This is a genomic window from Granulicella mallensis MP5ACTX8 (assembly GCF_000178955.2).
In the GTDB taxonomy this organism is placed as follows: domain Bacteria; phylum Acidobacteriota; class Terriglobia; order Terriglobales; family Acidobacteriaceae; genus Granulicella; species Granulicella mallensis.
The window spans coordinates 1,948,978-2,005,184 of sequence record NC_016631.1; the positions used below are offsets into that span (position 1 = coordinate 1,948,978).

General features: G+C 59.3%; 50 protein-coding genes and 3 tRNA genes (2 of these 53 only partly in view). 26 read left to right on the forward strand and 27 right to left on the reverse strand.

The features are described 5' to 3' along the window. On the reverse strand, positions 1-517 hold the start of the coding sequence (locus ACIX8_RS08250) for an acyltransferase family protein (protein WP_014264881.1). Its footprint begins 638 nt before the window's first position; 517 of the gene's 1,155 nt are visible here — the first part of the coding sequence; its start codon is at positions 515-517; its stop codon lies off the left edge, out of view. A 104-nt stretch (positions 518-621) separates the two neighbouring features. Between ACIX8_RS08250 and ACIX8_RS08255 the strand changes: the two genes are divergently transcribed. The 12 genes from ACIX8_RS08255 to ACIX8_RS08300 all read left to right on the forward strand — a co-directional run bounded on the left by ACIX8_RS08255 (position 622) and on the right by ACIX8_RS08300 (position 9,952). After that, positions 622-1,893, forward strand: a complete 1,272-nt coding sequence (locus ACIX8_RS08255; RefSeq protein WP_014264882.1) for an MFS transporter — start codon at positions 622-624, stop codon at positions 1,891-1,893. Between the two features lie 119 nt (positions 1,894-2,012). Beyond that, positions 2,013-3,926, forward strand: coding sequence for a molecular chaperone DnaK (dnaK, locus tag ACIX8_RS08260; protein WP_014264883.1), 1,914 nt, complete (start codon positions 2,013-2,015; stop codon positions 3,924-3,926). Positions 3,927-4,127: 201 nt separating this feature from the next. Next, entirely contained in the window at positions 4,128-4,388 is a 261-nt protein-coding gene (locus tag ACIX8_RS08265; RefSeq protein WP_223295487.1) for a hypothetical protein, read from the forward strand. A gap of 88 nt (positions 4,389-4,476) precedes the next feature. After that, a complete protein-coding gene (locus ACIX8_RS08270) occupies positions 4,477-4,896 on the forward strand; it encodes a hypothetical protein (protein WP_014264885.1) in 420 nt (139 codons plus the stop codon). Positions 4,897-4,934: 38 nt separating this feature from the next. Continuing rightward, positions 4,935-5,834, forward strand: coding sequence for an Fpg/Nei family DNA glycosylase (locus ACIX8_RS08275; protein ID WP_014264886.1), 900 nt, complete (start codon positions 4,935-4,937; stop codon positions 5,832-5,834). Between the two features lie 24 nt (positions 5,835-5,858). Next, entirely contained in the window at positions 5,859-6,137 is a 279-nt protein-coding gene (locus ACIX8_RS25145; RefSeq protein WP_014264887.1) for a type II toxin-antitoxin system RelE/ParE family toxin, read from the forward strand. After that, entirely contained in the window at positions 6,103-6,465 is a 363-nt protein-coding gene (locus ACIX8_RS08280; RefSeq protein WP_150110530.1) for a HigA family addiction module antitoxin, read from the forward strand. The genes ACIX8_RS25145 and ACIX8_RS08280 overlap by 35 nt, the downstream gene beginning before the upstream one ends. Before the next feature lie 8 nt (positions 6,466-6,473). Then, entirely contained in the window at positions 6,474-7,685 is a 1,212-nt protein-coding gene (locus ACIX8_RS08285; protein ID WP_014264889.1) for a DnaJ C-terminal domain-containing protein, read from the forward strand. A gap of 18 nt (positions 7,686-7,703) precedes the next feature. Beyond that, positions 7,704-7,982, forward strand: a complete 279-nt coding sequence (locus ACIX8_RS26490; protein ID WP_223295488.1) for a BrnT family toxin — start codon at positions 7,704-7,706, stop codon at positions 7,980-7,982. Next, positions 7,972-8,196 carry a hypothetical protein gene (locus ACIX8_RS08290; protein ID WP_014264891.1) on the forward strand — a complete coding sequence of 75 codons (225 nt, stop codon included), beginning with the start codon at positions 7,972-7,974 and terminating at the stop codon, positions 8,194-8,196. Before ACIX8_RS26490 ends, ACIX8_RS08290 begins: the two co-directional genes overlap by 11 nt. After that, positions 8,196-8,576 (forward strand): MerR family transcriptional regulator, encoded by a 381-nt coding sequence (locus tag ACIX8_RS08295; protein ID WP_014264892.1) that lies wholly within the window; start codon positions 8,196-8,198, stop codon positions 8,574-8,576. Before ACIX8_RS08290 ends, ACIX8_RS08295 begins: the two co-directional genes overlap by 1 nt. A 194-nt stretch (positions 8,577-8,770) precedes the next feature. Beyond that, positions 8,771-9,952: a glycosyltransferase gene (locus tag ACIX8_RS08300; RefSeq protein WP_014264893.1), complete on the forward strand. Its 1,182-nt coding sequence runs from the start codon at positions 8,771-8,773 to the stop codon at positions 9,950-9,952. Positions 9,953-10,023: 71 nt separating this feature from the next. Here the strand turns inward: ACIX8_RS08300 and ACIX8_RS08305 are convergent, their stop codons facing one another. Beyond that, the gene (locus tag ACIX8_RS08305; protein ID WP_150110531.1) at positions 10,024-12,018 is read right to left on the reverse strand and encodes an ArnT family glycosyltransferase; all 1,995 of its coding nucleotides are present in this window, start codon (positions 12,016-12,018) and stop codon (positions 10,024-10,026) included. 50 nt (positions 12,019-12,068) lie between these two features. Beyond that, entirely contained in the window at positions 12,069-14,066 is a 1,998-nt protein-coding gene (locus ACIX8_RS08310) for an ArnT family glycosyltransferase (protein ID WP_014264895.1), read from the reverse strand. Positions 14,067-14,226: 160 nt separating this feature from the next. Here ACIX8_RS08310 and ACIX8_RS08315 point away from each other — a divergent pair, with 160 nt between their 5' ends. Then, positions 14,227-15,801: a Ppx/GppA phosphatase family protein gene (locus ACIX8_RS08315; RefSeq protein ID WP_014264896.1), complete on the forward strand. Its 1,575-nt coding sequence runs from the start codon at positions 14,227-14,229 to the stop codon at positions 15,799-15,801. Here ACIX8_RS08315 and ACIX8_RS08320 read toward each other — a convergent pair. Further along, the gene (locus tag ACIX8_RS08320; protein WP_014264897.1) at positions 15,753-16,310 is read right to left on the reverse strand and encodes a SixA phosphatase family protein; all 558 of its coding nucleotides are present in this window, start codon (positions 16,308-16,310) and stop codon (positions 15,753-15,755) included. The two genes, ACIX8_RS08315 and ACIX8_RS08320, sit on opposite strands and share 49 nt — an antisense overlap. 436 nt (positions 16,311-16,746) lie before the next feature. On the opposite strand from ACIX8_RS08320, the gene ACIX8_RS08325 reads away from it, so the two are divergent. After that, positions 16,747-17,718 carry an IS110 family RNA-guided transposase gene (locus ACIX8_RS08325; protein WP_085942753.1) on the forward strand — a complete coding sequence of 324 codons (972 nt, stop codon included), beginning with the start codon at positions 16,747-16,749 and terminating at the stop codon, positions 17,716-17,718. Between the two features lie 333 nt (positions 17,719-18,051). Here ACIX8_RS08325 and ACIX8_RS08330 read toward each other — a convergent pair whose 3' ends face one another. The 4 genes from ACIX8_RS08330 to ACIX8_RS08345 form a co-directional block, all read right to left on the reverse strand. Then, positions 18,052-18,699 (reverse strand): class I SAM-dependent methyltransferase, encoded by a 648-nt coding sequence (locus ACIX8_RS08330; RefSeq protein WP_014264899.1) that lies wholly within the window; start codon positions 18,697-18,699, stop codon positions 18,052-18,054. Further along, a complete protein-coding gene (locus tag ACIX8_RS08335) occupies positions 18,696-19,667 on the reverse strand; it encodes a hypothetical protein (protein WP_223295489.1) in 972 nt (323 codons plus the stop codon). The genes ACIX8_RS08330 and ACIX8_RS08335 overlap by 4 nt, the downstream gene beginning before the upstream one ends. Positions 19,668-19,914: 247 nt before the next feature. Beyond that, on the reverse strand, positions 19,915-21,780 hold the full coding sequence (locus ACIX8_RS08340) for a 1,4-alpha-glucan branching protein domain-containing protein (protein ID WP_014264901.1): 1,866 nt from the start codon (positions 21,778-21,780) through the stop codon (positions 19,915-19,917). A gap of 294 nt (positions 21,781-22,074) precedes the next feature. Beyond that, positions 22,075-23,091, reverse strand: a complete 1,017-nt coding sequence (locus ACIX8_RS08345) for a BON domain-containing protein (RefSeq protein ID WP_014264902.1) — start codon at positions 23,089-23,091, stop codon at positions 22,075-22,077. 242 nt (positions 23,092-23,333) lie between these two features. Between ACIX8_RS08345 and ACIX8_RS08350 the strand changes: the two genes are divergently transcribed. Beyond that, positions 23,334-23,735 (forward strand): YtxH domain-containing protein, encoded by a 402-nt coding sequence (locus tag ACIX8_RS08350; RefSeq protein WP_014264903.1) that lies wholly within the window; start codon positions 23,334-23,336, stop codon positions 23,733-23,735. A 167-nt stretch (positions 23,736-23,902) separates the two neighbouring features. After that, entirely contained in the window at positions 23,903-24,466 is a 564-nt protein-coding gene (locus tag ACIX8_RS08355; RefSeq protein WP_014264904.1) for a hypothetical protein, read from the forward strand. A gap of 311 nt (positions 24,467-24,777) precedes the next feature. Here ACIX8_RS08355 and mnmA read toward each other — a convergent pair whose 3' ends face one another. Beyond that, positions 24,778-25,905 carry a tRNA 2-thiouridine(34) synthase MnmA gene (gene mnmA / locus ACIX8_RS08360; RefSeq protein WP_014264905.1) on the reverse strand — a complete coding sequence of 376 codons (1,128 nt, stop codon included), beginning with the start codon at positions 25,903-25,905 and terminating at the stop codon, positions 24,778-24,780. Positions 25,906-26,016: 111 nt separating this feature from the next. Here mnmA and ACIX8_RS08365 point away from each other — a divergent pair, with 111 nt between their 5' ends. Then, complete coding sequence (locus ACIX8_RS08365) at positions 26,017-27,261, forward strand: MFS transporter (RefSeq protein ID WP_014264906.1); 1,245 nt, start codon at positions 26,017-26,019, stop codon at positions 27,259-27,261. Positions 27,262-27,271: 10 nt separating this feature from the next. Here the strand turns inward: ACIX8_RS08365 and ACIX8_RS08370 are convergent. Then, positions 27,272-27,348 (reverse strand) — tRNA-Arg (locus ACIX8_RS08370). 18 nt (positions 27,349-27,366) lie between these two features. After that, entirely contained in the window at positions 27,367-28,032 is a 666-nt protein-coding gene (locus tag ACIX8_RS08375) for a hypothetical protein (protein WP_014264907.1), read from the reverse strand. 119 nt (positions 28,033-28,151) lie between these two features. Here ACIX8_RS08375 and ACIX8_RS08380 point away from each other — a divergent pair, with 119 nt between their 5' ends. Then, positions 28,152-28,433, forward strand: a complete 282-nt coding sequence (locus ACIX8_RS08380; protein ID WP_014264908.1) for a hypothetical protein — start codon at positions 28,152-28,154, stop codon at positions 28,431-28,433. A gap of 30 nt (positions 28,434-28,463) precedes the next feature. On the opposite strand, the gene ACIX8_RS08385 is transcribed toward ACIX8_RS08380, so the two are convergent. From ACIX8_RS08385 to ACIX8_RS08395, 3 genes are all read right to left on the reverse strand, one after another. Next, positions 28,464-29,492, reverse strand: a complete 1,029-nt coding sequence (locus ACIX8_RS08385) for a YheT family hydrolase (protein WP_014264909.1) — start codon at positions 29,490-29,492, stop codon at positions 28,464-28,466. Continuing rightward, the gene (locus ACIX8_RS08390; RefSeq protein WP_014264910.1) at positions 29,492-30,295 is read right to left on the reverse strand and encodes a DUF72 domain-containing protein; all 804 of its coding nucleotides are present in this window, start codon (positions 30,293-30,295) and stop codon (positions 29,492-29,494) included. Before ACIX8_RS08390 ends, ACIX8_RS08385 begins: the two co-directional genes overlap by 1 nt. Before the next feature lie 66 nt (positions 30,296-30,361). Next, positions 30,362-30,436: transfer RNA gene (locus ACIX8_RS08395), tRNA-His, on the reverse strand. Between the two features lie 58 nt (positions 30,437-30,494). Here ACIX8_RS08395 and ACIX8_RS08400 point away from each other — a divergent pair. Together ACIX8_RS08400 and ACIX8_RS08405 are read left to right on the forward strand one after the other, a co-directional pair. Continuing rightward, positions 30,495-31,031 carry a DUF4112 domain-containing protein gene (locus ACIX8_RS08400; RefSeq protein ID WP_014264911.1) on the forward strand — a complete coding sequence of 179 codons (537 nt, stop codon included), beginning with the start codon at positions 30,495-30,497 and terminating at the stop codon, positions 31,029-31,031. 75 nt (positions 31,032-31,106) lie between these two features. Beyond that, positions 31,107-31,183 (forward strand) — tRNA-Pro (locus ACIX8_RS08405). A gap of 177 nt (positions 31,184-31,360) precedes the next feature. On the opposite strand, the gene ACIX8_RS08410 is transcribed toward ACIX8_RS08405, so the two are convergent. From ACIX8_RS08410 to ACIX8_RS08420, 3 genes are read right to left on the reverse strand one after another with little or no spacing between them, the layout of a single operon-like run. Continuing rightward, positions 31,361-32,437 (reverse strand): hypothetical protein, encoded by a 1,077-nt coding sequence (locus ACIX8_RS08410; protein ID WP_014264912.1) that lies wholly within the window; start codon positions 32,435-32,437, stop codon positions 31,361-31,363. A 19-nt stretch (positions 32,438-32,456) separates the two neighbouring features. Further along, positions 32,457-35,951, reverse strand: a complete 3,495-nt coding sequence (locus ACIX8_RS08415; protein WP_014264913.1) for a CHAT domain-containing protein — start codon at positions 35,949-35,951, stop codon at positions 32,457-32,459. Further along, entirely contained in the window at positions 35,948-36,532 is a 585-nt protein-coding gene (locus ACIX8_RS08420) for an RNA polymerase sigma factor (RefSeq protein WP_014264914.1), read from the reverse strand. Before ACIX8_RS08420 ends, ACIX8_RS08415 begins: the two co-directional genes overlap by 4 nt. A 503-nt stretch (positions 36,533-37,035) precedes the next feature. On the opposite strand from ACIX8_RS08420, the gene ACIX8_RS08425 reads away from it, so the two are divergent. Both ACIX8_RS08425 and ACIX8_RS08430 read left to right on the forward strand, forming a co-directional pair. Beyond that, on the forward strand, positions 37,036-37,965 hold the full coding sequence (locus ACIX8_RS08425; RefSeq protein WP_150110534.1) for a zinc metalloprotease: 930 nt from the start codon (positions 37,036-37,038) through the stop codon (positions 37,963-37,965). Between the two features lie 70 nt (positions 37,966-38,035). After that, complete coding sequence (locus tag ACIX8_RS08430; protein WP_014264916.1) at positions 38,036-39,556, forward strand: hypothetical protein; 1,521 nt, start codon at positions 38,036-38,038, stop codon at positions 39,554-39,556. Between the two features lie 1,316 nt (positions 39,557-40,872). Here the strand turns inward: ACIX8_RS08430 and ACIX8_RS24460 are convergent. After that, complete coding sequence (locus tag ACIX8_RS24460; RefSeq protein WP_014264918.1) at positions 40,873-42,297, reverse strand: glycosyl hydrolase family 18 protein; 1,425 nt, start codon at positions 42,295-42,297, stop codon at positions 40,873-40,875. A gap of 483 nt (positions 42,298-42,780) precedes the next feature. Continuing rightward, the gene (locus ACIX8_RS08450; protein ID WP_014264919.1) at positions 42,781-43,470 is read right to left on the reverse strand and encodes a M24 family metallopeptidase; all 690 of its coding nucleotides are present in this window, start codon (positions 43,468-43,470) and stop codon (positions 42,781-42,783) included. Positions 43,471-43,520: 50 nt separating this feature from the next. On the opposite strand from ACIX8_RS08450, the gene ACIX8_RS08455 reads away from it, so the two are divergent. Then, positions 43,521-43,853 (forward strand): CHY zinc finger protein, encoded by a 333-nt coding sequence (locus tag ACIX8_RS08455; RefSeq protein WP_014264920.1) that lies wholly within the window; start codon positions 43,521-43,523, stop codon positions 43,851-43,853. 123 nt (positions 43,854-43,976) lie between these two features. Here the strand turns inward: ACIX8_RS08455 and msrB are convergent, their stop codons facing one another. From msrB to ACIX8_RS08475, 4 genes are all read right to left on the reverse strand, one after another. Continuing rightward, on the reverse strand, positions 43,977-44,606 hold the full coding sequence (msrB, locus tag ACIX8_RS08460) for a peptide-methionine (R)-S-oxide reductase MsrB (protein ID WP_014264921.1): 630 nt from the start codon (positions 44,604-44,606) through the stop codon (positions 43,977-43,979). A gap of 67 nt (positions 44,607-44,673) precedes the next feature. Continuing rightward, positions 44,674-46,404: a cytochrome c biogenesis protein DipZ gene (locus ACIX8_RS08465; RefSeq protein ID WP_014264922.1), complete on the reverse strand. Its 1,731-nt coding sequence runs from the start codon at positions 46,402-46,404 to the stop codon at positions 44,674-44,676. 137 nt (positions 46,405-46,541) lie between these two features. Continuing rightward, positions 46,542-47,033 (reverse strand): GAF domain-containing protein, encoded by a 492-nt coding sequence (locus tag ACIX8_RS08470; RefSeq protein WP_014264923.1) that lies wholly within the window; start codon positions 47,031-47,033, stop codon positions 46,542-46,544. Positions 47,034-47,110: 77 nt separating this feature from the next. Then, positions 47,111-47,614, reverse strand: a complete 504-nt coding sequence (locus ACIX8_RS08475; protein ID WP_014264924.1) for a cupin domain-containing protein — start codon at positions 47,612-47,614, stop codon at positions 47,111-47,113. Positions 47,615-47,741: 127 nt separating this feature from the next. Here ACIX8_RS08475 and ACIX8_RS08480 point away from each other — a divergent pair, with 127 nt between their 5' ends. Continuing rightward, entirely contained in the window at positions 47,742-48,545 is an 804-nt protein-coding gene (locus ACIX8_RS08480) for a helix-turn-helix domain-containing protein (RefSeq protein WP_014264925.1), read from the forward strand. Positions 48,546-48,580: 35 nt separating this feature from the next. On the opposite strand, the gene ACIX8_RS08485 is transcribed toward ACIX8_RS08480, so the two are convergent. After that, positions 48,581-49,423 carry an RDD family protein gene (locus ACIX8_RS08485; RefSeq protein WP_014264926.1) on the reverse strand — a complete coding sequence of 281 codons (843 nt, stop codon included), beginning with the start codon at positions 49,421-49,423 and terminating at the stop codon, positions 48,581-48,583. On the opposite strand from ACIX8_RS08485, the gene ACIX8_RS08490 reads away from it, so the two are divergent. Both ACIX8_RS08490 and ACIX8_RS08495 read left to right on the forward strand, forming a co-directional pair. Further along, on the forward strand, positions 49,422-50,387 hold the full coding sequence (locus ACIX8_RS08490; protein ID WP_044176395.1) for a stage II sporulation protein M: 966 nt from the start codon (positions 49,422-49,424) through the stop codon (positions 50,385-50,387). The genes ACIX8_RS08485 and ACIX8_RS08490 overlap by 2 nt on opposite strands. Before the next feature lie 58 nt (positions 50,388-50,445). Then, a complete protein-coding gene (locus ACIX8_RS08495; RefSeq protein WP_014264928.1) occupies positions 50,446-51,330 on the forward strand; it encodes an alpha/beta fold hydrolase in 885 nt (294 codons plus the stop codon). A 21-nt stretch (positions 51,331-51,351) separates the two neighbouring features. Here the strand turns inward: ACIX8_RS08495 and ACIX8_RS08500 are convergent, their stop codons facing one another. The 3 genes from ACIX8_RS08500 to ACIX8_RS08510 form a co-directional block, all read right to left on the reverse strand. Beyond that, the gene (locus ACIX8_RS08500; protein WP_014264929.1) at positions 51,352-53,421 is read right to left on the reverse strand and encodes a S9 family peptidase; all 2,070 of its coding nucleotides are present in this window, start codon (positions 53,419-53,421) and stop codon (positions 51,352-51,354) included. 225 nt (positions 53,422-53,646) lie between these two features. Next, entirely contained in the window at positions 53,647-55,134 is a 1,488-nt protein-coding gene (locus ACIX8_RS08505) for a DUF58 domain-containing protein (protein ID WP_014264930.1), read from the reverse strand. A 177-nt stretch (positions 55,135-55,311) separates the two neighbouring features. Then, on the reverse strand, positions 55,312-56,207 hold the 3' portion of the coding sequence (locus ACIX8_RS08510) for an AAA family ATPase (RefSeq protein WP_014264931.1). It continues 73 nt past the right edge of the window; only the last 896 of its 969 coding nucleotides appear in the window; the start codon falls outside the window, past its right edge; it ends in the stop codon at positions 55,312-55,314.

Below are 56,207 nucleotides of genomic sequence, written 5' to 3' on the forward strand. Positions count from 1 at the left end.
TGCGAACGGTTAGCAGGAGGAGGGGCCAGAGTAGATAGAACTGCTCTTCCACCGCCATGCTCCATAGATGGTAGAGCGACAGTGGAGTTGGGATCGATTGGACAAGGTCCTCCAGCCTCGGAAGATTCTGCAGAAAAAAGACATAGATGGCAAACGGCCAAACGAGATGAACATTGCGCCAGGCAACAATCAGGCCCAGGGCGCTCAGCGCGAGGGCTGTGTAGTACAGGGGGAAGATGCGCAGCAGGCGGCGGGTGTAGAAGTTGCGGCGCCAGTGCTGGTTGCCCCTGGAATCCCACAGGCTCCCCGTGATGAGAAACCCTGAGAGGGTAAAGAACACTACGACTCCGATCCATCCGGAGGAGGAGAAGTAGCCGAAGAGGCGAATGGCAAGATGCGGTGATTTAAGCCCGCCACCGTAGTGGAAGAAGAACACCAGCATGACCGCAATGCCGCGCAAACCATCGAGCGCGGGGTCGCGATGCGCTGTGGGGTCGGATGGCTGCCTCGTGGTCACTGTTGGCAAGCGTAGAGAGTGCTGCGACGAGAGTCAAACGGGGCAGGGTCAAGAGATCCGGAAGATCGTGACCACGGACGAAGCGGCATGGTAGGTTCGGAGGAATGAACGAGATCGAAGCGGTGGGTGTAGGTGTCCTGGCAGGCACGGCACCCGGTGAAGAAGGGCGAACCAGCGAGCGGCCCTGGCTGTTTGGTTTGCTGGTCGCGCCGATGGCGGTGCTGGCGAACGGCATCATCCAGGGAGTGCTGTCGTTCCTGATGCGGCGGCAGGGCGTAGGCGTAGGGCGGAGTTCGGAGATTATCTCGCTGCTCATTCTGCCGCAGACGATCTACTTTCTCTGGAGCCCGATTACGGACTTCCTGATGCGGCGGCGGACCTGGCTGATGATGGGTTCGGTAGCAGCAGGCGTTCTGATGGCGCTCGCGTTCCATCAGAAGAACCTGGCGTCGCATACGGCGGTAGCGGTGCTGTTTCTCAGTGCCTGCTGCGGGCAGTTGGTGGTTTCAGGTTGCGGCGGCATGATGGGAGCCCTACGGATCGAGCGGTCGCGGCGGATCGCGGGCAGCTTTTATCAGGGTGGATCGCTGGCGTTCGGGGCGATCGCCATCTTCGTGCTGGCCATGCTGGCCGAGAGGATGGGGCAGGGGATGCTTGGCATTGTGGCCGGAGCGCTGATCGCGGTGCCCTCGTTGTTGGCCTTGGCAGCTCCCGAGCAGAAGCTGATTACGACGGAGCGGCTGGGGCAGACGATCGGCAGGATTGGAAGCGAGTTCAAGAACACGTTCTGGCGCTGGAAGGCGATTCCTTACACGCTGACGATGCTGTTTCCCATTGCCAGCGGGTCGGCGATCGGGTTGCTTCCCAGTGTGGCGCAGGACTATGGGGTGAACGTCCATCAGATGGCGTGGATGAACGGAGTCGCCGGAGCCCTGCTGATGGCTGCCGGGTCGCTGGCCGCGACACTGATTCCGGCACGGATTCGGGCTTCCGTAGGGTATCTGACGGTAGCACTGATCAATGCCGCGACCCTGGGAATCCTGTGGCTGGGACCACAGCGGCCTACTACCTATTACCTGGGAGTGACGCTCTATCTGTTTACGATCGGTACCTGCTATGCGATGTTCACGGCGGTGGTGCTCGAATTTCTGGGGTATTCGGGCAAGAGCGGCAGCGGAAGATACTCGATCATCAATTCGCTGGGGAATGTGCCGGTTGCTTATATGACCGCGCTGGACGGCTGGGGTGGAAATCGATGGGGAGCTCGAGGACTTTCGGGCACCGAGGCAGTCGCCGGGGCGGTGGGAGCGTCCATCCTTTTAGCGTATTTTTTGACGCGAAAGACTCAGACGGCAGAGGTACTTATCGCTCCTTGAGGATTGTGCAACCAAAGACGGTAATTCTCATCATATAAGTTGACAGTAAGTCACTCACATGCGAGCATGGTGAGGGTCAAAAGGATTTTCGGGCTACGGCCCATACAGGGGACAGGATTATGGGAAAGATTATCGGTATTGATCTTGGAACAACAAATAGCTGCGTTGCCGTGATGGAAGGCGGCGAGCCGAAGGTAATTGCCAACGAAGAGGGCGGACGCACAACACCGTCGATCGTGGCGTTTACCAAGAGCGGCGAGCGGTTGGTAGGCCAGGTCGCGAAGCGGCAGGCAATTACCAACCCGGAGAATACGGTTTACTCCATCAAGCGTTTTATGGGCCGTCGCGCGAACGAAGTGAACGACGAGATGCGGATGGTTCCGTACAAGGTCGTTCCGCAGGGCGATCACCTGGCCGTGCTGGCACAGGGCAAGGAGTACACCGCGCCTGAGGTTTCGGCGATGATTCTGCAGAAGCTGAAGAAGGCTGCGGAAGACTACCTTGGCACCAGCGTGACCGAGGCCGTCATCACCGTTCCGGCGTACTTCAACGACGCGCAGCGGCAGGCCACCAAGGACGCCGGCAAGATCGCCGGTCTCGATGTGAAGCGCATCGTCAACGAGCCGACGGCGGCAGCTTTGGCCTACGGTCTCGACAAGAAGAAGGACGAGACGATTGCGGTCTATGACTTCGGCGGCGGTACGTTCGACGTCTCGATTCTCGAAGTGGGCGATGGCGTGATCGAGGTGAAATCGACCAATGGCGATACGCACCTGGGCGGTGACAATCTCGACCAGCGCATCGTGGACTGGCTCATCTCGGAGTTCAAAAGCGAGAGCGGTCTGGACCTGAGCTCGAAGGGCAATGAGATGGCCCTGCAGCGCCTGAAGGATGCCGCGGAGCGCGCCAAGATTGAGCTTTCGACCGCGCAGGAGACAGAGATCAACCTGCCGTTCATTACGGCTGACGCCAGCGGACCGAAGCATCTGGTTCGCACGCTGAGCCGCGCCAAGCTGGAGTCGCTGGTTGACGATCTGCTGCAGAAGTCGGTTGGACCCTGCAAGCAGGCTCTGAAGGATGCCGGTATCGACGCGTCGAAGATCGACGAGGTCGTTCTGGTCGGTGGTCAGACCCGCATGCCGAAGATCCAGCAGTTGGTGAAGGAGCTGTTCGGCAAAGAGCCGCACAAGGGCGTGAACCCTGACGAAGTCGTCGCGATCGGTGCGGCGGTGCAGGCAGGCGTGCTCGCAGGCGATGTCAAGGACCTGCTGCTGCTCGATGTGACTCCTCTGACCTTGTCGATTGAGACGATGGGCGGCGTGGCGACGGGAATGATTCCGCGCAACACGACCATCCCGACCAAGAAGACGGAGACCTTCTCGACGGCTGCGGACAACCAGACTGAGGTTGAGGTTCACGTCCTGCAGGGCGAGCGTCCGATGGCGAACCAGAACCGTACGCTGGGCAAGTTCAAGCTGAGCGGAATTCCTTCGGCTCCGCGTGGCGTGCCGCAGATCGAGGTCACCTTCGACATCGATGCGAACGGCATCCTGAATGTGACGGCGAAAGACAACGCGACCGGCAAGGACCAGAAGATCACGATCACGAGCTCTTCGGGTCTGAGCAAGGAAGAGGTTGAGCGCATGGCGAAGGAAGCCGAGGCGCACGCTGCCGAGGACAAGGAAGCCAAGGAGAAGATCGAAGCCCGCAATCAGCTCGACTCGATGGTTTACAACGTCGAGAAGATGCTGAAGGACGGCGGCGAGAAGGTGGATGCTGCGGACAAGGGCGATGTTGAAACTGCCCTGGCCGACGCGAAGACCACGCTTACGGGCGATCCTGGCGCGACTGAGCTGAACGCAGCACGCGAACGCCTGACCACGGCAAGCCACAAGCTGGCCGAGGCTCTGTACAAGGCAAACGCTGCGGGCGCTCCGACCGACGGCGGTGCTGCCGCGGCGGGCACAGCGGACGAGCCGAAGAAGGACGAAGGCGTGATCGATGCGGAATATGTCGACACGGATCACAAGTAACGCATCGAACTAATTGTGGGTGTTGCGCGTAATAGGAGGAGGAGCTTCGAAGCTGGAGTCTCCTCCTCTGTTATTTCGTGAAAGGTGTGGGGGAAGATTCCCCATTGAAATAGTCGAATCGATTGCGCAGATTTGGTGTCTTATTAGGTGGAGCTTAATGGCGTGAGGCAAATGTCTCACGAGGTGGAAAGGGGTGCCGCGATGACGAACCAGGGAGCAAACGACGACAGACGCGACGAAGTTTGGCAGGGAATGGTCAATTGGGACCTCGGTGTGGGTGGCGGAAGCCACGTAAGTCCCATCCTGTGGCGCTGCGACGCCCTGCGTGCAGGAAAGCTCTATAACCGCAGTATGTTCGGCACACGCGAAGAGGCGGAGCAGTTCGCGCAGCGCATGCGCGAGGCCGAGCCGGACCAGATCTTCAGCGTGGAGTCGATCCGGGCCAGCCAGGTGTGGAACTAAGGCCAGAAGTTGTAGCATCATGGGCCGCGCCTCTGCGGGTTTCTGACGCGAGGTCGCGGCCCTCGCTGCATCTGAGCAAGGAACATAGATGAAGACTAAGGACGAGAGCTACGTTTTAGATTTATGTGATCTGGTACTTACTCATGAATCTAGCAGGCAGCACCGTTTCGCCTTTCTTCTTGGTGATACCGGACGTAGATTGCCAGTAGACGCCTACTATTCGACCCTCAATCTAGTTATTGAGTTTTATGAGCGCCAGCATTATGAAGAAGTTCGGTTTTTCGACAAGCCAGAGAAGTTGACATGTAGTGGCGTTACTCGAAGAGAGCAACGAAAGCTTTATGACCAGCGTAGGAGAGACATACTTCCTTTACATGGCATTGAGCTAATTGTTTTGTCAGTGCAACAATTTCGTCACGACACACGAAAACGCCTAATACGTAACCACATCGAAGATGAAAAGTTGATTCGCCGTGAACTAGCTCAATACCTTGCTGTCTCAAACTAGTATTCGGTTGAAGTATTAAACAAAGGTCGGAGATTTCGATGCCTGAAGGAAATGAAATCCATCGCTGGGCCGAGCGGCACACCACCGCATTCGTCGGAAAAAAGATGCACGTAGAGGCTCCGAACGGCCGCTTTCGAGAGGCCGATGTGCTCGATGGACGCAAGCTGGAACGCGTGATGGCGAAGGGTAAGCACCTGGGCTATGTCTTCGGCAAAGATCGCATTCTGCATGTGCACCTGGGACGCTACGGAGACTGGACCGAGGGCCAGATGCCTCTGCCGGAGGAGCGCGGCGCGTTGCGGGTTCGGATGTGGCCCGTGGGAGCAAAGGCTCGCAAGGATGCAGCGGAGGCCAGCACACGGCACGGATGGTACTCAAGCGACGATGGATCGAATCCGACGCCACCGGAGGAGATCGACTGGCTGGAGTTGCGCGGAGCTTCGGACTGCAGCTTGTGGACGGATGCCCAGTGGGAGACGCTACTCGCAAGGCTTGGGCCGGACCCGCTGGACGGTGACGATCCGAAGCCGGCGTTTGAGCACATTGCGAAGGCGAAGACGCCGATCGGTGTCTTGTTGATGCAGCAGGATGTGCTCTCCGGCATTGGCAACATCTACCGTGCGGAGCTGTTGTTTCGCGCGCGGCTGAGTCCTTTTGTGGAAGGCCGGACGGTGCCTATGAAGACTCTGCAGGCGATGTGGAAGGATTCGATTCCCTTGCTGCGCGCTGGGATGATCGATCGCCGCATTGTGACGACGAAGCCGAAGGATCGTCCGCACAAGACGGGGAAGCCGCTGAAAGAAGAGGCGCACTACGTCTACCGGCGGCATGGGAAGCCTTGCTTTGTCTGCGGGACGAAGGTTTTGCGCAAGGATGTGGCGGGCCGAACGTTGTATTGGTGCCCGGTATGTCAGGCGGATGCAACGCTCAGCGTATAACGTGGAGCGTGATATGCTGAGCGTGTGATCCGTTCTTTCAAAAGCGACGAGGCGGAAAAGATATTTAACCGTATTCACAGCAAACGGTTTGCTTCGCTGGAGAGGGTTATCTTCAGGAAATTGAGATCGATCCACAGAGCAGCTGCACTGGGAGACTTAACCAATCCCCCCGGAAACAGACTGGAGGCTCTTCGTGGAGACCGTGCAGGTCAGTACAGTATCCGGATCAACGAGCAATGGAGAATCTGCTTCGAATGGAGAGAGAATCATGCGTATGAAGTCGAAATCGTCGACTACCACTAAGCGGGCGAAGCGACTGGCCCCTCTCCATCCCGGTGAGATGCTGCGGGAAGAGTTTATGGTGCCACTCGGCCTTAGCGCGAATGCTGTAGCGTTGGCCGTTCGAGTGCCAACTACACGCATTACGGAGATTCTTAATGGACGTCGCGGTATCACAGCCGATACAGCGTTAAGACTTGCGAGGCTCTTCCGCATGACCCCCGAGTATTGGATGGGACTGCAAATCGACTATGACCTCGATGTGGCAATGGATCAAATAGAGGAAGATATTGACCGCGATATTCATCCACTGCCGATAGATGAAGCAACAGGATCACTGAAGGCGGCTTAAGAAGACTTATGGCGACACCGACTAAGGATTATTACGGCACGCTTGGCGTGAAGAAGACAGCGACGACGGACGAGATCCGCAAGGCGTTTCGCAAACTCGCGCGCAAATATCATCCGGATGTAAACCCCGGCGACAAAAAGGCCGAGGAGAAGTTCAAAGAGATCTCCGAAGCCAACGATGTGTTGAGCGAGGAGAAGAAGCGCAAGATCTACGATCAGGTCGGCTTCTACTCGGATAACATCGACCCGGCGACGGCGGAGGCCTATGCCCGGGGCGGTGGTGGCGGAGGTGCGCAGGCCGGCGGTGGGCAGGGTGTGCCGTTCGACTTTGGAGGTTTTGACTTCTCCGGTTTCCAGGGCGGCAGCCGCGCGTCGCGCGCGGAGAGCGAGGGCTTTGGCGGAAGCTTCCGCGACGTGTTCAGCGGGATGTTCAACGGAGGCCGTCAGCCACGTGGACCGCAGCCGGGGACCGATCTCGAGTACCAGGTGGAGATCGACTTCTGGACGGCGATTCGCGGCGGCGTGACGCGGCTGGAGATTCAGCGCCAGGAGCAGTGCCCAACCTGCAAGGGCCGCGCGGTCGTAGGCGGCAGCATGGAGTGCCCTGAATGCCATGGCTCAGGCCAGGTCACGCAGATGGGTGGGCGGATGAAGTTCAACATCCAGTGCCCGCGCTGCGGCGGTTCCGGCAAGGTGCAGAATTCGTGCCGTACGTGCGATGGAGCGGGTGTGGTTACGAAGCGCGAACCGCTGGAGTTTCGCATCAAGCCGGGCACGCGCGATGGTCAGCGGATTCGCCTGGCAGGCAAGGGCAATGCGGGCACGGAGGGTGCGCCGGCGGGCGATCTTTATCTCATCATCAAGGTCGGCGGGCATAAGCTGTTCCAGCGCTCGGGTGACGACATCCACGTCAGTGTGCCGGTGACAGTGATGGAAGCCGCGCTGGGCGCTAAGATTGAGGTTCCGACGATCGACGGAGTGGGAACGCAATCAGGTCGTGCGCAGTTGAAGATTCCGCCGGGGACGCAGACAGGGCAGAAGCTGCGGATGCGCGAAAAGGGTGTCCCCAGTGCGACGCGCGAAGGCGAGCGCGGCGACCAGATCGTCGAGGTAAAGATCGTGGTGCCGAAGGTGCAGGATGAGCGCTCGAAGGAGATTTTGCGGGAGTTGCAGAAGCTGAATCCGGAGGACCCGCGAGAAGAGTTGCTGGCGGGGGTATGAGAACGGTTCGGTTAGATATTGGAGGAGTGCATTTCGAGTGGGACAGCGAAAAAAGCTGCCTCGAATGAACGAAAGCATGGCGTCTCGTTTCTTGAAGGAGCGACTGCTTTTGCGGACAACAACAGCCTCACGATTCCTGAGCCACTGCACTCGAACGAAGAAGACCGTTTTATCTTGATTGGAATCTCGGCTACGAGCAAACTACTAACAGTGGTACATGTGAGTCGCGGTGAAACGTATCGGATTATCCGCGCACGTAAGCCAACGCCAAAGGAAAGGAGAACCTATGAGCAATAATTTGGACCAAGAAGACGACATGTTGGATGAGTATGACTTTTCCAAGGGGGTTCGTGGCAAATATGCGAGCCAATTCAAGGATGTCAGCCGATTGGTGTCTCTTGATCCAGACGTCAAGGCGGTCTTTCCTGACTCTGAAGCGGTGAACGAGGCGTTGCGAGGCCTGATCAAAGCGCGTGGCGTTGCGGCGCACGAGCTGAAGAAAGCAAGCTGATGGCAACGAAACGTAAATCTAAGGGCGCCTACATGATCTCGGCTGTGGCCGAGATGTATGCAATCCATCCGCAGACACTCCGGCTCTATGAGCGCGAAGGCCTGTTGCGACCGTCGCGCTCGGACGGCAATACCCGGCTTTATACCGACGAGGATCTTGAACGGCTGGAGTTCATCCTGAACCTTGCGCGCGACCTGGGAGTCAATATCGCGGGGATCGCCATCGTGCTGCAGATGCGCGAGCGCATGGAGGAGATGAACCGGCAGATGCAGGGCTTCGTCGACTTCGTTCGGACGGAGATGCTGACGCGTGTGCAGCAACAGCAGGCGCAGCAGGCCGGGCTGGTGCCGTTACGCCGGAAGATCGTAAGCAAAGAGTAGCTATAGCAAATCTCCTGTAGGTGTATAGCGAAACCAAGACGCTTATGGCCGTTTTTCCCCAGAAAAACGGTGCTGCACGCCCGATTCCACTTCACAGAAACAGGAGTTTGCTCTAGAGGCAGAGCCGCGTCGCGTAGACTTAAGAGGTTTGGGCTACAGTCGATAGTCCCTCAATCTTTTCCTGGCTTGGTGCGATGAAGGTTTTGCTCCACATTCTGTTTTGGGTGGCTGCCGTAGGTTCAGTCACTTCTTCGATTTACTGCGGCATGGTGCTGGTGGCAGCGGTGCGTTTCGGTTTGAGACGCCGTCGTGAGCAGAGTGCGCCGGCGGATTTTCTGCCACCTTTGAGCGTTCTGAAGCCATTGCACGGCACTGAGCCGGGCATGGAGCGGAACATTGAGACGTTCTTTGAACAGGACTACCCGGACTTCGAGTTGCTGTTCTGCGCCCGGCAGGAGAGCGATGCCGGGTTACAGCTTGCGCGCGAGGTCGGCAAGCGTTATCCCCACATCGATGCCAAGTATGTGACCTGCGGCGAACCCATGCCGAAGTTTCATAATGCCAAGGTCTTTTCGCTGGCCAAGCTCGACTCCGTGGCCAGGAACGACAACTACATCACGAGCGATGCGGATGTGCGTGTGGCGCCGAACTATCTTCAGCGCATGGTGCAGACGCTGAAAGACCCGCATGTGGGCCTGGCCTCGTGTGTATACCTTGGTACGGCGCATGAGCATGCCAGCTTCGCCTCGCAGCTCGACGCCGTCGGTAAGAGTGTCGAGATGACCTCTGGCGTCCTTGTCGCCGACATGATTGAGGGCACGAAGTTTGCACTGGGTGCGACGATGGCAGTGCGGCGCAAGAGCTTCCAGGATGTCGGCGGCTTCAACGAACTCGGGCAGTTCTATGCCGACGACTTTGTGCTGGGCAACCGGTTGTCGGCGCAGGGAACCGGTGTCCTGCTGGCGACGCATGTCATCCGGCTGATGGTGCAGGATTCGCCCTTCTGGTTGAGCTTCCGCAATCAGCTCCGGTGGATGCAGAGCACGCGCCGGTCACGTCCATGGGGCCACTTCGGCAGCGGACTGACCTTTGCCATGCCCTTCGGTCTTCTAGGCCTCTTGTGGGGATTGCTCAGTGGCAATCCAGTGCTTGGATTGCTCTGGCTTGCGAGCTCGGTGATCAACCGCTGGCTGCAGGCGGGAACGATTCTCAACGTCATGGGAGACCCGGAGTGGATGCGTGGCGCTGCGATCTATCCGCTGCGCGACTTTCTGGGATGGACGTTGTGGCTGGGCAGCTATGGTGGCGACAACTTCTACTATCGCGGCAAGATCTACAAGCTGAAGGACGGCGGTCGCGTCGAGTCGCCAGATTAGAAAGGCAGAGTGTAGAGAATAGAGTGTAGAGAAGGACGATTTCTCTACACTCTATTCTCTACACTCTGCCTTTAGCGATTCGTGAGGATTGTCTTGCCGCCGGAGTCGGCGAAGTCGATGACCTTGCCGTGGATGCTGAGTTCCTGCTCGCGCTGCCTGGGGTTGTAGGTCAGCAGGAAGACGCGCTGAGAGCCGCCCCAGAGTTGGCGCAGGCTGGCTTCATCTTCAAAGATATGCGGCGCATCCGGCCAGAAGCTGCCGAACCAGGGTCCATTGACGTGGCCATTGACCAGCAGAACGGGCTGGTCGGTGTAGAAGAGCAGCGTGGATCCGGCGGTAAGTTCGCCGTCGATCAGGATCAGGTCGCCGGGTTTGCGCGCTGTGTTGACCGCGAGGGCGAGATCTTTCGAGCCGAGGATGGGATAGAAGCGCACGAGGCCTTCGTGTGCGGCCAGCAGAACTCCGGCCATGCTGAGAGCGACGATTAAGTTCGCTGCAAAGGTGCGTCCTCTACGGCGCAGCAGATGAGACCCAGGGCCGAGTGCGAGCATGCAGAGAGCGACCGTCCACAACGGGCCGCGGAAGAAGCCCATCGCATTGCTGGTGAGATCGAAGACATGCCCGAGAGAGAGGTTGTAGAGCGCCGGGTTCGTGCTCAACAGGGAGTTCAGATCGACGCCTGTGGCTGGAGTATGTGCGGTTGCGGCGAGGTAAGCGCATACAACGAAGAGCAGAGCGCCGAACGGAGCCAGACCCCAGAAAGAGGCTTGTAGCGCTTGCCGCTGAGTCTGATTGATGGGAGCGGGTACACCGATACTGGCGCTGAGAGGGCGGCGATCGGCAGCGGCGAGCATGCCTCCAACGAGTAGCGCCAGGGCCGGCAGTGCAGGCAGGTGGTAGTACTCCTGGCGGGAAGAGACCGTGAAGAAGCCCAGCACGATGCCAGCCCAGAGGAGCAGAGAAAGTGCGGCCTCATGGCTTCGAGCTGAGGATTGGAGTGCCGTTAGGGTGTCATAGCCCGCGGCGATATCGGAGTCGAAGCGCAGGGGAGCCTCGCGGGGCTGGCGGAGATCTCGAAAGGCATTCTTCAGAGAGCCCAGCAAAAAGGCAGACCAGGGCAGGAGCCACAGCACGAGCAGCAGCCAGAAGATCGGGCGGGGCACGTTCCCGTAGTCGTGGGGAATGCGTTTTCCCATGAAGCGCGCGACGTGCTCGTTGTAGAGATAGAACCAGGCCCATCCGGCGCGGGCGGGGAGGCCGACACCCGCAGGCATCGAGATCGCCGGATTGCGCAGCGCCACGAGGATGTGCCACGGAGCGGCGAGCAGCAGGAACAGGCCGGTCGCCGCGGGGATCTGCAGCTTCAGCAGGAGCTTCAGTTGCCGCGTGAAGAAGAGATAGAACAGGACGAAGCCGATCGGGAAGACGATTCCGATGAGCCCCTTGGTCAGCAGATCGAGCGCCATGACAGCCGCAAAGCCAAGGCTCGGAAGGAGTGCGGAGCGATCTTCTCTCAGCCGGTCGAGCGCGATCAGGAAGAGATGGACCGACAGCGTCATCCAGAGGGCGATGAGAATGTCAGGAATATAGAAGCGCGTGTAGAGGTAAGGGCCGATGGAGGTAGCCATCGCCAGGGCCCCGTAGAGACCGCCACGGTCGGGGGATTCTAGCGGGGAGACGGTGCTGAAGAGGCGGATGCCCAGCGCATAGACCGCAAACAGTAGCGCCAGCACGCCCAAGGCGAGCGGTAGCCGCGCGGCCCAGTCGTGCGGCCCGAAAAGGCGCATCGAACCGGCAGCCATCCAGTACATCAGGGGAGGCTTGTCGAAGAAGCGAATGCCGTCGATGGTGGGGGTGATGAAGTCGTGGCGCTGCAGCATCTCGCGCGCGATCTGGATGTAGACAGAGTCGACGTCATCGAGCAGACCCGGGGTGAAGAGGCCCCCGATCTGCAGCACAAGCCACGCAACCACGATCAGTCCTACGGAGTTGGGGTTCCAGCGTTTGCGTGGAGCGTGCGTTGACGACGTAGGAACTGATGCGTGGGTAAAGGTAGATTCGGTCACAGATGGCAGGTAAACGTGGCTTTCATAGTCGGCGTCTTTGACGCAGGGTGTCAATGAGAGTCTATCGTCTTCGAACCGTCAGGCGTCTCCGAATCCACAGGCTGCGGCCGGTCGAGCGGACGGTCCGTGACCAGCGCCTTGCCAGAGGTTTCGTCCAATACGATCTGCCGCTTCCCGAGGAGGCGGTCGACCTCATCGCGTTTCTCCTCCGGAACGAAGAGCAGCTTGCGCGGCCCTGTGCCCCACTGGGCGAGAAGCTGCTCGTGCGTGAGGAAGATCGGAGGAGCGTCCGGGAAGCTGCTGCCGAAGAGCATGGAGGTGCTGCGGCCATCGACGAGCAATACCTGGCGGTCGAGATAGAAGGGAATCGACGACCCGTAGGCCTGGTCTCCGTAGAGGAGAACTTCGTTCGTCGACGAGAGGTTACCGTTACGCTCCAGGCTTTGGATCCGCGCGGCGAAGTTCTGCGAGGAGAGCATGGGAGAGAACCGCACCAGCGCAATGTGGGCGGCGATGAGGAAGACGGCGGAGGTCAATGCCATGGCGAGTGTGGCCGCGACGTGTTTACGACGAACTCGCAGCATCCAGGCGCTTACCGGACCGATGGCAAAGGCCAGGGCGGCCAGGGCGGCGGGCAGTCGCAGGGCGGCGAACGAGGCCCCGGTGAGGTCGAAGAAGTGCGACATCGAGAGGGTGTAGTCGCCCACCCCGCGATGCGCGAGCAGGTCGCCGATGTCGGGGACGAAGGCCATGTGGCGCGAGGTCCAGAGGCCGAAGCCAAGTGCGATGGCGACAGCGAGGCCGATGACCGCGAAGGCCGCGTGGGCTGAGGTGATGGCGCGTCCCAGAGTGCGGTCGGTCTGTTGTTCAGCGCGGACGAGCGTCGCGGCCAGCAACATGAGCAGAGGCAGGTAGACCGGAAAGGTGTAGTACTCCTGGTTGGTGGAGAGAGAAAAGAAGAGAAGAATCAGGCCGGAGTAAAGCACAAGGAGCAGCGTGGTGCGCTGGGTCTCGGTTGTCGCCGTGAGAAGCCGAGACCTGCGCCTCCAGGCTGTAATGAGCGCGACCGGCGCAAAGAGGCTCCAGGGGAACAGCCAGACGAGGTGCAGCGACCAGTAGAGATAGCCCGGCAGCTTGTTGTAGTCGCGCGGAATGCGGCGGCCGAGGAAGCGCAGGACGTGTTCGTTAATGAAGTAGAACCAGAAGAACCCGTGCCCATTGGATCCACCCGTGTTTCGCAGGCTGGCGAGAACGTGCCAGGGAGAAGCGATCAGAAGGAACAGCAGCAGGCCGCTGAAGGGGCGCAGCTGGCGCCACTGTCTCCATTGGCCGGTAAGCGTGAGGTAGATCATGGCTACGCCGCCGACGAACACGATAGCGATCAGGCCCTTGGTGAGCACCGCAAGAGCTAGTGCAACCCAGAAGGTGTAGGCGTGCCTGCGCAAGCCTGAATCGAGTGCGCGTTGCAGCGAATACAGCCCGAGGCAGAGGAACAGCGACAGCAGGACTTCCGGAATAAAGATGCGGGTGAAGAGAAAGATGCCTGCCGAGGTGAGCGTAAAGATGCCTGTGTAGAGCGCCGTCCGGCTGTCAAAGACACGCCGCGACCAGGCATAACCCAGCAAGGCCAACCCCAGAACGGCAAGGGCGGTCGGCAGATGAACCGCGAAGGTCTCCGCGCCGAACAGTCGCAGGCTGATGGCTACGAGCCAGTAGGGCAGGGGCGGCTTTTCGAGGTAGCGGATGCCGTCGACGTGCAGCGTAACCCAATCGCCGGTGTGGACCATGGCCTGCGCGGCCTGGGCATGGGTGGCGTCGGCGTCGTCCAGAAGAGGCGGCGTCCAGAGCGATGCGGCGAAGATGGCGATCCAAAGCCCCAGCAACAGGCAAAGGTGCGGGAGGGGCCAGCGGGCGTTTTCTTGCGAATGTTTTTTGGGGGTGCCGGGTTGAAGAGAGGCGGCTCCCGGCGAATCTGTCTTTCGTTCGCTGGAGGGATATTCGGGCTGCAAAATGGCGGCGAGTGCCGGGCCTGTAAGTGAGTCGCTCATTGATTTGTTTTTGTTCTGTCGTTTTCTTTCATCTGAGCGCGCCTGAGCCTCTCATCTGTACAAGAATAGATGCTGGAACAAGTCCATCCGACGGTGGGTCTGTGCATGTATCTTGCAAAGAGTCGGACGCTTCAGCATTTCGAAAGGATTCAAGCACCCTATGCCCACGTTTGCGGCCATCGATATCGGATCGAACTCGTGCAGGCTCGCCATCGCGTCCGTACAGCAACACCGCCTGAAGACGCTGCATGAAGACCGTGAAGTTACCCGGCTGGGAGAGAGTGTCTTCGAGACCGGGGTCATCTCCCCCGAGTCGATGGCCGGCACCATCAAGGCGCTGAAGCGCTTCCAAAAGGCCGTGCAGGCGCATGTGGTGGATAAGGTCCGCGTTGTAGCGACCAGCGCCATGCGCGATGCGCGCAACTCGGAGGCCTTCCGGGCCTGGGTGAAGTCGACCACTGGCTGGAATGTGGAGGTCATCTCAGGGCTGGAAGAGGGCAGGCTGATCCATCTTGGCGTTGTCACGCATGAGCCGGGCGCGCGGGGAAGATGCTTGCTCATCGATCTTGGCGGCGGTAGCTGCGAGGTCACGCTGTCGGAGGGCGGACGCATCAAGGAGATGGTCAGTCTGCCTCTTGGCGCTGTCAGACTGCAGCAGGAGTTTCTACGCAATGATCCGCCGACGAAGGAAGATGTCGCGCGGCTGCGTCAGTACATCGACCGCGAACTCCGCAAGGGCGAACGCAAGTTTGGTCTGCCGAAGGTGGCTCTGGTGATCGCTACCTCCGGCACTGCGGCGGCGCTGGCTGAGGCCAGCAACTCGCTCGCCCTGGGGCTGGAGAAGAAGAAATCCGCCAAGGCTTCGAATGGCAAAACAACGGTCCAGCGCGTGAAGATCCTGGAGGCCGAGACCGGAGCGGTGCGCAAGCTGGCGGACCGCCTGTTGAAGATGAACAATGCACAGCGCGCGGCGGTGGCGGGCATCGGCCCGCGGCGTTCGGAGATCATCATCGGCGGCGCACAGGTCTATGCATCATTGCTGGAGCGCATGGCGCTGAAGGGCTTTCGTTACTCTCCGCTGGGTCTGCGGGACGGCATGCTGGCGCAGATGCTGGGCGACGCCGACACGCGGGCCAGCGTACATCGCACGATGGAGGCCGAGCGCTGGGAGGGTGTGCTGGAGGTGTGCCGTCGCTACGGCATCGATCCGCGCAGGGCCGAACCGGAGCGCCAGCATGCCGTGCAGCTCTTCGATCAGTTACAGCGTGTGCATGAGCTGCCGCCGGAGTACAGGCTCTGGCTGGAGGCCGCGACGATGATGCAGGAGGTGGGCAAGTTCATGAACCACCAGGGCCACCACCGGCATGCGCAGTACATCATTGCGAACTCGGAGATCTTCGGCTTCTCGCCGCAACAGCGCGCGATTGTGGCGGCGATTGCGCGGTATCTTGGTAAGTCGCGACCGGAGCCCATGGACCGCATCATGCGCCAGGTTCCGGTAGAGGAGCATGTGCATGTGGCGCGGGCGGTGGTATTGCTGCGACTGTCGCAGGCACTGAACCAGGATCGTGCGACGGCGGCGGTGCGGCTGCAGACACGGGTCTATCCGAAGCGGGTGGTGTTGAACCTGAAGCCCGCGCGCGGCAGGGCGGAGCTCGAAGTGTGGTCGCTGAAGAAGGAAGCGGCTTACTTCCGTGAGATCTTCCGGCGCGAGCTCTTCGTCGAAGTGGCATAGAGCGAGCGCACAATGCGCGGGTCGAGCAGCCACTGTAGCGTAGCGGGGCCGCGCATGAGGGTCAGGCGCGCGAGCGAGCCTTTGCGCAGCCGCACGCGTGAGGGCGTGCGGTCGTCGAGCGAAGAGATCGAGGACACCGAAGGATCGATGAGTTGGCCGAGGAAGGCCGTGATGTTGGGGTTGTGGCCCACGACGAGCAGGTTTTCGTGCGGCGCACACTCGCGCAGCAGGCGTTGAAACTGGTCGAAGGTCGCGGTTGGGGCGAGCGCGTTGGAGATCAGGATGCGCGATTCATAGCCGGTCTCGGTGCCGACCAGCTGCGCGGTCTGCAGGCTGCGCTTGAGCGGGCTGGAGACGATGAGGTCGAAGTTGATCTTCATCGCCATCAGGACGTGGGCCAGTTGAAGGCAGTGGCTCTTGCCGTCCTTATCCAGTGGGCGCTTGAGGTCGAGTAGGGGATTGATACGCCGCGTTCCAGCGCTGGCGTGGCGAAGAATAAATAGGTTCATGCGGTCTTACGTTTCTCTGGGGTGTGCCGGTTCGTCGTGACCACCCTTACTTAATAGGGATGATCAACGGGGCGAACGGGTTGTGCGGTTACGGGTCTCTCCATTTTAGAGCGGTTTTGAGGCGAAGGTAGTGCAAATCGGGGTCCCCTGAAAGATTGGTCGCGAGACCAGGTGTGCCCGACGAACGGGGGATAACAACGAATCACATATTCCGCTTCCCCCCCACAGAGACGTCATCCTTGTATCTATAAGTGAGCGACAGTGTTTGTAGGAGACTGTCGTAGAGGGGGGAACCGATGTATTGGTTCCCCCACGGGCGGACGGCACCCGTTCATCCTGTGGTCTATTGACCGACGCTCAGCCCCGGGACCGCTGCCCAAGTCGCGCACGACCGAAGAGTCGCATGATTTCAGTCGCACATACAAGGCAGGTTACCGTGACACGCATGATTTGTGGAGTGGATATATCCTCAGCCTCTTTGGCGGTACGGATAGGCCGAGAGGGTGCAGCAGCCAGTTTTGCCAATACGGTGGAAGGCATCAGTGAGTTGGTTGCGTTCTGCCGGTTGCACCAGGTAGATCTGGTGGCGATGGAGGCCACCGGGGGCTACGAAAAGCAGAGCTTCGCGTTGCTCTCAGAACAGGGGCTGGCTGTGACCATCCTCAACCCGCGCGCGGTCCGTCAGTTCGCGCTCAGCATGGGGAGAGCCGAGAAGACCGATGCGATCGACGCAGGTATGATCGCCTGGTTCGCGGAGGTGAAGAACTCCCAGCCGATGTGCCTGTCGCCGGCCAGCCAGCATCACCTGCGCGCGCTGGTGACACGCCTGCGCCAGCTCACCGAGGTTCACACCGCTCAGCGCAACCAGCAGCGCCTGATCACCGACCCTGCCGTGCAGGCCTCGTTCACCGAACTGCTGGCCGTAATCAACCGTCAGATCCGTGAACTGGCCGCAGCCATCGCGGCGTTACTAGCTGCCGACCCGCTCTGGAGCCAACTCGATCAGGCCTTCCGCACCATCAAGGGCGTGGCCGACCGCACCGTAGCGCGCCTCATGGCCGAGATGCCCGAGATCGGAACCCTGTCTAACAAAACCATCTCCAAGCTGGCCGGTGTTGCCCCGCTGGCCAACGACAGCGGTAAGCACCAGGGCAAACGCAGGGTGCGCGGAGGTCGTTCCTCTGTCCGCGAGATCCTGTTCATCGTTGCCAGCGTCGTTGGCCGCTACGAACCCGACTTCATCGCCTTCCGAGAACGGCTCGCCAACGCGGGAAAGCCTCCCAAAGTCATACGCATCGCCTTAGCTCACAAACTGCTCGTTCGACTCAACGCAAAAGCCCGCGAAGTCCGATCTCAGTTCCTCCACTCTCAACCAAACCCCTCTTCCCAACAATCCATCACCGCATAAAATACTCAGCTCTTGACAAAACAAGACAGTCGCTGAGCGGAGCGCCTCGCGCTTTTGCAAGGTGCGGAGTCGAAGGACCCCGAAAGGCTTGATCTTACCCATGATGTCGGAACCTTTTCCAGTACGAAAGTCCGAGCTCAAGCGCTCGAGGTTGAAAAGGTGCAAGAGGTTTGGGCAAGAGATCAACCCTCGGGGTCCTTCGACTCCGCGTCCCAAAGGCTGGGACGCTCCGCCCAGGATGACGATTCTGTGGGGAAGCGAAGAACAAAAGCTATGCGTTCAGCGAGCTTGATTTCGCTCTACGATCAGGGCCTTCGACTCGTCAGACATTCCCTAGACGCGTCTCCAGAGCTCGGTATAGATCATCCCGAAGAGCCGTTCGTGTTTGTCAATGGCGATGAATCCCGCACGGGCTAACGATGCCTGGGGATCGGGCAGGCTCTTTACCCGCAATCCGGTAAGCAGGCGAAATGCCAGATATAGCGCGCGAATATAGAGCCGCGCCATGGGACCTACAGCTCCTGATGGAACATGAAAGTCGGAGAGCAGCCAGAGCGTTCCGGGCTGTGCCTGCGCGGAGAGACGTTGGGTCAACTCGTCGACCTCGGCTTGCGTGAGGCAGTCGAGGAAGAAGTGCGTGACGATGAGATCGGTATCGCGACGCGGCGTTGCCGTGAGGGCGGATGCTTGTTGCACGCTTAGGCGGCCGCTCGCAAAGCCACAGCGTCTCTGGAGAAGTTGGAGCATTGTTGCGCTCGTATCGACTGCGAGTGCCTGCAGCAGCGGATTCTGCGCCAGAAGACGCGCCAGGAAGCGGCCATCGCCATCACCCAGGACAAAGGCGCTGCGGCGATCTGTGAGCTGCGGCAGAAGGTGGGTGCGCGTGTGCTGAAGCAGTGGGCCTAGCGAAAGATACTCGGCCCAGCGATAGAGGCGCGCGATGGGATCGAAGTTGGGTTTGCGTGGGGCTTCGAGATTCATCGTGCAAAGACTCGCACCAGCGGGATCAGGACCGCCGGCGTCAGCAGGGCAAGATCGGCGGATGCACGAAGGTGAATGGCGGATAGCCGTCGGCGTTGTGTATGCAGCAGAAGCAGCAACGTCGCGCTCAGGCTGCAGGCGAAGGCCAGCAACCAGAGAGGAGCAAGGGTATGCCGGTATTCGAGGAACGCCATGGCAAGGCCTGTGAGCGCCGTGAGGCTGCTGAGGCTTGCAAGATGGCCGGTGGCAAAACGCGTCGTCCAGTGCGCAAAGGTGCGTTCGCCGGGATGCTCCCAGGCGTAGAGGAAGAGGCAGTTCAGTGTGCAGACGGCCGCGAAGAGCAGCGCGTTCGGAGCCAGAAGAAGGCGCAGTTGCGGTGCGTTCGCGACCGTGGGGATGAAGATGGCTGCGGGGAAGAAGATGCCGACGGCCAGCTCCTTCGGCAGGCGGTGCGCGCCCGTTTCGTTTGCGAGAGGCGTTGCAGGAAAGATGTGAATCAGAAAGAAGTACGCAAAGAGCAGGGAAGCCAGCAGCGCATGCAGGTGCAGTGCGGCGCTGTTCAGATGATGGATCAGGACAGCGAGTCCGACCGAAGCGCAGCCGATGACGGCGAGAAAGGCTCGCCTGTGGCGATGATGAAAGCGATGCCTCTCCTCAAGTTCTGCGACGGGTGTTTCATGCGCTCCGGCGCCGAGAGGCCGGGCGTCGAGCAGGCGGTCGGCGGCATAGAGCATCCACACCGCTACGAACATGGCGGCTACCGGAGTCGTCAGGTGCAGTCCAACGCACCGGGCGACGAACCATGTCCATAACGCGGCGACCGTTGGCGCGTCGAGCGATAACAGATGCCACAGGGCTAGAGGGGTTCGCTGCGGGGCTTGATGGAGTTGCGGCGGAACGAGCGTGAGCCTGTGCTGGGGCAGGACTCGTTTGTAGTCGTGAGGGCGTGTTGGGAGGGAGGAACTCAAACGTTAGTTTAAATCATTTTGCAGGTGGGTGTGGACGGGGCGAAGTCGAAGGGGTGTTGTTTTTCTTGTTGTCATTCCCGAAGGGAATCTGCTGTTTGTGCGTACCCTGGCAGTTCTTTGTGGAGGCAGAGAGATACAGAGCATCGTTCGAGCCGTGCTCCTCCGCGTTGCCTCGCAAAATATCGACGCTGTGCCAGCAGGTAGCAGATTCCCTTCGGGAATGACAACAAGAAAGGCAACAGCACCCCTAAGCGTTGGCGCGGAACTTCAAGACCTCGGTTGCGGAGACATCGTGGATTGGAGGATGCTTGGCAGCATCGCCTGCCGGCGGAACGGTTTGCGAAGCCCTGTCTTCGGGATTGCGGCCGCTGTCACGCACCTGTCGCGCTCCTGCGACCCAGAAGCTGGGGTCGATGTCCACGAAGATGCTGTCGCGCAGCTCGATCGCCGTCAGACGCTCTTCCTGTTCCGGCGTGATCGAGCCCGTAGCCTCGAAGCCCTGCCAGATGGATTTCACGTCGTTGAATTGGTCGCTGTGCGTCTCAAAGCGGAGCTCAGCGTAGTCGCGCGCCGCGCCGGTGGTGATGAGGAACTGCCAGTCCGAGGACTCGAGCAGCAATAGCTCGCGGCAGAGCTGCTTCACGATTCGCTCACCGAGTCCGCCGTCCTTCCACTTGCCGCTGGTGCAGACATCGCGGGTGTAGATCTCGGCGGGATAGATGTGGGTGTAGGTCCACGAGGTATCCGGGTTCATCCAGACGTGGTTGGTGCCTTCCGCGCCCCATGAGCCTTCGTGCATGGCGATAAAACCTGCTCGTGGATACTGCTCCAGATACTGGGTGCAGGAGGCCAGTTCAAGGCCCATCGGGTAATCGTGCAGCACACGCGCCACGGCTTCGAGCCACATAGGCCCCTCGAACCACCAGTGGCCGAAGAGCTCCGCGTCGAAGGGTGAGCAGAGCACCGGCGGAATGGAGTCGTTGAATCCGCCCTGTAGCGCCTGCCACACCAGGTGTACGAAGTGCGAGGCGTGTCCCTTGACACGCTCCGCAGCCTCCTGCGGGTAGTACGGCTCCTTATCGCCCATGTCCACACGGGGACCGGTTACGCGCCAATAGCGGTGGCCGCCGGGCCAGCGCTTCTTGTGGAAGTCGAGGTAGCTTCCGTCGCCGGGATAGCCGGAGTCGCCCGACCACACCTGGACGCCGGTGCGAGGATCGCGCGGAAAGATGGTCGTGGCGTAGCGCTTGTCGTAGGGGCCGTCGACGTAATACGGCTGGTAGAGCCGCCGGTTTTCGTTATAGGTGAAGGGCTCGTCGATACGACCGGCCACGGAGCCGTGGAGAAGATCGTAGGGAGAAGGGATGCGGGCAGACTCTTCGACCAGGTGCGTGTCGACGAAGAAGAATTCGATGTCGCTCTCCGACAGGGCCTGTTCGACGCCGATGCGATCGAAGCCCGGCAGCGCGGGCGAGCCGTCGGCGTTGGGGACGGGGTAGTTCCAGAACCCGGCGGGGCGGTAGCCGCACTCCGGCGCCCACATGCCCTTGGGAGGCTTGCCAATATGACGGATGTGCGCGTTGACCGCCGTACGAACCTGCGCGCGCACGCTCTCATCGGTGCCGAGCAGCGGCATGTAGCCATGCGTCGCGCCGCAGGTAATGATCTCGATCAGGCCCGCATCGTTGAAGTGGCGGAAGCCCTTGATGATGTCGCCGCCGAGGGCGTTGAAGTCATCCAGCGCATCGGTAAAGAACCGGTGCCAGAAGCGGGCCGTCTCGGCGTAGTGGGTTTCGCCCGTGGTGGTGAAGAACGCTTCATCTTCGCGTGCGGCAACGATCTTGCGTTCCACGTACTTGGGGAACTCGGCTTTGAAGACCGGATGGGCAAGCTGCTCGAGAAGGATGGGAGAGAGATTCAGATTGCAGTTCAGCGCGATTCCGTCACGCTCGAGGTTGCCCAGAACGCGGAGCAGGGGAAGGTAGGTCTCTGCTGCGGCTTCATGCAGCCATTCCATGCCATGCGGCCAGGTCCCGTGGTTCACAACATAGGGAAGATGGGCGTGCAGAGTGAAGGTCAGCAAACCGGACGGTCTGGTGGTCGAGACGTTCAAAGGAATACCCCTTCCGGGTGGTCTGGGGCGGAACATACTCCGCACGCTACGGTGGGAGGCTGCAATCCACCGTCAGTTTACATTAGGGTTCGAGTGCCATTTCAGGGCGAACGAAGCTAGTTTCCTGCCCTGTCTACCTTGGATGTCAGTTTTCAGCATGAGGTGCACGCCTATGCCGGAAACCGTCATGGTTCGCGTGATGTGTAGCAGTGTTTGCGAATTGTAAAAGGGCAAGTATCGGAGGTTTTCCTTCGATACTTGCCCTTTGTTTCTTGCTGCGAGGAGTGAAATCAATCAGCGAGTCTGAAGTCCTGGCTGAGCGGGTTCGTAGTTGGAGGGGGTCTCCGAGGTGCGTACGGTAATCGAGTTCGTCAGGCGAAAGCGAATGACACTCTCGGACGGAATCTGTACCTGCTGGCCCTTCGTGACGCCCTGGACAACAGCACCGCCGCCGCCGCCAGCAGCCGCTCCGATAGCGGCACCTTTGCCGCCGCCGAAAATACCGCCGAGGACCGCGCCGATCGCCGCGCCGCCGCCAACCTTGAGCGCGGTGTTCTTGCCGCGGCCCTTGCCCTCGACCGAGTAAGCGTCTGTCGAGATGGAGATCAGCTTGCCGTGGCGGCGCAGAGCCGTCAGCTGGATCGAGAGCAGCGAACTGCCCTTGAAGTGGGTGGCGTCCTTGGCCTCTACGACGGTTCCGCTGACGGCAGAGCCTGCGGGGATGACGACAGCGCCATCGACGACGACCTCACGCGTTACGACGCCGTTGAAGGGGGTGCCGGTCTGCGTAACCGCACTGTCGAGGGTCTGCGTGATGCGGGTTGGGATAGCGGTTCCTGCCGGAATAGCTATGTCACGGTAGGTGGGAGCCGGTGGAGGAGGGGTATTGGGCGGGGGCGGAGGCAGAGGCTGATTCTGGGCGATGGCCGTGCGTTCCGCCGGTGTAGTCTGTCGCGGCGTTGTTGGCGCGGCTGGCGTTACGACGGTCGGAGCCACCTGGACGCCGGCGATGGCGAGGTTGTTCACGACCTCTTTGACGTCCGACACCTTGGCGGCGTCCTGGGCGGCGACGGCGCTTGCCGTATCGTCGGTGACGTTGCCGGAGAGGGTGACGACGCCGCTCTGTACGGCTACCTGGACGGGCTGCTGCTTGATGGCGTCGTCGGCCGCGAGGGCGGTTTGAACGTTTTTGGTCAGCGTGGCATCATCGACGGGCTTTTTGCAACCGCTGAGCGGAAGCAGGGCGAAGGCGCAAAAAAGGGCGGCTGAGGCGGAGGCATTCCGGAGGATGCCGGTTGTCTGTGTTGTCATCGTGCGGTCTCCATATCGTGCTGAATCCCTGTCTGTTGTCCTGATCCACGTAAGATGCGCCCAGAAGCGATTGCGATAGAGCTAGTTGTGAAAATATCCATCAAACTGCCGGGTGCGTAAGCCTGCTGGACGCAACCTCCCATCTTCGGTCGGCATCCACCTTGAATAGGTGCGACACTTCCCATACGATCGGTCGTGCAGCCCGTTCAGCATCGCAGCAAGTTTAGACGAAGGAGATCGCAATGGCGGACAACGAAAGCAGTATTGGTGGGTTTGGATGGTTCCTCGCGGGACTCGGACTGGGTGCGCTGGTAGGCGTGCTCTATGCCCCGAAGTCGGGAAGAGAGACCCGCGATGAGCTGGTTGCCCGTTCCCTGGAGGCCCGCGACCGTGCCAATCAGCTCTATAACCAGGGCCTGGAGCAGGCTGGGCAGTATGTTCAGCAGGGCAAGGAAACAGCGGGCCAGTATGTCGACAGAGGCAAGGAATACTACGACAAAGGCCGCACCCAGTGGAGCCAGTACGTAGACAAGGGTAAGGACCTGGTCCACACCCAGGCCGAGGCGGTTGCCGCGGCTGTGGATGCGGGCAAGGACGCGTACATCAAGACCGCGACCTCCAGCGATCCGGTGGAAAACTCGTAGTCCCAGAAGCTCTTCCGCAAGCGGGGTCGGCGGCGCCGGCCCCCTTTGCTTTGCAGACATCGTTTTCTGTGCGGGTCTTGCGGCCTCGCCCTGGAAGCACTACAGTGAGCAATGCTCAATATCGCCGATCCGAGGCATTCGCCGGGCGAGGCAACAGGAGATGTTTTATGCCAGCTACTCGCGGCTTAATGATGTTTTTGTGGCAATCGAATGAGGGATTGAATAATCACGATATCCACTTGATCATGTGGTTTGTCGGCATCATCGCGTTAGCGCTGGCGGTACAAGCTTTCGCGTTTGTGATGGCCGCGAGCTTTGCCTCGAAGCTACTGTTGAAGCTGGAGAGCCTTGCCGAACGCACTGAAGCGCGAACCAGCCCTCTGCTTACGAGGACTACTGAGGTTCTGGACGAGATCTCCCCGAAGATTCGCAGCATCAGCGCCAACGTCGAGCAGATGTCCTACACGGTGCGTGCCAAGTGCGACGAGGTCGGCGAGACGCTGAGCCAGATCAATCGCACAGTGACGGATGCCAACGATAGGACACGTATACAGGTAGCTCGCGTAGATGGCATCGTAACGGACGCGCTGCACACCACTCAACAGGTCTCGCATGTCGTGCAGGAGGGGATTCGCGTTCCCGTGAAGCAGATGGCCGGAATCATCGCGGGGCTCAAGGCAGGGCTGGAGACGTTTGTGAAGCTCTCGCCGTTTGGGAAGAGAAGAGAGTAAAGAGCAGAGTGTAGAGAGTAGAGTGTAGACGAAAGCTGCTTGGCGAAGCCTCGTCTTATGCTTTTGTTTTTCTGGTTGTCATTCCGAGCGCAGCGAGTGAACCTGCTGTCTCCCGCTTTTCGCCTGTACTACCGCGAAAGCAGACGGAGACGGACCAGAACAGCCGGACAGAACCTGGGTTACCCCATAACATTTGTAGCGGCATGAGCAAAGAGCGGGAGACAGCAGGTTCACTCGCTGCGCTCGGAATGACAACCAGAAAGGCAAAGACAAGAGCAAAGACGGAGGCCAGGCATAGAGGCCTCGCCCCTCTACGCTCTATCCTCTGCCTTTATCCAGCCGCCGCCCGCGACCTCATCCCCTTGGTAAAACACAGCTGATTGTCCTGGTGTGATCGCCCGCTGAGGCTCATCAAACGTCGCTTCGACGCGGTCGAATGCGGTTACGCGTAACGTCGCGGGGGCGGGCTCGTGGCGATGGCGAATCTTGATCGTGACGCGAATCTCTTCCTTCGGCTCCGGGATCGAGACCCAATTCAGACGGTCGGCGATGAGCGTCCGCGAGAGAAGCTGGTCATCCGTTCCGACCTGCACCGCATGCGAATCGGGATGAATGTTCAGTACGTACAGCGGCTGCGGCGAGCTGAGCCCCAGGCCCTTGCGCTGTCCGACCGTGAAGCCGTGAATGCCCTCATGATGTCCCAGAACCTCTCCACTTGCGGAGACCAGTTCCCCGGAGCTGTCGGGAAGTTCGCGGCCCTGCTCGTCGAGATAAGCCTTCAGAAACTGCGAGTAGCTGCCGCCGGGGATGAAGCAGATTTCCTGCGAATCGGGCTTCTGTGCCAACTCCAATCCATGATCGGCGGCCATGGAGCGTACCGCGGGCTTCTGCATCTCGCCCAGCGGAAAGAGCGTGCGCGAGAGCTGGTCCTGCGTGAGTCCGAAGAGGAAGTAGGTCTGGTCCTTGGACTTGTCGGCGGGCCGGGAAAGCACCCAGCGCTCGCGTGCTTCGTCGTAATGGTTACGCGCGTAGTGGCCGGTGGCGATACGGTCGGCGCCGATCTGCCGCGCAGTTAGCAGCAGTTGATCGAACTTCAGGTGGTTATTGCAGAGCGTGCAGGGGATCGGCGTGCGTCCGGCGAGGTACTCGTCGACGAACGGGCGCACGACCTCGTTCTCGAAGCGCTCCTGCGCGTTCACGAGATAGTAGGGGATGCCGATCTGCTCGGCGACGCGGCGGGCGTCGTAGACGTCGTCGATGGAGCAGCAGCGGCCCTGTACGGTCTCGGGCATGCCCTCGCGGCCGGCCAGGCGGCGCTGGTTCCAGAGCTGCAGCGTCAGTCCAATGAGATCGCGCCCTTCGGCGTGCAGAAGGGCTGCAACTGCCGAGGAATCGACTCCTCCTGACATGGCTACGGCAATGGTGTTGTTCAGCGGCATAAAGCTCCTGATTCATGATAAATCTTCAGTCCGCGTTAAGATGGAAGAACGACAAGCGCGAAGCTTCTCGGAATGAACCGGAGCTGTGTAGACTCGATGTCGAGTCATTCAATGGGGAAACAATCTCAGATCGGAATGGGAGGGCGCTGGGCACTGCCTTTTCTAGGCGTTGCATGCGCCGTCGGCGTGGGTTCCATCTACTACAACCAGCCGTTGCTGCTGGTCATGGGACAGAGTCTGCATCAGACGGCCAAGGAGATGGGCTTTGTCGCCGTCGCCACCCAGGTAGGGTATGCCTGCGGCATCATGTCGTTCGTGCCGCTCGGTGACATCACCGACCGCCGCAAGCTCATGGTGCGCATGTATGCGGGCGTCAGTGTGGCGCTGCTCATTGCGGCGCTGTCGCATCACCTGGCGACGATGCTGATAGCGAGCGTGCTCATCGGCCTGATGGCGTCGGTGACGCATATCGTGCTGCCCATGGCCCCGGAGCTGGTGCCGCACGAGCGCCGCGGGCAGGCCATCGGCACGGTGATGACGGGGTTGCTGCTGGGCGTCCTGCTGGCGCGCAGCTTTGCGGGATGGGTGAGCGGCATCGGCGGCTGGCGGTCGGTATTCTTCGCGGCTGCCCTGATGAATGCCATCTTTGTGCCCATCCTGTACAAGGTCATGCCGCGTTCGCAGCCGCATCAGGACCTTACCTACAAGGAGACCCTGCGGTCTCTCTGGACGCTGTTTCGGGACGAGCCCCTGCTGCGCGAGGCCGGCACGATCGGCGGCCTGACCTTTGCGACCTTCAGCTGCTTCTGGACGACGCTTGCATTCGTGCTCTCAAAACACTATGGAATGGGGCCGGGCGTTGCCGGGACCTTTGGTGTGGTGGGCGCCGCGGGCGCCATGGTGGCTCCCTTTGCGGGCAGGCTCTCCGACCGGCATGGCACACGCTTTGTGGTGACGCTGGCCGGGGGGATCATGACGTTCTGCTACCTATGGATCTGGTTGTGCGAGGGCTTTCATGTCTCGACGACCCTGCACATGGTGTTCCTGGTGTTCGGCGTACTGGCGCTGGATCTCGGCATGCAGATGATGCAGGTGGGGAACCAGACGCGGATCTTCGGCCTGGGAGAGCTGGCGCGAAGCAGGCTGAATACGATTTACATGACGATGTACTTCATCGGCGGAGCGATCGGTTCAGCCCTGGCGAGCCTGGCCTGGTCGCGCTGGGAGTGGAACGGTGTCTGCGCGCTGGAGATCGGTCTGATCGTGCTGGCCGGTGTGCGTCACGCAACGGGGTACAGCCGCAGGCATCCGCAGAGCGGGCCGAGCATCCCGCCGAGCGAGATGGAGATTGCCTAGTATCCAGGGATGGTGGGCGAGGCAGGTCTCGAACCTGCAACCCCCGACTTAGAAGGTCGGTGCTCTATCCAGTTGAGCTACTCGCCCCTGTGGGTATGGCCTGTTTCAGCCGACGTGCCGGACGCGCAAGGGGAACGCATCCGCTGCATCGATTGTAGCCGAGCCGCGCGTTGCTTCAAGCTCTTTCCCGCGCAACAGTGCAACAACATCTTCGAGCGCCGCCGCCCAGCGATGCAGAGCCTCTTCGGCATCGGTTCCCAGAGCCGTTACGTAGAGCGTTACGGCGAAGCCTTCGAGCGGGCCGTTGAGGTCGAGCAGGGCGGGGCGCAGCACGCACTCCAGCGCGGCGGCGTTGTGCGGCAGCCGTTGTGCGCGGCGTACGATGCGGTCGAGCCTGTCCTGCTGCTGATGCGCTGAGGCGAAGACGGGCCGCTCGCGCCACAGCAGATCGATGTAGCTTGCGAAGCCGAAGTGGGTGGCCTCGGGATCGAGATCGAGCTCCATCCGCAGCGCTTCGAGATCGTCGGCATGGGAGGTGGCGGACATCTGCCAGGTGTCGCACTTGGCGGTGAGGAAGGGCGAGCGCGTTGCATTCAGGGCTCGCAGGGCGCGGCCCAGAGGAGGGAATCGCTCGGCCTCGGGAATCTCGGCGATGTCGTAGGGTTCGGCGCGCAGATCGACGAAGTGCGCCGTGCTATCGGGGTCGGACCACGGAACGACGAGTGTTGGCGCATCGGCGGAGCATTCGGCGGTCCAGTCTGCGAGCATCATCCTCTAGCATACGGCAGAGAGCCGGAAATCTTTAATGCCGAAGCTATTGGGTAGTGGGTCAGTTTGAAGTTTGAGGGCTTCGGTGGGATGATTGGAGCGTACCGAAGAGGAGGGGTGGCATGAAACTCCGAATCGCGATTTGGTCGGGCTTGGGTGCGCTCGTTGTTGTCGTCTGGAGAATCTACATCTCGGCGACTCTTTCGAATCCGCTAGGTGCGGGCGGTGCCGGTCGGGCTCTCGTCTATCTGACCTGCCCGATTGCAATTGCCAGCCAACACCCACAGGGCTTCTACTTCGTTCTGATTGTGAATGCGGCCACCTATGCACTGGCCGGAGTAGTCGTGGAAACCATGCGGCGGTATTACAAACCTCGCTTGCTTTCAAACGGACCCAGCTACTAGCTGTTGCGGGCAATAACCTATGGGGCTTGCTTAGGCGTGGGCGAGAACGAATCGCATGGCCGTGTGCTCGGCCCAGTAGCCATCGTTGCCGTTCATGGGGTCTGGCGGAGCGAGAAAGGCGCAGTGGCCGCCGTGCTCGGTTTCGAGCAGCGTGAGGTGCGGATTGGCGGCGATGACGGCGCGGGTCTCCTCGGTGAAGCGGATGAAGGGATCGTCGCAGGCATGGAGCAGCAGCGCTGGAACGGCGATCTGGTCGAGCACGCGAGCCGCTGCCGCGCGGTGGTAGTAGTCGTCCGCGCTGCGGAAGCCGGAGTAGAGCGCGGTGATGCGGTCGTCGAACTCTCGCACCGAGGTGATGTAGGTGCCGCGCTGAGGATCGAAGGCGCGAGGAAAGAGCATCGCCTTGCGGCGGAAGCGCTTCAGCAGCGCGTTCAGGAAGCGGCGCTCATAGAGGCGATTCTGCCAGGTATGCAGAGCGTCCGCAGAGACACCCAGATCGACCGCCGGGGAGACACCGATTACGCTGCGCAGAGCCGGGGGTGCGTCCGCGCCGAGCTCTCCGGCGAGCTTCAATACGAGGTTGCCGCCCATCGAGTAGCCGATGAGTGAGACCGACTGCAGCCCCTGCGTCTCGATGAAGAAGCGCAGCACGCGGCCCACATCGCCCGAGAGGCCGGAGTGGTAGAGCGTCGGCGTGAGGCGCTCCGTGCCTCCGCAGTTGCGCATGTTCATGCGGATGACGTTGCAGCCCGCCTGCCACAGCTTGTTCGCGTTGCCGACGACGTACTGCGAGCGCGACGAGCCCTCCAGGCCATGCACGATGATCGCCGTCGGCCGCTGGGGACGCTCCGGCAGCGGCTGCCAGTGGCACTCGCACAGCACCTGGCTGGAGATCTGTGTGCCATGAGCGGGCGAGACTTCGACCAACTGCGCCACGGGGCGGGGAAGGTGGTTGGGCCGGGGGAGGAAGTTGCCGAAGATGGTCTGTAGATGGCCGTTGGAGAGCCAGCGCCGGGTCTGGAACTCGGGATAGCCTTCGGGCCAGGGAGGCGATGCCATTACCGCACCCCCGCGCCGGCTGGGTCGGCAAGTTCGGCGGCGCGGCGTAGCATCGCCAGCGCGTTCAGGGCTCCTGTGGGCTCGTCCTCGTGCTTGAAGTAGACGAAGACCTCGCCCTCTTTTGCGAGCGCCGTAAAGCGGGCCGCGAAGGCGTTGAGCTCGGCAGGGGAGTAGCCACCGTCACGCCGCAGACGGTAGCAGCGATGCTTGGCTGTACGGACGTCGGGGCTGGCCAGGTCGTTGCTTTCGGCGACGCAGAGAGCGGCGTTGTGCCGACGGAGGATCTCGTAGGTCTCTTCGCTGAACCAGCTTGCGTGGCGGAATTCAAATGCGAGCGGCAGGGAGCCGTCGAACGCGGGCAGGGCGAGAAAGTCCTTCAGCCTTGCGGGATCGGCAGCGAAGTTGGGAGGAAGCTGAAACAGCAGCGGGCCGAGCTTGCCGGCCTCGCGTGCGGGCTGGAGTGCGGCGATGAACTCGGCGACGGCTTCCTGGCTGTTGCGCAGCCGCTGAAAGTGGGTGATCCGCTGCGGCGCCTTGAAGCTGAAGCGAAAGCCCGGGGGCGTTGCGTCCAGCCAGCCCTGGAGCTGCGTCTGTGTGGGGAGCGTGCGGAAGGTGTAGTTCACCTCAACCGAGGTCAGCAGGGAGGCGTAGACGTGCAGAAAGGCGCGCGAGGGCACGTCTGCGGCGTAGAATTCAGGCTTCCATGTGGGATAGGCCCAGCCGGAGGTCCCGGTGAAGAGGTTGGCGGGCGAAGGCGCGAGCGACGCAGCGACAACGGCGTTGAATTTTGGGGCTCGCGGCAAGCAGGTCTCTCGGACGCTGGACTGGATCGCCGACCTGGGCGTCGGTTTACAGAAGAAGAGAGTGATTGGGGCGGCTAGTGGGGTTCGAACCCACGACATCCGCTGCCACAGAGCGGCGTTCTGCCACTGAACTATAGCCGCCGTATCGAAGATGATTGTAGCATCCAACAGGTGTGGAAACGAAGCGAGGGACCCCCTGATGAACCGGAAGACGACAGAACCTGAGATTTTCACGCCGGGCCAGGCTCCTCACAAACGCTTTGGCGGAGGGGGCGGAGCGTTCCGCGACGAGAACCTCGACCTGCTCTCCCGGGTGCTGGACACCTGGTTCCGCATCCCCGGCACGAGCATCCGCTTTGGGCTCGACGGCATTATCGGGTTCGTCCCCGGCATAGGAGACTTTGCCGGGGGAGCGGCGAGCTGCATCATCGTGCTGGCGGCGTTCTTTCGCGGCGTGCCGATGGTCACGATCGCTCGCATGGTGGTGAACCTGGTGATCGAGGTCGGCGTGGGCATGGTGCCGGTGCTGGGCAATCTGTTCGACATCGGCTGGCGAGCGAACCGGCGCAACTACCATCTGCTGGAGAGCAGCCTGTACGGGCCTGCACGCGACACCTGGCACGACTGGCTGTTCATGGGGCTTCTCGCGCTGGGGCTGATCGCGCTGGCAATGCTGCCGTTCCTGCTGCTGCTGTGGATCGGCCATGCGCTGGCGCATGATGTGCGGACGTTCTAGTTTGGGATAACGTTCGAGTTGTCCGCAGCTAGGGTATGGCCAAGCAGGTTTTGGGGATGCAATAATGGTTGAAGTCGGGGCGTAGCGCAGCCTGGTAGCGCATCTGCTTTGGGAGCAGAGGGTCGGGAGTTCGAATCTCTCCGCCCCGACCATTCACATCAACTGTCTCCTATAACTCCTTTGAATAGTTTTCATTGTGATTCGGGATTGACTCGTTTCGAAATGTGATCTTTCCTGTGTGCTCCGAGCGCCTAACCGCCCCGTCGCCAAGCATTGTATGGTGAGGGAACAAACGACAGCAATGCCCAGGATCGAATAACGTCTGAGCCTTAGCACCCACACGTATCGACACCTACGGCGCCACTGCAACAACTGGCGAGAGTGAGACGGAACGGTATGACCTTCTTGTTGTCGCAGGTATCGATGAGGTGTGCATTCGCCCCTGGAGTCATCTCCAGTTCGTCCTGCGTAACGCTAATGGGAACACTCGCTCCAGGTACGGGGCGTTGAGGGGGGCATGGACGATTGATTAAAAGGCTACATTTGATCTCGACGATCAAACTTATGAGTTGATTGAACATCATCGGGGCGTGATCAATGCTCGCGATGGTTGGGACTGAGTGGAAGTGGTAATCAGAATTAAAGTCTTTCCCACCTTGTGAGATGAGTCCAGGATTCTTTCCATCTCCTGGTGTAAATGCTAGTTTGCTGGCTCCTTTGTATTCGAAGATGTGAGTGGTGGCGAGGCCAGTGTCTTTCGAATTCTTAGCGGGTTCCAGGCGATTATTGGGATCAGCAATTTTTACATCCGGACGGAATGCCGCAGGAATAATGCGAGTGGGACGCGGAACCGTAACAATGCGGAGGTTCGTTTGTGCCAAATTTACATTGTATGGTTGGCCTTTGTTCGATGAATTGCGTGCCGCAGAGAGATAGGCAAAGCTGCTGTCCTTATTGGAATTCATAAAGAGTGCATCCAGGCTCTGGGGGTGGCTCCAGTTACCGTCGTCCACGCTCACACTATGAATGAGTGAATTGGCAGCGCTCTGTGGATTTGCGCAGAGCCGGCCGCGTTTACTGCTGGTGTCCCAGTTGCCAGCTTGATCCCAGACTCCGTGAGGGAAGGTATGCTTCATGCTGGTCATGTCAATTGCAGAGGTTTGCGGCGGCTGGCATTGCATTGAAGCCGGGGTCCCGGGCTGAGTTGGTTCGCTGGGATCTAACGTGATCGCATGCATCAGGTTCGGTTGTCCGGGGATGCCGCAAAAGATCCATGCGCCAGCGAAGAAAATCCTGATCCCATTGTCGAAGTGGTTACGTTCGCAACCGGTAAGGATGGGCGAGACAGTGGCCGTTGAGGAGACAATTGCTGCGTCACGAAGGAAGGAACGGCGAGTATAGGTCATGGTTCATCTCTCCTGATTTTTATCGGGTGAAGGTTTGGAAGGAGGCCCAGAAGTAAGGATGTTGCCAGCCAGCGGTAGAGCGTATCGACTGCTGAGCTATCTGAAGTGCTTGCGAAGGATGCAGGCCCGAAACAAGCTGTTTGTAGAAAGTCGTCATGAGGGACTGCGTGCTGTGATCGTCGACGTCCCAGTAACTTGCAATGACCGCGTGCGCGCCGTCCAAGAGCAGTGCATTACGAATCGTGCGAACATCTTCAATGCGGTCGGGATTGGCTGCTACTGTGTTGCAGGCGGCCAATACAGCAAGGCGGCAACCCGATAGGCGAATTGTGCTCAACGCCTCAGGGGTAAGGCTGAAGCCGGAGTCAACGGTACGAGAGAGAAGAAGCTTTGCTCCCGAGCTGGATTCAGCGTGCCCTGCAAAATGAAATAGCTCCGCGGAGGACATGGCCTTGAGGGCCGTTGCAGGGGTGATGGCTGTTCCGTCGAGAGAAGTGACATGAGGAAAGAGCTGCATGAGTGCAGTGGCTTCCGAATCCTTTGTGGGGGCATCCGCGAAGCCGTTGAAGATAACCATGTGTGCGCTGGAACGGATGGAGGATTCGGTCAGAGCCGATGCTGGATCCAGTGACCACCATGGCGGCAGAATCGTAAGTTGTGCGACGTCGCCAAGCCAGTCACCCGCAGCAGTGGTTAGTGCTTGAAGAGGCAGCATGCTAAGGCTCGGGTCAAGATCGATCCAGAGGTGAGCAGATCCCGTGGTTTTTTCGGTGAGCGGCTCGAAGAGATTCGTATCAAGGTCTTTGCCCAGGTTATGCACATCCGTTAAATTCGATTCCTGATCGGCACACAGGTGATAGAACGTGATGGCGGATTGGTGAAGGTGGGCGCGGTCTCCCAAGGTTGCCGTACGCAGGACTTCCAGTGTTCCAGCATTCACCAGCCAGCCAATGTATTGCTCGCCAACGCGAGCGATCACCAGGGCATGAGCTGTTACCGGTTGTGTCTCGTTCCCGCCGTTTACAAGGCTTTCGTTGGTATAGGGAGCACTGCGAAAGCGTTCCCAGGCTCGCAGTGCGGACGTACTATCTCCGCTTCGCAGGTAGACGCTGATCAGCGCTGCGTAGACATCGGTATTTTCGCGGACCCACTCCTGCCGTTCGAAGCTCGAATGAAGCGAGGAAAGGGAACGCTCTGCTTCAGCGACGGAAAGCCTGGCGTCCGCCAGCGCATCGCTCCTGCGACCTAGAGCCATCTCCGCGACTGCTTTTTGTTCGAAGAAGTTGATCCGGCCAGGGATGTAGTCGCTGGAACGTATTGTGGAACCACTCTCGTTGAGAAGCCGTAAGGCGGATGTCGAATCACCGCGCCGAGACGAGATCTCAGCTTGGTCGGTCTGCCACACCGCACGATAGAGCGCGGGCGGGTGTGACGTTTGGGCCAGCGCATAGGCCTGCGCAAAGGCTGTGTCCGATTCCTTGTAGTCGCCGGTGCGTCCGGCGAATGTGCCCAGGATTTCTGCAGCGAACGCGTGCAGGTTCACACTGCCGGAAGCTCCGGCCAGCTTTTCTGCGGTATGCATCAATTCGACGGCAACATGGCTTTGCCCGAGTATCTGTGCGCTCTGCACCATGTTGTACAGAAGTGAGTACTGTTGTCGCAGTGGGCAAACAATCTGGACGCAGGTTTGCATCCCGGAGACCTCAAGCTGCCAGGCGGATGAGGTCTTCCCCATCGTTTGAAGGGCTTCCGCCTGGGCGGCGATTGCATTGATGTGCGTGAGCGGAAGATCAGCGGCAAGCGAAACTAAACCAGCCTGTATATAGTCGGTCTTGGCCTTTGTAAGATCTCCACTGCGGCCGACGCAATCGCCTCTCTCCAGCAGAACTTGTGCCTGGATGACTGCATCAGTGATGACATGGGGATTGCCTTCAAGTAGTTTGGCGGTTTGCAGGCAATCAGCGGCGCGACCTAGCCGCTGGAAGGCGTGCAACTCTGCAAGCTCGGCGCGGACAAGATCCGGATTGGGATGTGACTGCGTATAGAGTGCGACGACTTTCTCCGCTTCGGCTAGAGAAGGGCCTGGATCTCCGGAATGGCTCGCTGCAACAGCCAATGCAAGGTGCCGATCCGCATCGATTTCGGTTGATGTGTGCTTGCTCGCGACCCAGTCGGCAAGCCATGGGGCCTGATGGCGGAGGCCGAGTTGAGCTGTTTGTTCGATCTTGGCCCGGATCTGCGATGAACTGTTCCACCGCGGAAGCAATTTTTCGATGACTTCGCCCAGCGTTGCCTCATACCCATCTGTTGGTGACGTAGCCGAGCGGCTGGAAAGCCGTTCGATCTCCGCCTGGATTGCCTGTTGCCAAGGCTTCGAGTGTTCAAGTTGAAGCGCGGCGTGTAAATCGGCGAGAGCATTTTCCGTGATGCTCAACCGCTCCCAGCAGAGCGCGCGGTTGTAGTAGAGAAGAGAAAGGTCAGCCGATTGTTTTTTTGCGGATTCGCTCGAGATTTGTTTGCTGTAAATTTCAGCGGCTTCAGCATAGTCTTCGGCCGTTTGTGATTGCTCGCCGATCTCGAACCATGCAGCGGCGAGATCGGTTTGCAGGTTCGGGAGCTTGTCGTTGACCGTTTGCGCGATCTCGAAGTTCCGGCGTGCGGCGATGCCGTCCTGCTGGAGAAGATTGATCTCGCCTATGATCTGGTGCCAGTAGGGACTGTTGGGGGTTTGGTCGAGATGCTGCTGGGCGCGAAGGCGGAGTTCGAGGAGTTCGCTGGGTTCTGGGAGGCCGTGATTCGGGCCCGTGGCTTCACCGCGTGTGATGGAGGCCATGGCGACAGGGTCGCCGCCCGGGATACGCAGCTCGAGGCTGCGCTGTTTGTTGTAGGCGAGCGCGAGCAATTTTGCGTCGGAGGGATACGCCGTGTGCCAGATCATAACGCCGGTGAGGACAGCCGCACAGAAGATGGTCGCGGTTAGGGGAAGCATGATCCAGATAGGCTTGAGGCGAAGCCATTCGAGGAAGGTGCGCCTTGGATGTGGCTTCAGATTCGGAACATCGGTGGGCGCGGTTTCGGGCTTGCCGGCAGCCGACATCATCTGAGCCGCTACGCGCCGTTGCCAGAGGGGGGTAGCACTGGCAAGACCCTCAAGAGGCTCTGCTGTGTCGAGTTGGTCGGGTTGCATCAGTTGCATGGCTTCCTGCAAGGCATCGGCACAACTGCGGCAACCGGCTGCGTGGGACAGTAAAGCGGACGACTGCTCTGGTCGCAGTCCTGCGGCAAATTCCAGCCAGGCGTCCCGTTCGGGACAGAGTTCATCCGGAGCAGAAGCTGCATTTGCACGCAGACTGCGTAGGCTCCAGTGAGTATGCGCAAGTATGGCGCAGTCCTCGCATCTCTGGAGGTGTTGGGATAGCTGCTGCTGGTCGGGCCCGGCGGAGGCAAGCGCCTCCGGTGATTCCGGAAGACTAGCCAGCTCCTGCGGGCTTAGGTGATCTTCCAGCGATCTCATTTCAAACCTCCTAACGCGCTTTGAGGCGAATCTCCTTTTGAGAGCCCTGCGGACGGGGCAGAGACGTTGCCTACGGCACTGCGCAGGGCCTGGGTGAGGCGGTAGATACAGCTCTCGACGCCTTTGTGTGTGAGGCCAAGATTCGGCATGGCGGCGATGTCTTTGGCGGTGTATCCCTGCCGATAGTAGAGCCAGAAGATGGTGCGGTCGCGCTGGCTCTCGGTGGAGGCCAGGTGACGGTCGAGTTCCTTAAGGAGAGTGGTCTGCTCGATGGTGGAAGAAGGGGTGCTGGCTTCGAGGTTCGTACCGTCGTCCTCGACTTCGCTGCGACGCTTATAGGTTGCGCGGGCGCGGTAGTGGTCAAGCGCGACGGAGGTGGCGATGACCTTGATGTAGCCGAAGATGGCCTCGTCGTGTTGGGCGCTGAATTCACGGAGGGCTCGGCAATTGTCCTTGCAGAGACGGAGATAGGTTTCCTGGACCAGGTCGTCGATGAGCGCGGGACTGGGTGCGTTATAACGGCGCACGACACGAGCGACGCTGGAGGCAATAAGCGGTTGGAAGCGCTGGACGAACGCCATCCAGGCATCTTCATTTCCGGACTTTAAGCATGCGTTGAGGATCTCTGCAGCAGCCAAAGGTAGCACCGTTCAGTTGTGAGTCGATTGACGAATTCATTCTAGGGCCAGCGGTGTGTTTATGTCGTTAATTTTTGTTGCTGCAGTGAAAGTGCGAGGGAACGGGACGAAGTTGAAAGCAACGGTCAAGAAATAAATGACATCGGGAAAAGGGTTTTACAGAGGGCTTTCGTTAGAGCAGATACACGGACGTTTGCAGGGTGAGGGCGGAGCGATTACGGCGCCTAACTCCATCGTGCCCTTCTGTGTCTGCTGCGCTGCAACAAGAATCCGGTGAGGATACTGTGTTGCACAGCTAATGCCCGAACTGGAGATATCCCATGCAGAAGTGGCTAGCAATACTATTGATCGCCGGAACTGCCGGTGTTCGAGCTCAAGAGCCGAATGCCCCAGGACAGAAGCTGTATCGCATTCAAGAGGGATACCCCGTAGATGCGATTCAACGGTTGCAAAGCCGCACGACCACACTGCAATTTCGTCTTGGCAATGCACAAGCGATGGTTGCGCAATCGGTTATCAAAAGAGTTCAGGTTTGGCATCCGACTGAGATGCCGCTGAAGGTAGCGTTTCTGGGCGGATCCAATGAGCTTCGAACGCAGATTGCATCGACGATCCGTGCATGGTCGGCTAATTCAGGAGTCAGTTTCGACTTTGGGCAGCCTGGAGCGTTTCACGAATGGAGCCGCCTTGATCAAACCTATCAAGCGCAAATCCGCATTTCATTCGACGAGGCTGGTTATTGGTCATGGGTAGGAGCTGAGAGCATCGATCAGTCGATTGCAGCACCGAACCAACCTTCGATGAACTTCGGGCAATTTACCGAAGGGCTGCCCGACGATTGGCAAGGAACGGTTTTGCATGAGTTTGGCCATGCAATCGGATTTGAACACGAACACCAGAGCCCAGCGGGTGACTGCGATCATGAGTTTCGTTGGGATGATGATCCAGGATATGTCCGAACGACCGATATCTATGGGCAATTCGTCCCTGATGGAGCGGGCAAGAGGCCAGGGATCTATTCCGTGCTGGAAGGGCCTCCGAATAACTGGAGCAAAGATCAGATCGATTTCAATTTGAAAAGTCTTCCGGCCACGATTGACCTGCGTTTCAGTGTCTTCGATCCAGCCTCGATCATGATGTATAGCTTTGCGGATTGGATGTTTGTGAATGGAGCACAAAGCTCCTGCTACACGAAAGAGAACTTGACGCTGTCTGCCCTGGACCTGAAAGCAGCGGCTGAGACCTATCCACCAGAGCCGTCGCTGGGAACGGTCGCGCAACAAGACGTAGCAGCGGCCCGCAAGTTACTGCTACAGAAAAAGCTACCTGCAGAGGTGAAGGCTCACTTGCAGGAGAGGCTAGCAGCTTTTCAATAAAAGCTAAGTTCTAACCCATTTTTTTGGGCGCTATTTCGAAAAAAACAAAAAAGGTCAACAGGAGCATTCCATGAAAACACGGTTTCCGATGTCCTTGCTTGGTGCAATCTTCTGCCTCGTTTCTCTTTGCCCTGTGGTTCATGCGGATACATCTGCTGATTGCAATGCCTTGGCCCAGGGGCGTTCGCTTCCTGTGGACAGGATGCTTATCAGCAGCGATCATCTTCCGCCCTCGGCAACTACCAATATGAAGAGCGTCACCGTTTGTCGTATGAATATCTTTCGCTACAGTATGCAGGTGCAGACGCAGGCTGTGATCAATAATCCTCCGTCACCACCTGCCAATCTTTTCTCTGCTGTAAGTGGATCGGGGGTGAGTAGTAACATTATGTCTGTTACAACCGCTTCTCCAACGTCAGCCGCAGAACTCGTGCAGCCACAGAGTGGTTTGCCAGCAAGCCCATCTTCCGATCCGGTTTCGGGGTTTCAACAGCAGATGACCAACGCTCAGAATGCAGCGGAACAGATGGCGAATGACTTTGCAGCGAATCAGATTGAAGCTGGAAAGAAGGTAGCGTGCTATAGTGACCTGGCCAATCTCTATCCAGCCGTGCTATTGACCCAGACACAGGAGCAAGGTCTGATAGCTAGACTGAAAGCTTCAGATGCGTGCTCTGTTATAGCGACTGCGATCTGGGATGACAGTAAAATAGCTGCCGTAGAAGCCGAAGTGTCTCTTGTGATTGCTCTTAATGGGGTATTAGCTACCTTCGAGACAACTTCAGCGTACCAAGACTATCTAACTGCGGCGGGTACAAATGCGGACGCGCGAAAAGCTGCCTTTGCGGCTTTTTTCACGACAAATGCCGCGACGATTGCGCAGCTCGAAGGGCTAATCAACCCAACGAATATTGCTACTTATAATGCAACCGTGCGCACTGGTACAGATTGGGATGCGCGCGCCAAAGCGGCGCTCGATATAGGCGATCCATGGGATCAGACGCTTGATTTGACCTGCCGCGTTCAGTGGTTTGGGAAGATACAGAGTGATACGGTAACACTGCCTTATATCGATTATGCTCAGGCAACTCCAACGCCTGGTGTTTCACCAGCCTTCAGCTTTACGAATGCCTGTTTATCAAGCCTTACGGTATCTACGGGGCTTGGTATATCGACGGTACGTAGCAGTACATATGGTTTCGTTCCGCAGACCAATTATGCTTTGATGCCGCCGATAACCACGCAAGTCATTGGATATGCGACAGATTCCCGTATTACTCCTTTTTATGTGGGGCAAATGAACTACTCCTATCTCCATCCAGAGCGGAGTATCGGTTTGCATGTTGCAGGAGGTGCTGGTGTGGGGACGTCGTCTTCTGGAACGACGGGGGATTTCTTCATCGGAAATGCTTTCTCGTTTTTTCACCGGGAAATCTTCGTCACGCCATCCGTTCATTTCACGCAGCGGCAGCAGCTTCTGAATGGTTACCAGATTGGTGATGTTATGGGCTCTCTGAGCAGTGTTCCTACAATCAACAACTGGAAAACCGGCTTCGCGATAACCATCACATTGCCTGTCCTACAACAATAAGATTCAGCAATCAGGAGCGATTGCAAATGCTATTAGCAATCGCTCTGGAAGTTGTTGTCTAGTCGAAGTCCTCATCCTCCAAGTCTGTCATTGCTGAACCGCACAGGTGGCTCCTCCAGCAAGTTACCCGGCAACGACCAGTTCTTGACGAGTGGCAAGGACACCACTATTGGTGTCGCGAATCAATAGTGCCAAATGCTCAACCGTGATCAATGTGTCGTATTTATTCCACTAGCTTGTTTTCACTTGCGTTGCCCTAATATCACTTCGGAGGTTCTTATGTTGAAACATATATGTTGTGTGGTCTTGCTAGTCGCTGCAAATTTTGCTTCATTCGCTCAAGCTCCAGATGGAGCTCGAAAAAAGATGCATGCCTCTCTTCCTGAAAACTGCAAACTAGAACTCGACGATGGATCGATCCTGTTTAAGGAACTCGAAATCGATGATGGGTGTGTCGTCAACTTTGGCGCGTCGGTTACGAGTGCCGATGTAGTAGTGCAAAAGCTCATCTTGCATGGCAATTCCACCATCGATCTATCTCCTCGAAATGTTTCACTTCCTGTCCCTGGCAAGCCAGGCACTCCTCAACAGGCCAGAAATAATCCGCCTACCCAACGTGGCCAAGTTGGAACGCGCGGAGGGAATGGTGCTAATGGTCCGTCGGGTACTAACTTGAAGTTGACGGTCGAAGCTCTCGACGCTACCGATGGCGCGTTGTGGATTAGAACTGACGGATCTGCAGGAGGAGCCGGAGGCCCTGGAGGAGATGGAGCAAAGGGTTCTGCTGGACCTTTTACGGGCACCCACTGCTATGACGGAGGTCCAGGCGGAGATGGTGGGGCTGGTGGTACGGGGGGACTTGGTGGTAATACAGCCAAAGTGGTTGTGATCGTTGGAGCGAAATCTATTACCGCCAATCGAACACCTGGCTTTGCACCTAGTGGCCGCCCTGCCGATGCAACAATTCCCGGGGCGGTTGTCGCTGCTGGTTCACCAGGAGCTGGAGGAAATTCTGGAGGCGCAGGGGGCAACGGAGGGGCGGGAGGTGAGGGACGTTCATGTCACTTTCCTGCAACCGACGCTCGTGGTGGTCCTGGAGGACATGTGGGTCCTAGCGGTTCGCCGGGACAGCCGGGTACGTTTATACCGTGATGACCCGAGGTGCCGATCTGTGTGTCAATTCCATTTCGGTGCGTCGAAGCTGAAGCTTTCTAGTGTTATAGAGAGCGCTTCGTATATCCGAATCTCGAGAATCGAGGACAGGGGCGGAGTTCGATCTCTCCGCCCCTGTTACTGGTGAGCTAGTGCCTGATGGGCTATAGGTTGTTCTGAACCACAGTCAACAGGGAATGGGGAGCTGGGGCGTCTCCTGTGAGTTCCCAGATCATCACGCCGCCGTATTGTGCGCCTAGTTGCGTCTCCTGTGCCATTGTTGATTCACCGACGTAGAAGAGGGCCTCTCCGCCATCGAGTGAGCCGCCGCTGACCTCGTCCGACTGCCAGGCGTTGGGATAAGCCGCCAGGATGGTGTTGTATTCCTCTTCCGTATTGCCGTCGGAGCTTTGGCCGAAGAAGGGTACTCCGAGCGTGATCTGATTCTTGGGTACGGACTTTGTTACCGCGTAGTACTGCAAGCCGGCCTGGGCGTCGGAGAGGTTCGAATAGACCATGACGTTGACGAAATCAAACTGATGCAGCGCCGAGTCCGGCATCGCGCTCTGGAGATACTCTGCCACTGCGGCGGAGATCACTTTGCCTTGCGGGCGGAACTTGGAGACGAGTGCGCTTACAAAGGTGCCGTAGGGCGTGCCCATGTTGTTGGGGTCTTCGATGTCTACGTCTACGCCGTCCAGGTTATGGGCAGTGAGATAGGTCGCGAGCGAGTTCACCAGTTGTGTCGAGAGACCCACGTTGTAGAACTGAATAATCTGCTGGTCGCCACCACCGCCGCCGATGGAGAGCAGCACCTTGACTCCGGCTGCGTGGGCCGCGTTGACGAGCGCGGCGATAGCAGAGTCACTCTGCCCGAGTGAAAAACTCATGTTGCTGCTGGCGGTGCATCCACCGCTGCAGGTGGGAGGATTACCAAACGCCAGGTTCAGGTGCGTCATCTTGGAGAAGTTGATGCTCGTTGCGTAGGTAGAATAGCTTCCGTTGTAGTCAGGCACATAGCCGATCAACAATGGAGAACTGGTGGTGCCGCCACCGCCGCCGCTGGTGGTGCTGCTTACTACGATGTGATCGACATCGGGGGCTGAGCCTGTCGCATTGAAGAATCCTACGGAGTTACCGCTGCCGGCGGTGAAGTTCGCCTGGAAGGTGACCGGTGCGGCAGGAGTTGTCCAACTGCTGCCTGTCAGGTTGCTCAGAGTTGGCCCTGCGCCATTATTGATTTGGATGGTGAAGGAGCGGGCTCCGCCGTCGCTGCCTTCCGTGTAGTACAGCGTAACCGTGTAGGTGCCAGTAGTAGGAACACTGATGTTCTTGATCCGGAGATAGTTGGCATTGCCGTTTCCGATATTGCCGATACGCGTGCCGTTCAGACATCCGGAACAGGCTTCCGATACGGCTGTGCCCTCAATCGCGTTGGCGCTGGCGTTGCCTTCGTAAGTGGTTTGCGCGTGCAACAGGGTGAGGGGAGCCAATAAGGCCATTGCGAGTAAGAGAACGAACCGGGAGATGAAGCAGCGTTGACCGAGCAACTCAACAAAGGAACCTGCGGCCATGCGGATGCGTGACATATTGCCTCCTTCTTGCTGTTGGTAGAGAGGGTTGTTATGCCATAAGAAGAGAACGGTCCTTGAGCAAAGGACTCCCTATGGCCCGACGAGAAGAGAGCTCGGGGTCTGGCATCTTCGGAATGAAACGGAATCATCTGCTCTGGTGGAGCGAGAGGATGATCTAACTACCGATATTTCGATTTCGTTTTCTGGGAACGGGTAAAGCCTGCATCTTTGCTGCTCCTTCGAAAGGTGGAGCCAGAGTTGCTAAAGGAAGATTAAAAACTTTTCTTAAGCGGGAACACTATCAGGTAGGGAATCGCCGTGTCAATAGAATTTCTTCAGGACTAACGCTTGTCTGACAGCGTTTTAAATAAACGATGCCGCGCACGCACGCGAATAGGTGTTCAGCCCTTTGTACGTCTTGGCTGAGAATGCACTCGATGGGTTTCAATCAGCTAAGAGCGATGAGGGCGTTGAGCAGAGAGTTCAACCTATTGCCGGTCAGACGGTAAGCAGCTCTTCGAAGAAGCCGCCGATCTGGCGTTCCCTATCCACAAAATGAATCTCCAGAATCCAGTGCCGCTGCCGGCCTTCTTCGTCCTGGGAGCGCATGGACAGGTTGCTTTGGGGATGAACGTAGAGCGTTACCTTGTCGTCGGCGATGCGCTCGTGAGGGAACTGGCCGATCAGGTGTCCGGCGATCGGGCCGCCGAACTCCCAGCCGAACTTTGCCGCCAGAGAGTGGGCGTAGTGGAAGAGCTCGCTACTGGTGATGTCCGACGTCTGCTGGAAGTGCTTCTTGCCTTCTGCAAAGGCCTGGGCGACGTCGTGCTGCATCTTGAGCTTTACGGGATCGGAGCCGAGCACGAAGGTGCGGCCAAAGTCCGCCTCCCACTGCTCGAAGACGGGGCCCAGATCGAGGAAGAGGATATCGTCTTCGCCGAGGGTAAGATCGGGAGGATTTTCAGCGTAAGGGAGCAGGGTGTTTTTGCCGGCGCGAACGATGCGCTTATGCCAGTACGTCGAGATGCCTAAGAGTTCTTTCGCCAGGGTGTAGATTTCTTCGTTCAGACGGCTCTCAGTGATGCCGGGACGGACCAGTCCTCGGGCTTCCACTTCATGGAAGAGATTTGCTGCCTTGGTCTGTGCTTCGAGAAGCTCTGCGGCTCGCTGTTCTTCCGTTATGGTCATCCTGGGGCTCCGGGGTAGAGAAATAGGTCTTCAGGTTCTACTCTAAAAGCATGCCCGATTCTCGGCCTCAAGTACACGGAATCGATCTGGACGCGCAGACCCGTTGTGCGCATTACAACAGTTCGATCGACATTGTCGCGATCAAGATGAAGTGCTGCGGCATCTTCTACGCGTGCAAGGACTGCCACGGCGCTCTGGCCGATCATGAGATCGAGGTATGGCCTCGCAGCGAGTGGGACGAGCCTGCGGTGTTGTGCGGGGCGTGCGGGGAGGTGCTCAGCGTGCGGGAGTATATGGATTGCGGTAATGTTTGTCCGAAGTGTGGCGCGGGGTTTAATCCGGGGTGCCGCCATCATTATCGTGATTATTTTGAGGCGGAGTGAGTTTAGTGCGAGGGAATGGCTGCGGAGGTAGGGGACTGTTGAGCAAAGAGCTACGAGGGAATCAGCGTTGAGGAGTGAATGTCTCGATGCTGATTCCCTCGTAGCTCTTTGCCAATAAGGGGCCTAAGCGAATTTTACGAAGCGCATGGCGGCTGAGTTCATGCAGTAGCGCAGGCCGGTGGGACGGGGGCCGTCGTCGAAGACGTGGCCCAGGTGGGCGTCGCACTGGCGGCAGGAGACGGCTGTCCGGTCCATGCCGAAGGTGCTGTCCGTGTTCTCGACGATGTTCTCCTTGGCGATGGGCATCCAGAAGCTGGGCCAGCCGGTGCCGGAGTCGAACTTGGTGTCGGAGCTGAAGATTGCGTTGTCGCAGCAGATGCAGCGGAAGAGGCCCTTGTCGTGAAGGTCCCAGGTGTTGCCGGTATACGCGCGTTCGGTGCCTGCGTGGCGCGTCACGTCATAGGAGATCGGCGAAAGCTGCTGCTTCCACTCGGCGTCCGTTTTTACGACGCGGGGGACAGTGACTTTGCCGATCTTCTTCCCGGCATCCGAGAACTGAATGAGGGTGACGGGGCCGGTGTTGCTTTCTCCCTTGGCTTCTACGGCGAGGGGAGATGACTTGTGGAGCGACCAGAGTGCGGCGGCTCCGCAGGCTCCTGCTGCCGTGGCGAGGAAGGCGCGACGACTGGGGCGCTGTGTGTGCGTCGCTCCGGTCATCTGAAGATCTGACTGCTCTTGCCGATGGTCTGTCATGATTGAGTCCTCTTTATCTTTTAGAGACGAATTGTCTATTTTCTATAGACGAAATGAGACGAATTTTCTAGCCGAAGGTGAAGGCGTACGCCTGAACGCCGGGAACGAGAAACTCGATGCGGAAGGTGCGGTCCTGGATGGCGCCCTGCTGGCGGATCAACTGGTAGAGACGATTGTCCGTCACCGTGCCGTAGCCTTCTGCGTCTGTGTCTACACCGTGGTCTGCGCCCGGGGCTTTGCCGTCCAGCGTGACGCGGAAGCGGATGGGTTTGCCGTCCTTTGCAGGCCCCAGAACGAGGTGCAGGTCACGCGCGTGGAAGCGGTAGAGAATGCTGCCTGCCGGGGCGAGAGACGTGGCGATCTGGCCTTCGTCGAGCCAGTTGCCCTCGAGCGCCCACTGATTTTTCTGGAGTTTGGCCGGGACTCGATAGAGCTGCACGTCGTCCTGATTAAACCCGTCGGGGGAGGCGAAGTTCTGCGCTCTCTCGTACCCGATGTAGGTCTCCGGAGACTGCGTGTCGTCTGAGGCTGCGGCCTCGGCTCCGGTGGCCGCTACCTGGGTGGCAGCGTCGGGAAGCGGCTTGTGGTTGGCCTCTTCGAGCAGGCCGCGAATCCACTTCTCCGACTCGTCGTAGTTGCCCTCGCCGAAGTGGTGATAGCGGACGTGGCCGGTGGCGTCGATGAAGTAGTGCGCGGGCCAGTATTGGTTGTTGAAGTTGCGCCAGATGCGATAGTCGTTATCCATCGCAACGGGGTAGAGGACGCCGAGGTCGCGAACAGCTTTCTGGACGTTGGCCTCGTCCTTCTCGAACGGGAACTCGGGGGTGTGGACGCCGATGACGACGAGGCCGTCGTCCTTGTACTTGGCGTACCAGGCCTTGATGTAGGGCAGGCTGCGGATGCAGTTGATGCAGGAGTAGGTCCAGAAGTCGACGAGAACGACCTTGCCGCGCAGGGACTCCGGCGTCAGCGGGGGAGAGTTGATCCACGCCGTCGCGCCGTTGATCTGGGAGAGGGCATCGCCGGTCATCTCGCTTGAGACGGGCGTGCCCTGCGGGTTGCGGGCCATCATCTGGTCGTTCTGGGGGTGAAAGCGGTCGACGAGCCGCTGCTCCAGGCCGGAGGTGCTGGCGAGCGAGAGGCGGGTGAGGACTCCGCGGTCGAGGCCGAAGGCCACGGCAACGACGCCGGCGAGGACGGCAACGCCGAGGATACGGCGAATCCACTCTTCCGCTCCCAGCGAGCGCTTCATCGCAGAGAAGACGCGACCGCCGGCGAGCAGCGCGAGGGTCAGGGAGGTGGCGGCTCCTGCGGCGTAGGCGAGGAGCAGAACGGTGGTGTGGGCGCTGGCTCCGCCGAGGGCAGCGCCGGTCAGGATCAGTCCGAGGATGGGACCGGCGCAGGGCGCCCAGAGCAGGCCCGTGCCGATGCCGAGCAGAAACGAGTTGGCGACACTGGGGCCTTCGCCGGAGGTCTGCGAGAGGCTGTTGCCGAGGCGAACGAAGGGGCGCGAGAGGCGCTCGGCGAGCGAGGAGAAGAGCAGCGTCAGGCCGAAGATTCCGAAGAGAACCAGGGCTGCCGCGCGGCCGAACTGGTTAGCGCGGATGGCCCAACCGCCTCCGACGGTGGCGAGGCTGGCGATCAGCGCAAAGGTGACGACCATGCCCGCCAGCAACGGAAGTCCGCTCTTACGAAAGGGCTGGTCGGAGCGCGCGAATACGAATGGAAGCACCGGCAGAATGCACGGGCTGAGAATGGTGAGAATGCCACCAAAGTACGCCAGTAGAAGTAAGAGCATGGGTTTCACCCATTCCTTTTGACCCTTCGCAAAGGAGAACTGCGGGGGGAGGGTCTTTCCTGTCCGCGGATATCTGACGCACCAACGCCCTCTTTGGTTACGGATCTGGGGGCGATTTGGTTTTCAGGAGGGGATCGCTAGGCGGGATGCTGCTCGATATAAGCTCCGACGATCTGTGCCGCTTCTTCAAGAAAATCGCGGTCCGCGTTGGTGAAGGCGGCGGAGTCATGGCTGTCGATGTCGATCTCGCCGATGACTTTCCCCTGGACGTAGATGGGGACGACGATCTCGGACTTAGTGTCGATGGAACAGGACAGATAGCGGGGGTCGGAGTGTACGTCATCGACGATGACGGTCTCGCCGGAGGCCACGGCTGCGCCGCAGATGCCCTCCGTTACGGGGATGCGTACGTGGGTCGTTGGCGCGCCTACGAACGGGCCGAGCACGAGGGTCTCGGGATCGTGGGGATCGAGCATGTAGAATCCGGTCCAGTTGTAGTAGGGGAGCCGTTGCGCGATGGCCGTGACGATGCCTTGCTGGAGGGGTTCGAGCGTTGGTGCGGTGGCAGCTAGCTGCCGGATATCGGAGAGGAGGTCGAGCATTTCCGTGGTGAGGCCGGAGGTGGACATATCTGATTTCTATCACCGATTCTGTCCGGCAGATACGGCTCGGCCACCCCTGGAGACTCAAGGAGCGGCCGACTGGTTTATGCGAGCGAGATGCCGATCGCTGCGTTTTCGGCGGGGGAGGCGAGCCAGAACTTATACTTCGCCGCGAGTTGAAAGAAGTGCTGCATCTCCTCGGGAGCTGGCGGTGCGGGAGGCACGGAGGGATCGAAGGGCCGGGCGAGTTCACGGAAGAAGTTGTAGAGATCCTGCTTGCTCACCGTGATCGAGGTCGTTGGAGCAGAAGAGGTGTTGCGGAGGGCGTGCCGGATGTTGCCGGGGATCGTAGCGACCTCGCCAGCCGTTACGGTTTGCCAGCCTGCGGTCGGGCCTTCGGCCTGGAAGACTTCGAGAACGCCGTCCAGCACGTAGAAGACTTCGGGATCGGCGTGGCTGTGGAGCGGAATGATGACTCCCGGGGGAACGGTGCCGCGCATGAGAGTGATCGGGTCGTTGATCTGCTCGGGCGTGGCGAGGAACTGAAGCAGGACTCCGAGAACGTTGTAGGTGGGTTGTTCGGCGGTGGGGGTGGGGAGGGTGTTCATGAAAAGGGTTTCCTTTGGGGATCTGGAACTACAGATCCATGACACCGCAGATGAGAGCGGGAGATTTGTCTGATTCTTCGCTTCTGTGTCCAATCGTTGGGTTCTTTGCGGCGTCTAAGATTGAGATATGGGCTCCGCACTCCTCTTACAGCGCATCGCCGGTGAGATCTCCCCCGAGCCGGTTTGTCAGCTCTTTAAAAGCCAGGTGCTGGCGAAGGTTCTGACTCCGGCTGAGTTTGAGTTCGGGCTGGGGACGTACGACCTCTCGCGATGCCGCTATGTGCCCGGAGAGATGATTCTGTGCCGGAGAAACACCGAAGAGTGGGTGCGCTGGCGCAGCTCGATCCAGATGCTGTTGATTACGGTACCGGATGACACGATGCTCTCCGTCGCCGAAGAGATGGGGAACGGCTCGCGGGAGCTGCATGAGACACCGCGCTTAGAGGATGAACGAATTCGCGCGCTGGTGGCGGCTGCCGAAGCCGAACAGGCGGCGGGATCTCCGGCGGGGAGAGTCTATGCGGACTCCCTTGGGCGTGCGCTGGCAGCGGCGTTGCTGCAATCGCGAGGAACGCTGCGCAGACCGATGTGTACCTATCGCGGAGGCTTGAGCCCGGTGCAGCTTCGCCGGGTGACTGGATTTGTCTACGAACATCTGCATGAAGACCTGAGCCTGCTGCAAATGGCAGAGGAGGCCGGACTCAGCCCGTCGTACTTCTCGCAGATGTTTCGGCAGTCGACGGGACTGGCTCCGCATCAGTTTGTCCTGAGGGCGCGGGTGGAGCGGGCCAAGGAGTTGTTGGTGTGTCCGGACGCGAGTGTTCTCGATGTGGCGCTTGCCTGTGGTTTCCAGACGCAGCAGCACTTCGCGAGAGTGTTTCGGGCGCTTTGTAAGGCGAGCCCTACGGAGTTTCGGCGACGGTTGGTCTAGTTCTTATGCTGAGGCATCACGGTTGACGCTTCGCGCTAAAACCCCCGCCCGCTGCCGCGCATCTGGTACGCGATAGACTCCAGTATCCGCTCAGGGTTGCCCTCTGGCAGGGGCTGGCCCATCTTCGTGGCCATCTGTCCGGCGATGCGGTAGGCCATGGTTGCCCTGGTCTCCATCGGTAGATCGAGCATGCGCGCGAAGAAGGTGTCGATGATCAGCAGGTCCTGGGTGTTCAGGCGTGCAATAGCATCGGCAGGGAAGAGCGATGGCACGCTCTGCTGCCACGGGGTTTGCATGGGCAGGGCCGTGGGAGCCAGGATCGTCGTGCTGGTCTGGTAGAGCAGGGGCTGCTCGTCCATGCGCTCGTGCACGACCAGCGTGCCGGCTGCGAAGTCACCCAGCCGCTTGTTGCGTTTGTTGCAGACCATGGTGATCACGCCGACCAGGTAGAGCGCGGGCATGTAGTCGACGATGCGCAGTAGATTGCGTGCGAGTGCCTCGAAGAAGGTGATCTGCCGTCCGGAGTCTTTGATGACGCGCAGCTTCATGACGCGCTTGCCCAGCGTCTGTCCCTGCCAGAAGGCCTCAAACAGCGCGAAGTAGCCCCAGTACAGCAGGAACTGGAAAAAGATGAACAGGGCAAGAACCCACTTGCCCGCCGTATCCAGATTGGTGTGCCCGCTAACGTGCGGAACCGTGGAGGCGAATGCCAGAATGCCAAAGAATTCGATCAGATAGACGGCGGAGATTGCCAGCATATCCAATAGGAGCGCCACGAAACGGCTGCCAATGCCAGCCACATTGAAACGCAGGTCCACCTGTTCCGGTGTGTCAATGTTAAGCTGATCCTCGAAGCCGATTCTCTCGAAAGTCGACATGATCTCAAACCTCTGGATAGATCTTCGTAAGAATAACTGGAACCGGCTCGACGTGCTCGTCCGACAGGTCGAGAGCCATGGCGTGAAGTCGCTCGACCCTGCTGAGCTGCGCGAGCTGGGCCTGCTCTATCGCCAGGGCGCGGCGGACCTGAGCTCGGCGCGCGCCGACCGTAGCTCGCGGGCGCTGGAGCAGTATCTCAACCGGCTGGTGGGGCGTGCGCATAATTATGTCTACTCGGGGCAGCGCATCTCTGCTGCGAGCGTATGGCGGTTCTTTGCCTATGGCTATCCCCGGTTGCTGCGACGGCTGTCGGGCTATGTGACGGCGGCGACCGCTGTCTTTCTGCTGGCGGGGCTGCTGGGAACGCTGATTACGATCCTCCGTCCCGACTTCGCGACGATGATGCTCGGCCCGCAGATGATGGACACGATTCAGCAGCATAAAATGTGGACCGACAGCGTGCTGAGCGCGAAGCCACAGGCGTCGTCGGCGATTATGACGAACAATATCGGCGTCTGCTTCATAACGTTTGCCGGGGGGATTCTGGCGGGCCTCGGCACGCTGTTTCTGCTCTTCAACAATGGCCTGGAGATTGCGGTGGTGCTGACCTGCTGCGCTCAACACCATATGGCGCTCAACCTGGTGAGCTTCATGGCCGCGCACGGTGCGCTGGAGATTCCGAGCATCATGATCGCCGGGGCCGCCGGTCTGCGGCTCGGTGCGGGGATTCTGTTTCCGGGAATGCTGCGGCGGCGTGAGGCGCTGGCTTTGGCGGGTAACGAGGCGGTACAACTGATCTCGGGGACGATTCCTTTGCTGATCGTTGCGGGTACGCTCGAAGCCTTTCTCTCTCCGACTCATGCTCCCATGGCGCTTAAATTCGCGGTCTGCGCTGTGCTCTTTACGGGGCTGGTGGTGTGGTTGAGCGAAGGGGGAAGAAGGCAGACAGAAGCTAAAGTGTAGGCCTCTCGCGCTCTTGTTGAGACATCCAACCCTGCACGGCCTGGGTGCGGAGGGATCAATGTATTTCGAACAGACGGAACGATTGAACATTGCCTTTGAGCGGGAAGGCGCTTCATCTGGAAAGACAGTATTCCTGCTCCATGGATGGCCTGACGCGCCGGTAGGCTGGAAGCAGGTCGCTGTGACGTTGCAGGAGCGTGGATTCGGGACGGTAGCGCCTTATTTGCGCGGATCGTATCCAACCGAGTTCAGATCGGAAGAGACGCCTCGATTTGCGGGAGCCGTTGCAATGGCTCAGGATGTGATTGATCTGGCGGACAAGCTGGGAATCGAGCGCTTTTCTGTCGTCGGACATGACTGGGGTGCGCGGATTGCTTACACCCTTGCAGCGCTCTTTCCAGAGCGTGTTCAGGCCATTGCCACACTTGCGCTGGCCTATCAACCGCGTGGTGAATTCCATTTAGGCAGCTTCGTTCAATCGAAGCAGTTCTGGTATCAATTCTTCCAATGCACAGACGCCGGGGCGGAAGCGGTTCGCCGCGATCCGGTGGGATTTGCCCGGATTCAATGGGACACCTGGAGTCCGGCGGGATGGTTTGCCGAGGAAGACTTCAAGAGTGCAAGCAGGTACTTCGACAGGCCGGACTGGGCAGAGATCACCCTGAATGCCTATCGGTCTCGATACCTTCAGGGTGAGGCCGTTGATCCTCGATACGATGAACTACAGGCAAGGTTGAGGAATATCGTGGAGCTCACCGTTCCGACCCTGATGATTCAGGGTGGCTCAGACTTTTGTGATCTACCTTTAGCTTCGGAAGGTCAGGAGAAATACTTTCTGAATGGCTATGAGCGAATTGTTTTAAACGGCGTTGGCCACTTTCCACATCGCGAAGCTCCCGCAGAGGTAGGCGATGCCATTCTTCGATGGCTGAGTTTTATTTGAGCACAAGCTGTTATGCGTGCTTTAGTGGGTGATCTCGCTCGAACCCCAGATAGGAGAGTCCTGTGGAATCTCCTTTTTCCAGAGGTAGTGATTGAACCAGTCAAGATTCGTTTGAATGGCTGCCCGCATCTCCTTTGGGTTGTTGAATCCATGTCCGAATCCGCTATACACGATGAGACGACTATCAACACCGACATCCTGAAGAGAGCGGTACAACTCAAAGGCGTTTGCTGGTGGCACGCGCCTATCGTCTCTCCCTTCCTGCAATAGCATCGGAGTTCGCGCGTCCGTAACGGTCGAGATGGGAGAGTTCTTCCGGTAAATATCACCTTTGACCCAAGGCGTTCCGTGAAAGAACTGTCGGAAAAGGGCGGGATTGTCCGTCACAGAATAGTCTGTGGTGAGATCGGTGATGCCGGAACTTTCCGATGCAGCTATGAATCGGCTTGTGTGGGTAGCCAAAAATGCAGTCAAATAGCCTCCCCACGATGACCCAACCACTGCAATGCGCTTAGGATCGATATGGCCCTTGGCCAGGAGATCTTCAACTCCGCTGAGGACATCAGCTGACTCACTAGCGCCGATGTTCTCCAGGCTGCTGCTCCGAAAGGCTGCACCGTAACCGGAGCTATCGCGGTAATTGGGCTGGAGGACAAAGGCGCCCTGAGCCACAAAGACCTGCGTGGCATAGATGGGCTCCGCCGGCGATAGTATTGCCCGGGACACATCCGCGGGACCGCCGTGAAGGTCCACAATCAATGGATACATCTGGTTGGGATCAACGGTAGGGGGACTATAAAGTACACCTTCGATGGGCGTGCCATCGGCACTTTTCCATGTCACGATCGTCGGCGTCCCCAGCCGCCAACCTCGCACCTGATCTGTGAAATGTGTGACCTGCCGCAATGCCAGCGGTGCGAGGTCGGACACGTATAACTCCGGCATGTGGAAGGCGTCTTCAGCTACTAATGCTACCGCCGTGAAGTTGTGAGAGAACGAGGCGCTATCAAGTACAAAGTTGTCACCCGAAGTGATTCGCGTCAGATGGTTTCCGTCACTATCAATCCGAAAAAGATGTGTACTCGTCTTTTGCTCCGCGCTGAAATACAGGCTATTTCCACTCCATCCGAGCAGTGAGGGGTTTTCGTCGAACCGGGCCGTGACATCTCGTACAGCCGCGGCCGCGGTAACTGGACGTTGCCATGCATCTTCGACATCAACCGTGACAATGTGCACGTTTGAGTAAAAGAAATCACGCTGTCCAAGCCATGTGAGAAAGGCAATCTTCTTGCCGTCTGGCGAGAAGATTGGTGAGAAGTCTGGACTCGGCAAACCGACAATCTTTCTGACTTCATTTCCCTTCGTCCTGTCGAGCAGGTAGATATCCTGGGAGGAATATGCCGTGAGCAGAGGTGTGCCGGCGGCTGTGAACGCAATCATTGTTGAATCAGGCGACCACGAGAAATCAGCAATGCTGAATGCTGGCGAACTGACGAGGACCCTAGGAACCTGAGCCGCAATGTGGCCTGAAGCTGCTTCAAGATCGACCGACCATAGTTGCGTCTGTTGATAGTCTTTCCCCACGACCTCGAAGGAGCCAAACCTCTCTGCACGTCCGTTTACAGCATGGTCACGCTGCGTTGTGAGGAAGGCGATGTGTTTCGAATCGGCTGACCAATGAAACAGTCCGACGTCTGTCGCCGATTTAGAGACTTGCCATGCCACACTGCCTTCAGCGGGCACGATCCATATCTGGCCAACACCCTGCTTTGGATGTTCGACGAAGGCAAGCCAGCGTCCATCGGGAGACCATTCCGGGCTGCCAGGCACACCTTCCAATGAAGGAACTGGCGCTCTCTTCCCGGTTTTTAAGTTCTCTACGACGAGCTCCTGAGCGTAGTTGTCGGACTGCCAGTCGGGATGCTCGATCTCGTAAGCCACGTACTGCCCATCCGGAGAAAGCGCAGGCGAACCGACATAACGAAGGTTCAACAATTCATCAACCGTAGGAATATGGGATTCCTGAGCATTCGCGATGGGAAGAAGTGAAATGACAAATGCTGCGGCGATGAATTTATAAACGCGCTCCATTAGAAGGCTCTCTAGATAAGGCTTTTTAAATTTAAAGAAGATACGTCAGCGAGGACCGAAAGTTCCTTTGTGCTCGCACCGGCGGACAGCAGATTCCCTGCGGGAATGACAAGCAAGAAAGGCAACGACAACAGCAAAAGCAACAACAGCAAAGACCGAGGAGGTGGGTTTGCTGTTGTCTTTGCCGTCTACACTCTATCCTCTACTCTCTACACTCTGTCTTTCCTACAGCAGGCCTGATGCCTTGACCTCGAGGTACTTGCTTACGGCGCGCATACCGACTTCGGCTGCGGTAGTTTCGACGATCAGTACCCCTTGCCGTTCCAGTTGCGCGATGGTCTCGCGGCGGCGTTCGAGCATCTCCTGAGCGGCGGCTGTGTGGAACATCTCGCTAGTCGTTTTGGGAGTGCGGGCAGCGAGTTCGTCCAGCTCGGGGTGTTTGAGTAGTACCAGAACTACCAGATGCCGCCGCACTAACTCCGAGGCGGCGGTTACGAGTTCAGGACGGCCGGCGCTGTCGACCAGTTCGGTGATCCAGACGATCAGGCCGCGTCTGCGTTGCGCGGTCTTCAGACGGGCCACGGCGTTCAGATGGTCGGCCTCTGAGGTTTCACTGCGCGTCTGGCTTAGCAGGTCGATCATCAGCCGCACGTGCGACGCGCCCGCACCCGGAGGCAGGAGCTGTTGCACGTCCCGGCCATAGGCCATCAGGCCGAACTTGTCGCCCGAGCCGTTGATGACCTGGGCGAGCATCGTTGCTGCTGTCGCGGCCTGGTCGAGCTGCGTGACGGTCAGGAGATGCGCCGCTTCGCGTTCGGCGGTGGTTTCGGCGAAGACTTCTGTGGAATCTCGTTTGACTTCAAACGCTGTGCGGGAGAGGCGTCCGGCATCGAGTACCATCCAGACCTGTTGTGACCGTTCCACTGTGAACTGGCGTGTGACGAGCTTGCCGCGGCGGGCGGTGGCCGTCCACGAGACGTTGCGCAGCTCGTCGCCCTGCTGATAGTCGCGCATACTCTCAAACTCGCGGCCTCCGCCGCGCAGACGCAGTTTGCGCTTCTGCATCTCGATCTGGCGGGCGCGCAGCAGGTAAAACTGCGTGCGCTCGCGACTGTCTTCGTGTGCGGGAAAAACGCGTACTCGCTGCGGCTTGTGCGGATCGTCGCCACCGAGCGTTTTGACGACAGGTTCCGCGGCTGCCCAGCGCTCAACCAGACGGAAGGCTCCGCGATAGCGCAGGAAGACGCGCCCGAGGGCGAAGTCACCGCGCTGGCTGGGATAGATCGTTGCCGCGCTGACGACCTCTTCGCGTGGAAAGACTTCGAGGCGCTGTTCTGTGGGAGCGGCTACGAGTGCGGAGTGCAGGTCGTCCACCAGGCGCACGTCGAGTACGGCGTCGGACTCCATCCGGACCGCGAGCTCGATGCGGGTGGGCTGTCCAAGCTGCGGCGAGTCGATGAAGCTGCGGGTGATGGTGAAGTCTTCGGGGCGGGGAAGCCGCAGGGCGTCGATCAAGATGAGCAGGGCCAGCAGCGCGTCCCACCCGAGCATGAACCCGATCCGGCGGATGTGGAAGAACGCGGGGATAGCCATGAGCAGCCCCGCCGCGATCAAGAGCAGCGCGAGCGGAGTGAGACCGAAGCCGAGCACGCGGCCTGTCTTGCCCAGTGGCTTGGCCGGTGCGGTCGCGGGTTGTGGGATCAGTGTCTGCATAAGGGCGAGAGTGTAGAGAGTAGAGAAAACGTGGGCATGCGTTCGTGGAGAGGGGCATTTTGCCTGCACCGGCGAACAGCAGATTCCCTGCGGGAATGACAAGCAAGAAAGGCAAAGGCAACAGCAACAGCGACAGCGTCCGTCTACACTCTATCCTCTACTCTCTACACTCTGTTTCTACTTCGGAACCTGGGTTGCGGCTAGCACGTCTCTTACGACGCGGTCGGTGTCGAAGCCTTCCAGTTCGGCTTCGGGCCTTAGTGTAAGGCGGTGGCGCAGGACGGGGATGGCGGCTTCTTTTACGTCGTCGGGGATGACGAAGTCGCGGCCTTCGCGGGCTGCGAAAGCTTTGGCTACCAGCAGCAGGCTGGCGCTGGCACGGGGGCTTGCGCCCAGGGCGAGGGACGGCCACTCGCGGGTGCGCCGTACCAGGGCGAGGAGATAGTCGAAGATCGCTCCCTCCACCTGCACGGAGCGGATCTCCCGCCGCGCGGCGGCTAGCAGCTCGAAGGGGATCGGCTCGATGGCGATGTCGGAGAGTCCTGTGCCGGTGTGTGCCGCGTGGTGCCGTTCGAGGACGGTGCGTTCGTCGGCCAGTTCCGGGTACTCGACTTTGATCTTCAGCAGGAAGCGATCGAGCTGTGCCTCAGGTAGGGGATAGGTGCCTTCGAACTCGACGGGATTCTGGGTGGCGAAGACGGTGAAGCACTCGTCCAACTGGTGCCGCTCGCCGTCGGCGGTGACCTGACGCTCTTCCATGGACTCCAGCAGCGCAGCCTGCGTGCGAGGCGGCATGCGGTTGATCTCGTCGGTCAACAGGAACTGCGTGAAGACGGGGCCCTTGTGGAAGCCGAAGTCGCCGGTCTTGGGAGAGAAGACGTTGGTGCCCAGAATGTCGGCGGGCATCATGTCGGGCGTTCCCTGCACGCGCCGGAATTCGAGACCGAGGAAGCGCGCCAGCGTCTTTACGGCCAGCGTCTTGGCTACGCCGGGGACGCCTTCGATCAGTGCATGGCCTCCGCACAGCATCGTCAACAGCGCCTGTGCGACGGCCTCCTGCTGGCCGGCGATCA

What these genes read in the sequence shown, in the direction of transcription:
- msrB (WP_014264921.1), bottom strand. Translation starts at nt 44,606, where the DNA reads ATGACAGACCATCGGCAAGAGCAGTCAGATCTTCAGATGACCGGAGCG.
- ACIX8_RS08355 (WP_014264904.1), top strand. Translation starts at nt 23,903, where the DNA reads ATGCCAGCTACTCGCGGCTTAATGATGTTTTTGTGGCAATCGAATGAG.
- ACIX8_RS08320 (WP_014264897.1), bottom strand. Translation starts at nt 16,310, where the DNA reads ATGAACCTATTTATTCTTCGCCACGCCAGCGCTGGAACGCGGCGTATC.
- ACIX8_RS08450 (WP_014264919.1), bottom strand. Translation starts at nt 43,470, where the DNA reads ATGACCATAACGGAAGAACAGCGAGCCGCAGAGCTTCTCGAAGCACAG.
- ACIX8_RS08415 (WP_014264913.1), bottom strand. Translation starts at nt 35,951, where the DNA reads ATGAGATCGCTGGAAGATCACCTAAGCCCGCAGGAGCTGGCTAGTCTT.
- ACIX8_RS08505 (WP_014264930.1), bottom strand. Translation starts at nt 55,134, where the DNA reads ATGCAGACACTGATCCCACAACCCGCGACCGCACCGGCCAAGCCACTG.
- dnaK (WP_014264883.1), top strand. Translation starts at nt 2,013, where the DNA reads ATGGGAAAGATTATCGGTATTGATCTTGGAACAACAAATAGCTGCGTT.
- ACIX8_RS08430 (WP_014264916.1), top strand. Translation starts at nt 38,036, where the DNA reads ATGAAAACACGGTTTCCGATGTCCTTGCTTGGTGCAATCTTCTGCCTC.
- ACIX8_RS08270 (WP_014264885.1), top strand. Translation starts at nt 4,477, where the DNA reads ATGAAGACTAAGGACGAGAGCTACGTTTTAGATTTATGTGATCTGGTA.
- ACIX8_RS24460 (WP_014264918.1), bottom strand. Translation starts at nt 42,297, where the DNA reads ATGTCACGCATCCGCATGGCCGCAGGTTCCTTTGTTGAGTTGCTCGGT.
- ACIX8_RS08255 (WP_014264882.1), top strand. Translation starts at nt 622, where the DNA reads ATGAACGAGATCGAAGCGGTGGGTGTAGGTGTCCTGGCAGGCACGGCA.
- ACIX8_RS08300 (WP_014264893.1), top strand. Translation starts at nt 8,771, where the DNA reads ATGAAGGTTTTGCTCCACATTCTGTTTTGGGTGGCTGCCGTAGGTTCA.
- ACIX8_RS08500 (WP_014264929.1), bottom strand. Translation starts at nt 53,421, where the DNA reads ATGGAGCGCGTTTATAAATTCATCGCCGCAGCATTTGTCATTTCACTT.
- ACIX8_RS08385 (WP_014264909.1), bottom strand. Translation starts at nt 29,492, where the DNA reads ATGGCATCGCCTCCCTGGCCCGAAGGCTATCCCGAGTTCCAGACCCGG.
- ACIX8_RS08420 (WP_014264914.1), bottom strand. Translation starts at nt 36,532, where the DNA reads ATGGCGTTCGTCCAGCGCTTCCAACCGCTTATTGCCTCCAGCGTCGCT.
- ACIX8_RS08375 (WP_014264907.1), bottom strand. Translation starts at nt 28,032, where the DNA reads ATGATGCTCGCAGACTGGACCGCCGAATGCTCCGCCGATGCGCCAACA.
- ACIX8_RS08280 (WP_150110530.1), top strand. Translation starts at nt 6,103, where the DNA reads ATGCGTATGAAGTCGAAATCGTCGACTACCACTAAGCGGGCGAAGCGA.
- ACIX8_RS08285 (WP_014264889.1), top strand. Translation starts at nt 6,474, where the DNA reads ATGGCGACACCGACTAAGGATTATTACGGCACGCTTGGCGTGAAGAAG.
- ACIX8_RS08380 (WP_014264908.1), top strand. Translation starts at nt 28,152, where the DNA reads ATGAAACTCCGAATCGCGATTTGGTCGGGCTTGGGTGCGCTCGTTGTT.
- ACIX8_RS08345 (WP_014264902.1), bottom strand. Translation starts at nt 23,091, where the DNA reads ATGACAACACAGACAACCGGCATCCTCCGGAATGCCTCCGCCTCAGCC.
- ACIX8_RS08480 (WP_014264925.1), top strand. Translation starts at nt 47,742, where the DNA reads ATGGGCTCCGCACTCCTCTTACAGCGCATCGCCGGTGAGATCTCCCCC.
- ACIX8_RS08465 (WP_014264922.1), bottom strand. Translation starts at nt 46,404, where the DNA reads ATGCTCTTACTTCTACTGGCGTACTTTGGTGGCATTCTCACCATTCTC.
- ACIX8_RS08365 (WP_014264906.1), top strand. Translation starts at nt 26,017, where the DNA reads ATGGGGAAACAATCTCAGATCGGAATGGGAGGGCGCTGGGCACTGCCT.
- ACIX8_RS08485 (WP_014264926.1), bottom strand. Translation starts at nt 49,423, where the DNA reads ATGTCGACTTTCGAGAGAATCGGCTTCGAGGATCAGCTTAACATTGAC.
- ACIX8_RS08265 (WP_223295487.1), top strand. Translation starts at nt 4,128, where the DNA reads ATGACGAACCAGGGAGCAAACGACGACAGACGCGACGAAGTTTGGCAG.
- ACIX8_RS08275 (WP_014264886.1), top strand. Translation starts at nt 4,935, where the DNA reads ATGCCTGAAGGAAATGAAATCCATCGCTGGGCCGAGCGGCACACCACC.
- ACIX8_RS08455 (WP_014264920.1), top strand. Translation starts at nt 43,521, where the DNA reads ATGCCCGATTCTCGGCCTCAAGTACACGGAATCGATCTGGACGCGCAG.
- ACIX8_RS08410 (WP_014264912.1), bottom strand. Translation starts at nt 32,437, where the DNA reads ATGACCTATACTCGCCGTTCCTTCCTTCGTGACGCAGCAATTGTCTCC.
- mnmA (WP_014264905.1), bottom strand. Translation starts at nt 25,905, where the DNA reads ATGCCGCTGAACAACACCATTGCCGTAGCCATGTCAGGAGGAGTCGAT.
- ACIX8_RS08490 (WP_044176395.1), top strand. Translation starts at nt 49,422, where the DNA reads ATGATCTCAAACCTCTGGATAGATCTTCGTAAGAATAACTGGAACCGG.
- ACIX8_RS08495 (WP_014264928.1), top strand. Translation starts at nt 50,446, where the DNA reads ATGTATTTCGAACAGACGGAACGATTGAACATTGCCTTTGAGCGGGAA.
- ACIX8_RS08400 (WP_014264911.1), top strand. Translation starts at nt 30,495, where the DNA reads ATGAACCGGAAGACGACAGAACCTGAGATTTTCACGCCGGGCCAGGCT.
- ACIX8_RS08470 (WP_014264923.1), bottom strand. Translation starts at nt 47,033, where the DNA reads ATGTCCACCTCCGGCCTCACCACGGAAATGCTCGACCTCCTCTCCGAT.
- ACIX8_RS08475 (WP_014264924.1), bottom strand. Translation starts at nt 47,614, where the DNA reads ATGAACACCCTCCCCACCCCCACCGCCGAACAACCCACCTACAACGTT.
- ACIX8_RS08295 (WP_014264892.1), top strand. Translation starts at nt 8,196, where the DNA reads ATGGCAACGAAACGTAAATCTAAGGGCGCCTACATGATCTCGGCTGTG.
- ACIX8_RS08330 (WP_014264899.1), bottom strand. Translation starts at nt 18,699, where the DNA reads ATGAATCTCGAAGCCCCACGCAAACCCAACTTCGATCCCATCGCGCGC.
- ACIX8_RS08350 (WP_014264903.1), top strand. Translation starts at nt 23,334, where the DNA reads ATGGCGGACAACGAAAGCAGTATTGGTGGGTTTGGATGGTTCCTCGCG.
- ACIX8_RS08290 (WP_014264891.1), top strand. Translation starts at nt 7,972, where the DNA reads ATGAGCAATAATTTGGACCAAGAAGACGACATGTTGGATGAGTATGAC.
- ACIX8_RS08315 (WP_014264896.1), top strand. Translation starts at nt 14,227, where the DNA reads ATGCCCACGTTTGCGGCCATCGATATCGGATCGAACTCGTGCAGGCTC.
- ACIX8_RS08310 (WP_014264895.1), bottom strand. Translation starts at nt 14,066, where the DNA reads ATGAGCGACTCACTTACAGGCCCGGCACTCGCCGCCATTTTGCAGCCC.